Origin of the sequence: Streptomyces sp. NPDC006332, from assembly GCF_040612855.1 — a bacterium.
In the GTDB taxonomy this organism is placed as follows: domain Bacteria; phylum Actinomycetota; class Actinomycetes; order Streptomycetales; family Streptomycetaceae; genus Streptomyces.
In genome coordinates, this window is sequence record NZ_JBEXRA010000060.1 from 1 (window position 1) to 51,042 (window position 51,042).

Genomic DNA, 51,042 nt, shown 5'->3' on the forward strand with positions numbered 1-51,042 from the left:
GGACGTGTAGGACTCGCCGGTCTTGGCGGCGCGGGCACGCACCTGGCGCTTGAAGATCCGGCCGCGCTTGGAGGAACGCCGGGCCGGGTCGACGGACAGCCGCTTCAGCCGAAGGCCTTCACGGCCCACTCCCGGACGCACCCACCGATCGGACGTCGACAGCGGTGAGCGCCAATGCCAGCGGTCCCGGCGCGAGAAACGCGAGCGGGACCAGCATCCACGCGCACAGGGCGGCGGTCGCCACCGCGAGCAGCACCAGACCACAGCCGCCCGGATCCCGTACGACGTCCCTCGCCGCCCCGCGCACGGCGGCCGGCCAGTCGGTGAGCGACTCAGGGCGGGCGCAGGCCCTGAGGCCCACCACCAGGGCGCCGATGCCGATCGCGCCGGCCACCACCGCGAACAGCGCCGCCCCCGGCAGCCCGGCCCCGGCCAGCGCCAGGTCCGCGACACACAGCAGCGCACCCGCCAGGGCCACGGCGCCGGCCGCCAGATCGCCCACCCGCAGCCGACTCCGCAGGACCTCGACGTACCGCCCCGCGGTCGCGGGTCGCCCCTGCCGCACGCCCCGCAGCACCGCGCACGCGCTCGACAAGGCGGCCGGGGCGGTCAGCAGCGGCAGGCAGGCCACCGACGTGGCCAGGCCGACGCTCAGCACGTCGGCGAACAGGGTCATCCGGGGCCCGAACAGCTCACCCGGCTCACGTGTCCGCTCCGCGCTCATCCCTTGACTCCGGAGCTGGCCATGCCCTCCACCAGGAACCGCTGGAAGGCCAGGAAGAACAGCACGATCGGCAGCAGCGCGATCACCGACATCGCGAACATCGGGCCGAACGACGACTGGCTGGACGCGTCCACGAACGACCTCAGGGCGAGCGTGAGGGTGAACTTGTCCGGGTCGAAGAGATAGATCAGCTGGGTGAAGAAGTCGTTCCAGGTCCAGATGAAGGTGAAGATCGCCGTGGTGATCAACGCGGGCCGGGTGAGCGGCAGCACGACCTGGAAGAAGCTGCGGAACGGGCCGCACCCGTCGATACGGGCCGCCTCCTCCAGCTCACGCGGCAGACCACGCATGAACTGCACGATGAGGAAGACGAAGAACGCCTCGGTGGCGAGGAACTTCGGCAGGATCAGCGGCCAGTAGGTGTTCACCAGGCCGAGCTGGTTGAAGATGATGTACTGCGGGATCAGCACCACGTGATGCGGCAGCATGATCGTCGCGATCATGAAGGCGAACAGCGGGCCGCGGAAGCGGAAACGCAGCCGGGCGAAGGCGTAGGCGGCGAGCGAGCAGCTGAGCACGTTGCCGAGGACCGCGCCGCCCGCGATCAGCAGCGAGTTGGACAGCAGCCGCCAGATGGACACGTCGTTCACGCCGTCCATGGCCGTCTTGTAGTTCGACCACTCCAGGTGACTGGGCAGCAGGTCGAGACTGGCGATGACCTCGTCGGCCGGCTTGAGCGAGGTGGCGAGCAGCCAGGCCAGCGGGTAGAGCATGACCAGCAGCGCGGCCAGGCAGCCGAGGTGCAGGGCGACCCGTCCCCAGCGAACGGACTTGCGGGAGGCGGCAGTTGATACGGCGGTCATCGGTCCCCCTCGGACGCGTAGAAGACCCAGGAGCGCGAGGTGCGGAACAGGACCGCCGTGACGACACCGATGACGAGCAGCAGCACCCAGGCCATGGCGGAGGCGTAGCCCATGTGGGAGGCGACGAAGCCGCGGTCGTAGAGGTACATGGTGTAGACGAGGGTGGAGTCGGCGGGGCCGCCCTTGCCGGCGCTCACCGCGAACGCGGGCGTGAACACCTGGAAGGCCTGGATGGTCTGGAGCACCAGGTTGAAGAACAGCACCGGGGACAGCATCGGCACGGTCACGGACATGAACTGGCGCCATTTTCCGGCTCCGTCGACGGCTGCCGCCTCGTAGAGCTCGGCGGGTATCTGCTGCAGGCCCGCCAGGAAGATGACCATCGGGGCGCCGAACTGCCACACCGTCAGCAGCGCCACGGCCAGCAGCGCCCAGCCCGGCTTGTTCACCCAGCCGCCGGTGCCGAGCAGGTTGTCCACCGTGCCGCCGTCGTTGAAGACGGCCCGCCAGACCAGGGCGATGGACATGGAGGCGCCGAGCAGCGAGGGGGCGTAGAACGCGGACCGGTAGAAGCCCTTGCCGCGCTTCATCGACTTCAGGGCGAGGGCCACGACGAGGGCGAGCGCGAGTTGGAGGGGCACGGCGACGACGACGTATGTCAGGGTCGTCATGACCGACCGCCAGTAGCGCGGGTCCTCGGTGAACATCTGCGTGTAGTTGCGCAGGCCCACCCAGCGCGGAGGGTCGAACAGGTTGTAGTCGGTGAAGGACAGGTACAGCGACACGGCCATCGGCAGCAGGGTGAGGACGCTCGCGCCGAGGACCCATGGGGACAGGAACACCCAGGCGGCGCCCTCGCGTTCGCGTTTGGGGCGGCGCTTGGGGGCGGTGGCGGCCCGCTTCGATCGTGCGGGGGGCGCGGGTATGTCGGTGGTGGTCATGACCTCAGCTCCGCCTTCGCCTCGGTGACGTAGTTCTCCGCCGCCTCGCGGGGCGACATGCGCTCGTACGACACCTGGTCGTAGTCGCGCTGGAAGGTGGTCTGCAGGGCGTTGTCGCCGGAGGGCGGGGCCTGCGGCGGATCCTTGAGGGTGCCTTCGAGGGACGACTGGAAGTCGGCGACGGTCTTGTCGAAGTCCTTCAGCTGGGACGCGGTCTTGTCGCGGATGGTCTCGTTGACGGGGATGCCGCGGGTGGCGCCGAGGATCTTGGCGGCGTCCGGGTCGTTGAGGAGGAAGTCGACGAGCTGCGCCGACTCCTTCGGGTGGCCGGTGTCGGCGGAGACGCCGAGGAACATCGACGGCTTGAAGTACTGGCCGGGCGTGCCGTTCTCACCGGCCGGCATGGGCGCGAGGGCGATCCCGGTCGGGACGAGGGCGAGGTAACCGCTGGACGGGGCGTCCCAGTTGGTGTCCGCGATCGCCGTGCCCCGCCCGAGCGGGGTGTTCTCGACGGACCCGTCCAGCTGGGTGGTCTGCTCGGCGGGCGAGACGGCACCTTCGCGCCGGAGCCGGTCGGCGAAGGTCCACCACTTGGCCAGGTCGTCGGCGGTGAACCCGAGCCGGCCGTCCTTGGTGTAGAGGGCCTTGCCCCGGCCGCGCAGCCAGACCTCGAAGGCGTCCTCGCTCTGGCCCGGGTCGGTGGCTCCCGGCTTGCCCGTGCGCTTGGCCAGCGCGCGTACGGCCTGCGCCCAGTCGTCCCAGGTCCAGCCCTGGCGCGGGAGCGGAACGCCGGCCTTCTTCCACGCCCGCACGTCGTAGACGACGGTCTCGGTGCCGCGGCCCTGCGGGACGGCGTACTGGGTGCCGTCCACCCGGCCGGTGGCCAGCAGTCCCGGGTCGATCTCGGACGTGTGCAGAACGGACTTCTGTTTCGCCAGGTCGAGCAGCACGCCACCGGAGGCGTACTGGTCGATCTGGCGGTAGTCCAGCTGCATCACGTCGGGCGCGTCGCCCCCGGTGGCCTGCACCGCGAGCTTCTGCTTGTAGGCGTCGTAACCCGAGAACGACGTCTGCACCCGCACGTTCGGATGGCGCTTCTCGAACAGGGCGACGGCCTGCTGGGTGCGTTCCGCGCGGTCGGGGTTGCCCCACCACGTGTACCGCAGCGCGACCTTGCCGCCGCCGACCGACTCCCCGGATCCCCCGCATCCGGCCAGCACCGCACAGAGCGCGAGTGCGGCGGCCGATGCGCAGAACCCCTTTGTCCTGTGTCCGGGCATGCCGAGGTCACCTCATCTCTTCCTCGGACTTCTTCTGACGGCCCCCCACGCCCCCCTCAGCCCCCTCAGCCCCCGGGTTCTTGCTACTCGCCCTTCTTCATCCCTGTTCGCCCTGGTACGGCAGCGTGGTCCCCGGCAGCGCGTACTCGTCCCGTCGGCCGCACATCCCGAAGCCCCCCAGCCGGGTGGGCGCGGCCTCGTACGCGGTCGCCTCGCCGAGATAATCCGGCGCGTCGTCCGCCAGCGCGTCCAGCTGGGCGCCGGTGCGTTCGGCGGCGGCCAGCGCACCGGCCCGCCACAGTTCGCGCCAGGCCGGCACCTTGGCGCGCACCAACCGGGCGGCGGCGCGCTGGAAGTCGGCGTAGGGGCCGTTGTCGCCGGCGACGAGGGACTCCCGCAGGCCGAGGTAGCCCTCGACGGCGAGGTCCCGGCGGCGCCGGGCCGCCGCGGCGGTCTGAGGTCCGGTGCCGGGCGGGAGCGTGGCCGCCGCCGCGTACCTGTCCGGGTCCGCGAGCACCTCGGGCGGGAAGGTGAAGACGGCGTCGCCCGCCTCCGGCAGACCGCTGTTCTGCATCAGCACGGTGATCCGCAGGTCGCCGCCCTGCACCATGCGGTGCACGGTGCCCGGGGTGAACCAGGCGACCGATCCCGCCTCCAGGGGGATGTCCCGGTAGCCGTCGGGGCTCAGGGTCTGCACCGCGCCCCGGCCGCCGGTGACGACGTAGGCCTCCGTGCACACCAGGTGCAGGTGCGGGCTGCCGCCGCACACCCCGTCGGCCGCCTCCCAGTCGTAGGCGCTCAGGTGGGACAGGCCCACGGCGCCGGGCAGCGGGTGCGGGAGGGCCGGCTTCGCGGCCTCGGGCCCGCTCACCACGGCAGCCCCGCCAGGTACGTGCCGACGCGGTCGCCGTCCCAGGCGCCGTCCGCGACGATCACCCGGTAGCGGAAGGCGAAGGACTCGCCGGGCGGCAGCTCGAACTCCTCGAAGAACGCCCAGGAGAACGCCACCGTGGGGAAGGGCTCGGAGCGCACGAACCAGTGCGAGGCGTGGACGGCCGAGGTCTCGTCGAGGTTCTCGGGGGCGTGCGCGAAGACGAGGGTGGAGTGTCCGTCGGTCTCGTCGTGTTCGGTGGTGAAGGCGAGCCACGGGCCCTGGGAGCCCATCAGCTTGTCCGCGTCGGTGTCCGGGGCGAAGACCGTGCCGCCGGTGAAGTCGCGGGGTCCGCGCCACTGCAGGCCCGTGTAACCGGCCATCTCACGGCCGGCGGTGGTCGGGGAGCCGAAGACCAGCGGTTCGTCCCGCAGGTTCGTCAGCCGGATCGACCAGTCCAGCGCCCAGGCCCCGGCCTCCTCGTCCACCGAGTGGACGGCGAGCCCGCGCTCCTCGCGCGCCCACTGGGCGCCGCCGTTCTCCACCCAGGTGAGTTCCTCGGTGAAGGCCAGCCGGTCGTCGTCGACGGTGAACGCGGGGAAGCCGTCGTGACGCATCGAGCCGACGCGCTCCGGCAGGGGGAGATAACCCTCGCCGTGCACGTAGCAGTTGCCGCCCCAGAAGTTCTGCCCGGACAGATGGCTCGCGGTCATCTGCAGGCCCTTGTGCCAGCGGTGGTCGTTGGGGCGGTAGCCGGTCACCGTGCGCCCGGCGAGGGTGCGCACCGGGTGGGCGTAGGGCTTCTGGGACTCGAAGGCGTCGGGGTCGGGGCGGTAGACGTAGCGGAGGATCTCGGTGCCGTCCGCGGCCTCCACCGCGATGTGCTCGCCGTGGACATGGCTGACGCGGATGCTCATGCGCGCTCCTTGGGGGCCCAGTGGGGGTGGTCTCCGTGCATGGCGGGGTAGAACGGGTCGCCGGGGCCGATCTCACCCGCGTGCACCGGGTCGCCGGTGAAGGCCGCCTTGTAGAGGGCGGCGGCGAACTCGAGGGTGGCGCGGGCGTCGGCTCCGCTGGTCGGCGGCCTGACACCGTTGTCGTACGCGTCCAGGAGCGCACCGAGTTGTGCGGTGTGGGAGCTGGGCACGTCCTCGGCGGGGGCACTCCAGGCGGTGGCGCGCTCGGAGGGAACGTGCGGGGCCGGGGTGTAGACCCAGTCCTCGTTGCGGTGGCCGTAGAGGTGGGTGAGTTCGACGGTCGCGTCCGCGCAGTCGATGCGGATGCGGCTGACCTCGTCCGGGGAGAGCACGCTGTTGACGACGGTGGCGAGGGCGCCGTTCTCGAACCGGACCAGGGCGGTGGAGACGTCCTCGCTCTCGGTGTCGTGCACCAGGCGTGCCGCCATGGCCCGGATCTCCGTCCAGGGGCCGAGCAGGTGCAGCAGCAGGTCGTACTGGTGGATGCCGTGTCCCATCGTGGGGCCGCCGCCCTCGGTGGCCCACTTCCCGCGCCACGGCACCGCGTAGTAGGCGGCGTCCCGGTGCCAGGTGGTCTGGCAGTGCGCTACCCGGGGGGCGCCCAGCTCACCGCTCGTGATCAGTTCGCGGGCGTGCACGGCGCCCGAGCCGTAGCGGTGCTGGAAGACCACGGACGCGTACGCGCCCGACGCCTCCTCGGCCGCGGCGATCTCGTCGTACTCCGCGAGCGACAGGGTCAGCGGCTTCTCGCACAGCACCCAGGCGCCCGCCTTCAGCGCCGCCACCGTCTGCTCCCGGTGCAGGGACGGCGGCGTGCCGATGAGGACCAGGTCGGGGCGTACGGCCTCCAGCATCGCGTCCATGGAGGTGTGTCCGGCGACCTCGCCGCCCGCCAGTTCCCGGAACGCGTCGAGGCGGTCCTGGTCGACGTCGACGGCGGCGACCAGTTCCGTCCGGTCCGAGTGGGCTCTGAGCGCGGGCAGGTGGCTGCCGCTGACGATGGCACCAGTACCGACCACGGCAACGCGGCGACGGGCTGGGAGCGGGGGCATGCGGTACTCCTCGGGCAGCATCGAGGCAGACGCAGAAAGCGCTTGCTCCCAGGGAGCCTAGGGGTCGGGGAATGTCCGGACAACCCCCTGCGGTGATGTTGGAGCGGCTTTCACCACCACGACACTGCCCACCCACGGATCGCCGCCTTTCAGTGGGTGACCCGGATCTTGGACTGGCCGTGCGGGAGGTCCTCCCAGTCGTCCATGAAACGGGCCCGGAGGCCGTGCCGCTCGGCCAGGGCGAGGAGCGTCTCGGTGCGGTAGTAGAAGTCCTCACGCAGGACATGGTGTTCCTCGCCCTCCGTGCGGTCGAAGGTGAAGTCGAACCAGCCGCCCGGCGCGAGCACCCGGCCGACATGGGCCAGGCACTCCTCGATCACCGGGAGGGGCGAGTGCGAGAAGACGCTGTGTGCGTGCACGACGTCGAAGTGGGCGTCGGGCAGGAAGCCCAGGGTCAGGTCGCGTACCGGGGTCAGGGTGGGCAGTCGCTGTTGCAGACCCATCTCCACGATGGTGTCCTGCGCGGAGACCAGGATGTCGGGTGAGATGTCGATGCCGTGGTAGTGCCCGGCCTCCAGGTGCCGGATGAACCGCCAGCCTCCCCGCAGGTTGCCGCATCCGATCTCCAGCATGCGGTGCTCGGGGCGCAGACCGTGGCCGACCAGGTAGTCGAACTGCATCGCTCCCAGTGCCAGCCACCGCTCCCGGTTGCGGCTGCCGACCGCCGCGTCGGGGTCGGCCCGGGTGTCGGAGCGCATCACGGCCCGGTAGTAGGCGACGTGGTCGGTGTGACGCCGGCGCAGCCACATGTCCCGGGTGGCGCGGGCCAGATGGCGCGGGACGCGGTCGGGATGACGCAGGGCGTAGCCGATGCGGTGGCCGAGTGCGGCACGGTTGACGGTGAGGTTCTTGCCGGGCATGTGGGCTCTCCTGCTTCCGAGTTGCTGGGTGGTGCGGGCCGTGCCACCAGCCTCGGTGCGTGAGCGGGGTGTCCGGCTCGGTCGACAGGATCGGGTCCGGGCGCGGTTCGGAGGGTGCCCAGGTCAGCCGATCGGTTGATGCGGAGCCGCGCTCGGCGCGTTAGACACGGAGGGTGAACCACTCCGATCCCACCGCCCTGGATGATCTGACCGACCCGACCGATCCAGATGATCCGACCGATCCGGACGAGCGCTGGCTGGCCACGACCGTCGATGTCGCGTTCCTCCTGCTGCTCGGCTCCTCCGTCGTCCGTTTCCTTACCCGCGACCAGGGCGGGCCGGGCACCTGGTGGGTGGTGACGCTGTTCGCCGGCTTCGGTCTGCTGTACGTCCTCGGGCGCGTCCGGGCCCCGGCCCCCCGCCCCGGCCGCGCGCCCACTCCCCGCCATCTGGTCTGGCTGGGCTCGGTGGTCACGGTCTGGGTCGCCCTGCTGGTCCTCGCCCCGAGTGCCACCTGGTGTGCGATGCCGCTGCTGTTCGCAGGTCTGCACGCGCTGCCCCCACGGCTGGCCCTGCCGCTCGCAGGCCTGCTCACCGCACTGGTCGTCGTGTCCGAGGTGCGCGTGGCGGACGGCTCGCTGAATCCGAACATGGTCGTGGCGCCCCCGGCCGTCGCCGCGGTCGCCACCGCCGTACTGATCCATCTGCAACGCCAGGGAACCCGGCAGCGCGCCCTGATCGAGGACCTGGTCCGCACCCGCCACGACCTCGCGGCCACCGAGCGGCGAGCCGGTGTACTGGCGGAACGGCAGCGGCTGGCGACGGAGATCCACGACACGGTCGCGCAGGGTCTGTCCAGCCAGCGGATGCTGCTCCAAGCGGCCGAGCGGGTCTGGCTGACGGACCCGGACACGGCCCGCGCGCACCTTCGCGACGCCGCCGAGATCACCTCCCGCAGTCTCACGGAGGCCCGCCGGTTCGTGCACGACCTGGCGCCGGCCGACCTCGCCGAACACGCGCTCCCGGGCGCGCTCGCCCTGCTCGCGGAACGGGACCGCACCCCGGGCCTGGCCGTGGAGTTCCGACTCGACGGCGATCCGGGCCGACTGCCGGAGCGGGTCGAGGCGGCACTCCTGCGCATCGCCCAGGGAGCGCTCGCGAACGTACGCGAGCACGCGGCGGCGACCCGGGCCGCGGTGACCCTGACCTGCTTGGACGACCAGGTCTCCCTCGACATCGCGGACAACGGCCGCGGCTTCGACGTGGAGCGCCCGCGCACCGCGTCCTCCCCGCACGATCCCTCCGCCCCGGAGGCGGCCCGGGAACGGGGGCACGGGTTGCCGGCCATGCGTATCCGGGCCAGGCAGGCGGGCGGCACGCTCACCGTGGAGTCCCTCCCCGGCGAGGGCACGGTCGTGTCGGTGGCCGTCCCCCTGGCACCCTTGGCCTTGCCGCACCCCTCCGCCCCAGGCAAGGAGCCCGTTCTGTGAGTACGCCGGTGCCCGCACCGCCCGTCCGGTTGCTGCTGTGCGACGACCACGCCGTGGTACGGGCCGGACTGCGCGCCCTGCTCTCCAGCGCCGAGGGCATCGACGTGGTCGGTGAGGCGGCCACCGGTGAGGAGGCGCTCGCCATGGCCGCCCGGCTGCGCCCCGACGTCGTTCTGATGGACCTCCAGCTCGACGGCGGCATGGACGGCGTGACGGCCACCCGGCGTCTGACCGGTGACGGCACGACCGGCCCCCGGGTCCTCGTACTGACCATGTTCGACACCGACGCGGACGTCACCCGAGCCATCGAGGCCGGCGCCACCGGCTATCTGCTCAAGGCCGAACAACCCGAGGAACTGTTCACCGCGATCCGTGACGCCGCCTCCGGCCGCGCCGCCCTCTCCTCCCCCGTCGCCGACCGGCTGCTGACCCGCCTGCGCAGCCCGCGCCCCACCCTGTCCCCGCGCGAACGGGAGATCCTCGAACAGCTCGCCCGCGGACTGGGCAACCGGGAGATCGCCCGGGCCCTGTTCATCAGCGAGGCGACGGTGAAGACCCATCTCGGCCGCATCTACGACAAGTTGGGCGTGGAGACCCGGGCCGGCGCGGTGGCCGTCGCCAAGGAGAAGCGACTGCTGGCCTGACGACTCCCGCTGCGGCCGGAGCCGTCGGGACGACGTCGGTCATTCCCCGCGGTGCTGGAAGACACCGGTGATTCCCCGCGGTTACGAGGACCCTACCTGCGTCGATGTTCCACGGCCGGAGGGACGATGCCCGAACCGGTGTCCTGAAGGCTGGCATGCGACTCGCTCGTCGCCAGTCCCCGGATCCCCTTGCGGAAGTCGATCGGGGAACGACCCGTGCGGTGCACGAAGTACTTGCTGAACTGGGAGGCCGTGACGAAGCCCAGATGTTCGGAGATCTGCGCGGCACTCTCGTCGCCGTGCGCCAGCAGACGCTTCGCCTCCAGCACGACCCGGCGGTCGATGAACTCCTTCGCGCTGAGCCCGGCGTTGGCCAAAGTCGCCCGGGCGAGGGTACGGCCCGAGTAGCCGAGCATGCGGGCGTACTCCTCCACTCGTCGGGTGGCGGTGAAGTGCCGTTCGACCGCGTCACGGAACCGCAGGTAGGTCTCGTCCGGCTCCGGAGCGGGGCTGCCGACCGGGACGGTGAGGTGGGCCAGTCGCAGCAGAAGGACGGCGAGGAGGTGGCGCAGGGCCGCGATGTGCGCTTCGAGCGGTAGGTGACCGAGCGCCTGGAACTCGCGGCTCAGGTGTTCCGCGGCCATGGTCACCGCCTCGGCGTCCTCGGCGACGGGGGTGGTGACGACGGGTGCGTGCGGGTCGTCGACACGGGCGGCCGTCGCCGTGGCCGCGTCCAGCACGTCCTGCTGGAAGAGGATCAGAGTGCCGTCTGCCTTGGTCAGGTCTCCCCACTGATGTACCTGTCCCGGGCGCACCCACAGCCAGGAGCCCGGTCGCAGGGCGTAGCCGTCGAAGTCGACGATGTGCCAGAGGTCGCCCGCGGTGAGCGTGAGCAGGTGATGGAAGTCGGGGCGCTGGGGCCGGGCCAGGGCGCACCCGGAGACGCGCCGCCGTAGCTCCGCCAGCGACATGACCTCGACACCGGCGGGCGTGCCCGCGGGCGCGGAGAACGGGATCTCCGGGATCTCGCGCGGGGCATCATGTCGGTTTTTGGCCATCATCAGTCGGAAGTTTATCCGGCTTCCTCCCCGCGCTCTCCGTACGTTGGTCGTGCCGCCGCGGGAACGGAACGTCTCTCCGGCGGAAACCGGAAAGGACGGCGCGCTGCGACGACGGGAGAGGCGGACACCGCCACCGGCTGGGCGGACCGCTGACCCGTGTCGAGGAACTGACCACGGCCTTCGACGAGTACATCAAGCAGGTGTCCGTGGCACCGGAAGGGATCCGTGTGTCGTGAACACCGTGCACCATGCTTCCGCGCCGACGGCGAACAATGCGCCCGCCTCGACCGCGGCCGACGCTCCCGACCCGACCGCGACCGATGCTCCCGTCTCGACCGCACCGGCCCGCGAGACCGTCCGCGCCTGGCTGAAAGAGGCCGACCGGGTCCTGATCGCGGCCGGAGCGGGCCTGAGCGCGGCTGCCGGCTACGACTACGGCGACACCGAACGCTTCAGGGAACTGCTCCCGGCGCTGTACCGGCTCGGCCTGCGTTCGCGTTACCTGCTCGGTGTGCCGCTGCCGAAGGACATGATGTGGGGCTACTGGGCCGTCCACATCGACGACGTCCGCTACGGCACCGAGCCCAACCCCCTTTACCGCACGCTGAGGGAGCTGGTCGGCGAGCGCGATCACTGGGTGATGACGTCCAACGTCGACGCCCTCTTCGCCCGCAACGGCTTCGCGGCGGACCGGGTCTTCACTCCGCAGGGCGACTACGGCCGCCTCCAGTGCACGGTCCCGTGCTCCCGCGAGACGTGGTCCAGCAGGCCGTTCCTCGACACGATCCTCGCCGCGTACGACCGGGACACCGGCCGGGTGACCGACCCGCGGGCCCTGCCGCGCTGCCCCAACTGCGGTGCCGACGTCTTCCCCAACGTCCGTGTCGGCCCGGAGTTCGTCGACGACTCGTACATGCCCGCGGGGCGGCGGCTGGCCCGGTGGCTCGACGACGCGCCCACCGACAGCACCTTGCTCGTGGTGGAGATCGGCGCCGGTTTCAACACCCCCGGCGTGATCCGCCGGCCCATGGAGAACCTGGTGCGCCAGACCCCTCGGGCCCGCCTCGTCCGGATCAACCCCGACCATCCCGACGTCCCCGCGGACCTCGGCGATCGAGCACTGTCCGTCCCCCTCGGAGCGGACCGGCTGCTCGGCGGGCTCGATTCCTGACGTGTGGCGGCAGCGCTCCCTCGTCACCACAGAAAGAGAAGGCACGTCATGTCCGAGACATCCGCGGTGTCCCTCCCCACGATCGCTGTCACCGGCTCCACCGGCCGGCTCGGCGGGCGCGTCGCACGGCGACTGGCCGAGCGGGGCGTTCCGCAGAAACTGCTGGTCCGCGACCCTGAACGCGCCCCACGGCTCGCCGGGACACTGGCGGTGCGAGGTGACTACGCCGACCAGGACGCCGTGCGGGAGGCCCTCGCCGGCACCCGCACCGTCTTCATGGTCTCCGCGTCCGAGAGCGCCGACCGGCTCGCCCAGCACAAGACGTTCGTGGACGCCGTCGTCGCGGCGGGTGTCCGGCACCTGGTGTACGTCTCCTTCTACGGGGCCGCACCCGACGCGACCTTCACCCTGGCACGCGACCACTTCCACACCGAGCAGCACATCCGCGCGAGCGGCCTGGCGTACACGTTCCTCCGGGACAACTTCTACGCGGAGTTCGTTCCCGACCTCGTGGGTGAGGACGGCGTCATCCGCGGTCCGGCCGGGCAGGGACGCGCCGCGTTCGTCGGTCAGGACGACATCGCCGACGCGGCCGCCGCGGTGCTGTTCCGGCCGGACGATCACGCGGGCGTGGCCTACGACCTGACCGGGCCCGAGGCCCTCACGCTGGACGAAGCCGCAGCGATCCTGTCCGCGCGACTCGGCCGCACGATCACCTACCAGCAGGAGACGGTCGAGGCGGCCTACGCCTCCCGTTCCTCCTACGGGGCTCCGCGGTGGCAGTTGGATGCCTGGGTGTCCACCTACACGGCCATCGCGTCCGGCGAACTCGACGGTGTCAGCGACGCCGTGCCCCGCCTCACCGGCCACCCGGCCACACCCCTGGCCGACATCGTCCGCCCCAGGAAGGACTGACGAAGCATGCCGCATTTTGACCATCCTAAGTCGCCATCTGTGCCGGTTCATCCAGGACCGTCGGCATAGTTTGAACACATCATCACTCGACCGCCGGTCCACCCCGGGGCAGGTCCCGAGCAAGGAAAGACCCTCATGAGCAACGCGAAGAACACCGTCCTCCAGGCCGCCGCCGAACTGTTCGGTGACAAGGACACGGCCGCGGTGGACCGCTGGCTGGCCGCCGACTACAAGCAGCACAGCGCCCTCGTCGCCGACGGGCCGGAGGCCTTCCGCGGGCTCGTCGCCAGTCTGGGCGCGGACTTCCGCTACGACGGCGCCCGGGTCATCGCCGACGGCGACCTGGTCGCGCTGCACGGCACGTACCACGGCTTCGGTCCGGACCCGCTCGTCGGGTTCGACATCTTCCGGGTCGACGCCGACGGCAAGCTGGCCGAGCACTGGGACGCCCTGACCCCGCTGGTCAAGGACACCGTCTCCGGCCGCTCCCAGACGGACGGTCCCGCCGCGGTCACCGAGACCGACAAGACCGACGCCAACCGGGCCATGGTGGCCGAGTTCGCCGAGAAGGTCTTCGTCGGCGCCGACTACTCGGTGCTCACCGACTACATCTCCACCGAGACCTACCACCAGCACAACACCGATGCCGCCGACGGTCTCGACGGCTTCGGGGCGGCCGCCGCCAAGTGGGCCGAGCAGGGCAGGAACCTCGTCTACAAGAAGGTCCACAAGGTCATCGCCGAGGGCGAGTTCGTGCTGACGCAGTCCGAGGGCGAGTTCGGCGTGCCCGTCGCCTACTACGACCTCTTCCGCGTCGCAGACGGCAGGATCGTCGAGCACTGGGACGTCGTCGCGCCCGTCCCGGCCGAACTGCCGCACGGCAACGGCCTGTTCTGATCGGCCCGCCGCCAGGATCACACCCGATGTGAGCCACCCGTCGACGGCCCGGTTCCGCGCACCGCCGTGCGGATGCCGGGCCCTCGGCACACCTCGTCCACCCGCCTCACCCGGAGCCTTCGATGATTCCGAGCCGCGCCGAGCCCGATGCCTTCGCCGGGACTCGGACACAGCCCTCCGCCCTGCCTCTGTCCGCTTACCGGTCATCCGTCGTCCTCGACGAGCCCTTCCGCACGACGGCGGCCCCCGCCCCGACCGGGAGGCTGGACGCACATGTGCGCTCGGCACTGCGCCTACTCAGCGCCGATCCGGCCGTATCCCGGCTCGGACTGCGGTCCGACTCACTGAGGAGCCTCGCCGACGCCGATTCCCCTAGCGGCGCCACAACGGCTCGCAGCCTGCTGCGCGCCCTGTTGACCGTCCGTGACCCCGGTCCGCTGCCGCAAGGCGTGGACCAGGAGTTGGACGCGCTGCTCGGCGCCGAGCGGCAGCTGCGGCCCACCGTCTCGGCGCTTGAACTGCCCACGGTCGAAGAGGAGTTCCAGGGCACCACCTTCCGGGCCGCGTCCGAGGCCGTGCTGTGGCGGGGAGACATCACCACGCTGGCCGCGGACGCCGTGGTCAACGCCGCCAACAGTCAACTGCTCGGCTGCTTCCGCCCTCAGCACCCCTGTATCGACAACGCCCTCCACAACGCCGCCGGGCCGCGCATGCGCGACGACTGCCACACGATCATCACGGCGCAGCAAGCCCCCGAACCCACCGGTACGGCCAAGATCACCCGGGGTTACCACCTGCCGGCCCGGTACGTCCTGCACACCGTCGGCCCCGTCGTGCAGGGTCGCCCGCATGCACGTGACGCGCAGGAGCTCGCCTCGTCCTACCGGGCATGTCTGGACGTCGCCGCCGAGGTGGAGACCGTCCGCACCCTCGCCTTCTGCGCCGTGAGCACCGGCGTCTTCGGCTATCCCAAGGAGGAGGCCGCACCGGTCGCGCTGGACACCGTCGCGGACTGGATCACGGCGCATCCCGGCCGTTTCGACCGCGTGGTGTTCACCGTGTTCGAGGACGATGACGAACGGGCCTACCGGCACGCCCTCGGCATGGGCGCCCGCCCCTGAGACACAGCACGACAGCGGTCACCCCGGCCAGGGTCCACCGGCTGCGCTCACTCGGCAAGGAGCCGCCGCAGCCAGTTCAGGCGTGCGTCCAGAGCCGCGCGGGCGAGGGCCGCCTGCGGGGCGAAGCCCTCGAAACCGTGGAAGCCACCCGGCCACACATGCAGCTCCGCCACTCCCCCGGCCTGCCAGATACGGGAGGCGTACGCGACGACTTCGTCCCGGAAGGTCTCCGCCGAGCCGACGTCGAGATAGGCAGCAGGCAGCCCGGACAGATCCTCGGCGCGGGCGGGTGCCGCGTAGGGGGACACGTCCGGGCCACCTCGCCGGCTGCCCAACAGCGCGGTCCAGCCGGCCTCGTTGGCCGTACGGTCCCAGACGCCGAGATCCTGCATCTGGTGGGCGGACGGTGCGTCGTTGCGGTCGTCCAGCATCGGGCCCATGAGCAACTGTCCGACGGGCCGCGGCCCCTTGCGATCCCTGAGCAGCAGCGTGAGCGCGGCGGCGAGACCACCGCCCGCGCTGACTCCCGCGATGACGATCCGCTCGGAGTCACCGCCGATCTCCCGCGCGTGATCGGCCGTCCACGACAGGCCGGCGTACACGTCCTCGACCGGCGCGGGGTGCGGGTGTTCCGGCGCGAGCCGGTACTCGACGGACACCACCACCGCGTTCAGCTCCCGCGCCCAGTCCACGATCATGTCCACACCGGCCCGGTTGTTCCCCATCATCATGCCGCCGCCGTGGACGTGGTAGATCACGGGCCGCGGGCCGCTGGATGCCGAGGGGCGGCAGATCAGGAGCGCGACGCCGGGGCCGCCGTCAGGCCCTGGCACGACCCGGTCCTCGACCTCGAAAAACCCCTGGCGGCCCAGGTGTTCGTCGTCCAGGACCGCGGCGTCCAGCATCTGGCGCGCGGCCGCGATGCCCTCCGGAGTGAGGTCCGGCAGGGTGCTGCCCTCGGCTGCCATCACCTGCAGGACTGCGTCGAGTTCGGCGTCGAAGGGGGGCGGTTTCGGTTGCACGGTGTCCTCACATGGTTGCTTCATGGTGAGCGGCGGCAGGACGATGTCGTCGACGAGGTGGTGCCCGTACGTCCCGTCGGTGTGCGGCTGCCGGACGCCGGCTCAGCCGGCCGGTCCACCTGCCGTCGTCCCGCCCGCCGGACCGGGACGGAGCATGGCCTGGTAGAGGGCATCATGCTCGGGCGAGGCGGGCAGGGTGCCGCGGGCCGGGGCCGCGAGGGACTGGATCAGCAGGGCGACGACGCGTCGCCAGGCGTCGGGAGCCGCGTCGCCCGTGGCGTTGACGACGCCGGCGTTGGCCATGTGGATCAGCACCAGGTCCGAGGGGTCGAAGTCCTCACGCAGGCGGCCGGTGGCCTTGGCGCGTCCGATGAGTTCGAGCATGCCCGCATAGGCGTCGTTGCGGCGGCGTTCCAGGGCCTTGGCGGCGGGAAACGTCGTGGTCAGTACGTCGGCGAAGCCGTAGTCGGCGGCCTGCATCGCGCAGACGGTCTCGACGTAGCCGACGAAGCCCTGCCAGGGGTCGGGGTCGTCGAGGGCCGTGGTGACCGCGTCGGCGTAGGCGTCCATGCGGTCGATGAAGACGGCGTCGACCAGTTCCGCCTTGGTGGGGAAGCGCCGGAACATCGTCGCGATCCCCACCCCCGCCTCGCGGGCCACCGACGCCATGGAGGCATTCAGCCCGTCCCGCGCGAAGACCGTGCGCGCGGCGGCGATGATCCGCTCCCGGTTGCGCTCGGCGTCACTGCGCAGAGGCTGGGCGGCAGGGGCGTCGGGTTGCTGGTCACCAGGCGTCATACCGGGGAGTCTAGCAACCGGATTGCCCTATCCAGTTTTGCTGGTACGGTTGGCGAAGGAAACCGGAAAGACTTATCCGGATCTAGAAACGGATAGGCCTTTCCAGGTACTCCCCGCTTCCTTCGTCTGCCTTTCGGAAAGGACCCGTCGTGACCAGCATCGCCATCATCGGGGCCGGCCCTCAGCTCGGCCTGGCCATCGCCCGCACCTTCGGCTCTCAGGGCTTCGACGTCGCCCTGATCTCCCGCAACCGCGAGAAGCTCGACAGCCTCGTGGGCAAGCTCACCGCGGAGGACATCACCGCCGCCGCGTTCCCCGCGGACGTCATCGACCGTGAGGCGCTCGGCCAGGCACTCCAGGACGCCGCCGCGAGGTTCGGCGGCATCGACGTCCTGGAGTACTCCCCGGTGGGGACGCTCGGCTCCACCGTTCTGACCACCCCCGCCGAGACCGAACCGGCCCATCTCCAGCACGAGATCGACCAGCTCTACGGCGCCGTCACCGCCACCCGGGCAGTGCTGCCCGCGATGCGGGAGGCCGGCTCGGGCACGCTGCTCTACACCACCGGCGCGGGCTCCATCGACCCCGTGCCGCAGGTCGGCAACGTGAACGCCGCCGCGGCGGCGCTGCGCAACTGGGCGATCAACCTGCACAAGGAACTGGACGGCACCGGCGTCCAGGCCGCCCACGTCGGCATCGACGTCTCCATCGGCACCCCGGCCGTTCCCGGTTTCCCGACGGCCCAGCCCGAGGAGATCTCCCCCGTCTACTGGCAGCTGCACACCACCGAGCGGGACCGGGCCGAACTCGTCTTCAGCCTCTGAGAGCAGGCCCGGGCCCGCACTGCTTGGCGGCAGCCAAGGGCTTCCGCCTCCTCCAGGTCACTTTTGGCGTGGGGCACTCACCGGCAGGTCCTGCTTCAACTCGCCGAAGAGTTTCCGCGCGCGGACCGTGTCCCACTGCACGGCGGTGCCCTTGGAGGTGGTGACGTTCGGGTCGGCGACGGGGACGTTGAGCTGACGACCACCGCCGCCGGCGACGCCCCGCATGGCCTGGAACAGCGACATGAGCCGGGGCAGGTCGGTCGCCCTGTCGACGACGAGCGTGTCGAGGCCCGCGGTGACCGCCGGTACCGACTTGGCCGGGTCCAGGAGCGTGCCCGTGGTGGTCGCCTTGGCGGCGAGCGCGGTCAGGAACTTCTGCTGGTTCTGGGTACGGCCCAGGTCGCCCTGGGCCTCCTGCTTGCGCTGCCGGACGAACGCGAGCGCCTCGGAGCCGTCGAGGGTCTGGCAGCCCCGGGGCAGGTTCGCCCCCGAGGACTTGTCCTTGATGGGCCGGTCCAGACACATGTCCACGCCGCCGACCGCGTCCACCACCCCCACGAACCCGGCGAACCCGATCTCGGCGTAGTGGTCGACGTGCAGTCCGGTGTTGCGCTCCACGGTCCGTACGAGCAACTCGGGCCCGCCCAGCGAGAACGCCGCGTTCAGCTTGTTCGGCGCGGCGCGGTAGCTTCTGCCGGTGCCGGGATCGACGTACGGCGGGAGGGTCACCCACGAGTCGCGGGGGAGGCTCATCATCGTGGTGCCGCTCGCGCCGGTGTGCAGCAGGATCATGGAGTCGGTCCGACGGCCCTCCGCCGAGCCGGTGTTCAGGTCCTTGCGGTCCTGCTCGGACAGACCCTCACGGCTGTCGGAGCCGACGACGAGGTAATTGGTGCCCTTGCCGGGGGCCGCGCGGTCGGTGAGCGCGCCCAGGTCCACCTCCTGGTCGAGCCGGGTGTCGGCCCACATGTACGTTCCGGCGCAGGCGGCGAGCAGACCGCAGAGCAGGACGACCGTCGCCCGCACCGCCCGGCGGCGCCCGGAGCGGCGGGCTCTGGGCATTCTGCTTCCCCGCTCCGGTTGATCGCGGGTGCCCGCCCCGCCGGTACGGCCCGGCGGGGCGGGCGAGGGCATGCCGGGCAGCGGTGCGGTACGCGTCGAGGGCGGGGGCGCGTACGGCAGCACCCGGCCCGTGTTGACGCGTACCGGCCCGGTCAGGCCAGCGATCGCGCCGTCGAGCGGGTCGTCGTCACCCGCCCGGTGGTCGGTCCAGTCGTCCATCGGCGTGTCCAGTCGTTCGGAGCGTCGGGATCACCTCGTCTCCCTCGGAGCGTCGGGATCACCTCGTCGGCACGCTCTTGTACGGCGCGGGGCCTCCGATCTGTTCAGCCGCCGTGCCGGAACGCTTCATCCGCTGCCACTTCAGCCGGCTGCCGAGGAGCAGGGCGACCACGGACTGGAAGACCACCAGATACATCAGCTGCCGGTAGACGAAGATCTGCAGCGGCATCGACCACAGTGTCCGCCTGCGCTCGCCGTCCAGTCTCAACGCGTAAGCCGCGCAGACCAGTTGGACGCCGAGGAAGGCGAACCAGACGCCGGCCGACCGCAGCGGGTCGAGGAACAGCACGCCGTACAGGGCGTAGACGTCGATGACCGGTGCGAGCAGCGGCAGGACGACCTGGAAGAGCGCGAGGTAGGTCAGGCCGCGACGGCCGAAGCGTCCGGCCGTGCCCACACCCAGGACGGCGCCCCGGTGCTTGCCCATCGCCTGGATGGTCCCGTAGCACCAGCGGTAGCGCTGGCGCCACAACTGCCGCAGTGAGGTGGGCACTTCGGTCCAGGCGACGGCGGACTCCTCGTAGAGCACCCGCCAGCCCGCCCGCCACAGGGCCATCGTGAGGTCGGTGTCCTCGGCGAGGGTGTCCTCGCTGATCCCGCCGACACCCATCAGCGCGTCCCTGCGGAAGGCCCCGATGGCGCCGGGAACGGTCGTCATGCACTCCAGCACCTCGAACATCCGCCGGTCGAGGTTGAAGCCGAAGCAGTACTCCAGATGCTGCCACTTCGCGAGCAGCCCGCTCCGGTTGCCGACCTTGGTGTTGCCGCTGACCGCGCCGACGGCGGGATGGGCCAGCGGCTGCACCAGCCGGTGCACGGCGTCGGGCTCGAAGACGGTGTCGGCGTCGACCATGACCACGATGTCGTGCCGGGTGTGCGCCAGACCGGTGTTGAGCGCCGCGGCCTTGCCCCCATTGGGCGTCCGGATCACCTCCACCCGCGGGTCGCCGATCCCCGCGGCGATCTCGGCCGTACGGTCAGTCGAGCCGTCGTCGATCACGAGGATCTGCAGGTCACGGTGGGTGGATCCGAGGAGCGAGAGCACCGTCGAGGCGATGCCGGCCTCCTCGTTGTACGCGGGGACCAGCACCGTCACCGGTTCGATCACCTCCCACATCCACGGCGCGCCGGGTGTGAAGCGCTCCAGTCGGCGGACGTGGGCGCGGGCGAACAGCACCAGCAGGGCCAGGCGCAGGACGCCGAGCGCGCCCGCGATCCCGAGGACCCACGTCATGGCCTGCGAGAAGGCGCGCCCGAGGCCGGTGCCCCAGATCAGGGCGGTGCCCTGCCAGCGGGCGAGGGCCGACACCGGGGTGTACGGGGTGAGGTCGAGTCCGTCGGTCACGGTGGTGAAACGGTCGACGCTGCGGTCGGCGAGGAGTTTTCGGGTCTCCCGGTAGGCGGTCTGGGTCTGGCTGAACTGCCGGACCAGTCCCTGCGCCGGCTTGCGGGCGGCCTTGTCGGCGGTGACCAGGACATAGCCGCGGGCGGTGGCCTGTCGGGCCGCCTGCCACTCCCGGCCGCACAGGGTGTCCGGGGAGGTGGTGCGCGGCATCCGCAGCAGCGTGGTGTGCAGGTTCGCGGTGCCCGCCAACGCGGCCTGGGTCAGGTCGAGTTCGGTGGCGAAGCGGGCGGGTGAGGCCTCGCCGAGGACGGCGCCGGTGTAGGTGTTCGAGCCGATCTCGTGGCCCTCGGCGCGGATGCGCCGGACCAGATCCGGATGGCGGGCCGCCTGGGCACCGTAGAGGAAGAAGGTGGCGTGCGCGCGATGGCGGCGCAGCAGGTCGAGCAGGCGCGGGGTCCACACCGGGTCGGGGCCGCCGTCGAAGGTGAGGGCGACGGTGCGGGCGGGCATGGACGCGGTCTGTATCCCGTCACGGTTGATCCCGATCACCGGGCCGTTTCCGGCGGTGACCGCGTCCGGCGCGGGTGAGGTGCAGGGGGAACGCGTCTTCGCGGCGTCGACCTCGTGGTCGGTCCAGCCCTCGAAGAGCAGGGCCGCGAACATCGCGGGGAGGACGAGGATCAGTAACAGCCAGTGGGCGCGCGGGTCGCGGGACTGCTTGTGCCGGGCCCTCACGGAATATCGGCCCCCTTCCCGGGAGACGCCCCGTGCAGGGCCCGGGTGCCGTGCAGCAGCAGGGCGTTTCTCCTTCCTCCTGGAGCGCCCGAACACGGGAGGAGGGGGGAGGTGGTCTTCCACTTGCACTGCCTGAGCGGGCTGTTGTTGCGCATGGGGCGCGAGTGTAGCCACGGCACTGTCCGCGTGTGGCGTGATCGGCGAGGCTCACAGCAGACCCGGATCACCCGTTGCGGCAGACACCTTGACAGCGTGCGTACTGTTTCGCGACGTTTGATCTCGCCGAACAGTTCGGCCTTTCCGGGGGGAGCGGTCGCGCATGCGGACCATGAGCAGACTGGACATCACCGTCCACAGAACCGGTGAACTCGACGCCTCGCTGCGCGGGGCCTGGCACCGGGCCATGGACGAGTCTCCGGAGTACGCGAACCCGTTCCTCGCGCCGGAGTTCGCGATCGGGGTCGGCAGACATCGGGGCGGGGCCCGGGTGGCGGTCCTGCGTGAGGGCGGCGAGGCGGTGGGCTTCCTGCCGTTCGAGCGGGGTGCCCTGGGGGTGGGCCGGGCCATCGCACTGGGGCTCTCCGACTGCCAGGCCCTGGTGCACCGTCCAGGGGTCACCTGGGACTCCGACGACCTGCTGCGCGCCTGCGGGCTGTCCATCTTCGAGTTCGACCATCTCGTCGAGGAGCAGAAACCGTTCGGCCGACATGTCACGGGGACGTTCGCGTCGCCGGTGATCGACCTGAAGCCGGGTGACGGCGACTACCCGGCGTGGCTGCGGGGCACCTACCCCGGACTGGCCAAGACCACGTTGAAGAAGGAGCGCCGACTGGGCCGTGACGTGGGCGAGGTGCGGTTCGTCTACGACGAACGCGACCCGGCGGCACTGCGGACGCTGATGCGATGGAAGTCCGCCCAGTACCGCAGGACGGGACGGATGGACCGCTTCGCCCGGCCGTGGATCGTCGATCTGACGAACCATCTGTTCCATGTCCGCGAGGAGCACTTCACCGGTGTGCTGTCCGTGCTGTACGCCGGTGACCGGCCGGTGGCCGCCCACTTCGGCCCGACGTCGAGCACGGTGTTCGCGGCCTGGTTCACCGCGTACGACCCCGAACTGCGGTACTACTCACCCGGATTGATCATGCACCTGCGGCTGGCCGAGGCGGCGGCCCGGCACGGTGTGCGGCTGATGGACATGGGGCGCGGCGAGAAGGAGTACAAGGAGTGGCTCAAGACCCGCGACCTGCGGGTGGGTGAGGGGTTCGCGAGCCGCCGCCATCCGGTGGCGGCGGCGCACCGGCTGTGGCGCAGGCCGGTGCGGGGCCTGCGGAACACGGTGCTGGCCCATCCCGCGCTGCGCGACCCGGCCGACCGGCTGCTGCGGACGGTCGGCACCTTGCGTTCGTCGAGCGGGCCCGGCTCCGCGCGGACCCAATCCCCGACCGGTGAGCGTTGACGCCGACCGACTGTGACATGTGCCATGCCTTCATCCGGAGAGGTTTGAGACATCCCGAGTCGGTCAAGCGCTCGGGATGTCTCACCGTGACACCACGACCGTCACTCCGGTCGGCACCGGCACCGCACCTTCGCAGAGCCCGCCGCCGCAGCCCGGAGCGACGGCTTCGGCCCCGGCCGCGCCTGAGAAGGCCAAGCAGCGCGACGCGTTCTTCGACAACGCCAAGTACCTGACCATCGTGCTGGTCGCGGCCGGGCACGCGTGGGAGCCACTGCGAGACGGCAGCAGAGCCGCGTCCGCGCTCTACATGCTGGTGTACACCTTCCACATGCCGGCGTTCATCGTCATCTCCGGCTACTTCTCCCGGAGTTTCGACGCCACTCCGGAACGGATCAAGCGGCTGGTGACACAACTGGTCGTGCCCTACGTCGTCTTCGAGACGGCCTACACCCTGTACACCCGGTGGACCGACCAGTCGCCCGACCGGGCGATCAGCCTGCTCGATCCGCTGTATCTGACCTGGTTCCTGGCCGCGCTGTTCATCTGGCGTCTGACCACTCCCCTGTGGCGGACGGTGCGGTGGCCGCTCCCCCTCGCGCTCGCCGTGGCCGCGCTGGCCACCCTGTCGCCCATCGGCGACGACCTCGCCCTTCAGCGCATCCTGCAGTTCCTGCCGTACTTCGTGCTGGGCCTGTGCCTGAAGCCGGAGCACTTCCGGATGGTGCGCCGTCGAGGAGTGCGTCTGCTGGCGGTTGCGGTGTTCGCGGGCGGGCTCGCCATGGCCTACTGGGCGGCGCCGCGGATGACCGCCGGCTGGTTCTTCCACGACGACAGCGCCGTCGAACTGGGCGCGCCCGCCTGGTACGGGCCGGTGATGACCCTGGCGCTCTTCGGATGCTCCCTGCTCCTGGTCGGGTGTTTCCTCTCCTTGGTACCGGGTCGGCGCACCTGGTTCACCGCCTTGGGCGCGGGCACCCTCTACGGCTATCTGCTGCACGGCTTCGTCGCCCAGGGCGCGAAGTTCTGGGGCTGGTACGAGCCCGCCTGGGTCCACCGGCCGCTCGGCGAGATCCTGGTCACCGCGGTGGCCGCCACCGTGGTGACCGTGCTGTGCACTCCGCCCGTCCGGTGGGTCTTCCGGTTCGTGGTGGAGCCGGGGACCGAGTGGGCGTTCCGGCGGACCGCGGGTACGGGGTCGGGGCGGTGACGTTGCCGGCACCCGCGCCGACTGACGTCGTCGGGAGCTGGACGCCCAGGGGACTGAAAGGGCGCTTTCGTGGTACAGACAGTCCAGTGGAGGCGATCTACGGGCGGGGGCGGTGGGGTGCTCGGCAGGGGCGTGCGCAGGGGTGGCGGCAGCGGATCTGGTCGCGGTAGAGGCATGAGGACGACCGGTGAGGCGGCGGCCGTGATGTTCGCGGTGTGTCTGCTGGGGCTGGTCGGCTGCTCCTCAGGAGGCGACGGGCGTGCGGCGGGGCCGACGGGCACGGCGGACGGCAGGTCGACGGCTTCCGCCTCGCCGTCGGCCGACTCGCCCTCGGCCTCCGAGCCGGCGTCACCCTCAGCCGCGGCCTCGGCTTCCGCTTCCACCTCGGGGAGCCGCCCGTCGCCCGTCACCGGGCCGGAGCAGAAGCTGGTGACGCTGACGGTCAGCGGCGGCTTCGCCGGTGTCCGTCAGGAAGTGATCCTCCGCGGCGACGGCACCGTCACCGCCGACGACAAGGGTAAGCCGGCGGTGCACCGCACCAGCGCAGCCCAGTTCGCGAAGCTCCGCACGCTGCTCGGCGATCCGGCGCTCGCCGAGATCCCCGCGTTCACGATCGACAGGGGGGCCGCCGACAAGTTCCAGTACGCCCTGCAGTTCAACGGCCGCACGGTCATCACCGACCGGTCCACCTCCCAGCCCGCCCTCGATCGCCTCATCGACGCCCTCAGCGCCTGGCTGCCGAATCACTGACGTCGTCCCCCGCCGACGCGGGTTCGCGTGAACCGGCGCAGACCACCCTCCCATGGAGTGTGACCAGGCCTTTCGGGGTACTCGGCACCGCGTCTCGGGTACTCGGCGGCCCGCGGGGCGTCACCGCCGCGCCGCCGATCGCGAAGGGAGAGGCACGATGGACGACAGCGACATCACGAACCAGACCGACACCGATCTGCTCGGTGTCTACCTCAATGATCACCTCGCCGGAGCCGTGCTCGGCGTGGACCGGGCACGGATGCTGACCAAGGCCGAGTCCGAACGGGACCCGGAGCTCGCGGACGCCCTGCGACCGATCGTCGACGAGATCGCCGAGGACCGGGCCGGCCTGTTGGAGATCATGCGCGGACTCGACGTCCCCGTACGCCGCCACAAGATCGCCGCCGGTCATCTGGCCGAGCGGGCGGGCCGGCTCAAGGCCAACGGCCGGATCGTCCGCCGCTCGCCGCTCGCCCCCATGGTGGAGCTGGAGCTGCTCCGTCTGGGCGTGGAAGGGAAGGCCGCCGGCTGGCGCACCCTGCGCCGCCTGGCCGACACCGACCACCGGCTCGACCGCGGTCGGCTCGACAACCTGCTCGAACGGGCCCAACGCCAGCGGGACACCCTGGAGCGGCTGCGTCTGCGGCAGATCACGCAGACCTTCCAGCACCCCGAAACCGGGGACACCGACACCGGGGACACGGCCGACGATGGCGGTGCCCCGACGTCCACCTGACCCACCAGCGATCCGCTGGACCACCGCGTACCGGAACCGGCGCTCGCGCACGGTCCCGGTCCGTGTGTCACCGGACGCCTCACCGTCGCTCTCAGGGGCCCGGCTCGTGGTGCAGCAGGAGGAGCGCGATGTCGTCCCTGCGCTGTCCGGTCGCACGGGCCTCTTCCAGTAGCCCGTCCACGAGCAGGTCCAGGTCCCGGTCGTCGGCGCGGGCGAGCCGGTGTGCGAGGTCGGCGATGGCGTCGTCGAGGTCGACGTCCGGTGTCTCGACGAGTCCGTCGGTGTAGAGGGCGAGCATCAGCCCCGGGGTGAGGGGGATCTCGGTCAGGGGGAAAACAGCGTCGGGGTCGATTCCCAGGAGCGGGCCGGGCGGGACGTCGACCGGCCGGGTGTCGCCGTCGGGCAGGCGCAGGAGCGGCGGCGGATGGCCGGCGCTGGCCAGGGTCACGCGCCCGCGGGTGAAGTCGAGGTGGGCGTAGAGGCAGCTGGTGAACAGGTCGTGGCCGAGATCGGTCAGGAGCCGGTTGGTTCCGCAGAGGACCTGGTCGGGAGCCGTGCCGAGGGTCGCGTGGGCGTGGACACCGGTGCGGACCTGGCCCATCAGCGCGGCGGCGGCCGCGTTGTGGCCCTGCACGTCGCCGATGACGGCCGCCGCCGCGGTGTCGCCGAGCCCGATCAGGTCGTAGAAGTCCCCGCCGATGTCCATGCCGCGGGTGGCGGGCAGGTAGCGGGCGGCGACTCGCCAGCCGGTGACCTGGGGAAGGTTCCGCGGAAGCAGTGCCTGCTGGAGGCCGTGCGCGAGCTCGTGTTTGGTGTCGTACAGGCGGGCGCGGTCGAGGGCCTGCGCGATGAGCCCGGCGAGCGATGTCAGGACGGCGCGTTCCTCGGCCGGGAACGGGTGGGGGGCGTCGTAGGACAGGACGCAGCAGCCCACCGGCCGGCCGGAGATGATCAGCGGCAGGAAGGCCCAGGCCTGCTTGCCGCTGGTCTGTGCCGCCTCGGGATAGACGCGGCGCATCTCCTCCGGGTCGGGGAAGAACGCGGGCGCGCCGGTGTCCAGGGCGCGACCGGCGGGTGTGAAGTCGGTGTCGAGGGAGAGGTTGTCGAGACGCTCGATGGTGTCCGGGGTGTAGCCGCGGTAGCCGGTGATCCGCAGCCGGCCGGCGTCCGCGGTGGACATCACCAGGCCCTGGGCGCCGAAGGCGGGCATGATCTGCTCGGCGACCAAAGCGATGACGTCCTGGACGCCGACGACCTCGGTCAGCGCGGCGGCCAGGTGGGTGAGCTGGTAGAGCTGTCCCGCGCGGGCCGGGGCCGCGGTGCGGGCGGAGAGGCGGGCCGCCGGCACGGGCGGGGTCTGCGCACCGCTGGGCACGATACGGACGCTGATGCCGCTGGCGTCCGGGTAGAGGTGGAACTCCAGCCAGCGGTCCGGCGGCCGGCACGCCGTGAACGAAACGGGCTCACGGGTGATCACCGCGGCACGGTAGCGGTCCTCGTAGGTGGGTTCGTCGAGCCAGCGCAGCGACTGCCACGGCAGGGTCCCCAGCAGCCGGTCGGGTTCGCTGCCCAGGAGGTCACAGGCACCGGAGCTGAGGTAGGTGAAGCGCCCCTCCAGGTCCACGGCGCAGCTTCCGCCGGGCAGGCGCTCCACGAAGTCGACGACGGCCGTGGTGGGATTCGCGGAGCGGCGGCCTGCTCCGGTGACCACGCGGGGCCCGTCGTCGCCGACCGGTGGCCTGCCGTGCTCGACGGCTTCCTCCAGCAGCCGGGCCAGGCGCCGGCAGCTGGACGCGATGTGTCCCCGCTCCCGTCCGGTCATGTACGGCGGTCTGGCGGCCGGCCACATCAGCAGCAGCGCACCCCATCGCCGGGCGCCGGTGACCGGCGCGGCGACCAACGCCAACGGGTAGGGCAGCACCATGGCGGTGCGCGGGTAGGAGCGGCTCATCTCCTCCTGACTGCCCACCCACACCAGGCGGTCCTCCCGGGCCGCGACCGCCACCGGGGCCGGAGCGGCGATCGGTACGGTCGTCCACGGTGTCGCGAACTCGGCGGGCGCCCCGTACAGCAGGTCCAAGGACAACGACTGCTGGTCCGGGGCGAGCAGGTAGAGCGCGCCGACGGACGCACCGGTCCGTCGCACGGTCTCCGCGAACTCGGCATCCAGCTCACCGCTGCCGGTGGCCGGACCATCCTCGCTCGTCACGAGGCACCTCCAGCGTCACCGGGACGATTCGCCCCTACGAGGACGCTACGCCCCCGGGGTGCGGTCGGCACACCCTCCCGTGCCGCCAGGGCGCGTCCGAAGAGTCGCGGCGTCCGGTGCGTGCTCTCGGCGTGCCGGGCGTCGCGGGGCGGGCGGGACCGCGCGGACACCCCCTGGTGATCAGCGGACCCCGGCGGCCGCAGGTCACGGCTGGGCCGGGCGCAGACGCGTCGGCTGTCCGCGGAACCGGTAGCGGCGTTCCGGTCGCCCGGTGACCCCGTAGCGCAGGGACACCTCGGCGCTGCCGATGGTGTGGAAGTACTCCAGGTAGCGGCGGGCACTGACCCGGGAGACACCGACCGAGGTCGCGCACTCGGCGGCGGACAGGGTGCCCTCGGTGCCGCGCAGCGCGCGTTCGACCAGCTCGGCGGTCTCCACGCTCATGCCCTTGGGCAGCGTGCCGGCCGTGGACGCCGGCCCGCTCGCGCCGGCCAGCACCCGGTCCACGTCGGCCTGGCCGCGCACGACGGCGGCGAGCAGACGGCCGCGCTGGTGGGCGTAGCGCTCCAGCCGGGCACGCAGTTCCTCGAACTCGAACGGCTTGAGGAGGTAGTCGACGACGCCGTTGCGAACGGCACCGCGGACCGAGTCGGCTTCCCTTGCGGCGCTGATGACCATGACGTCGCAGTCGTGCCCGGCGGCGCGCAGCCGGGGAATGAGGTCCAGGCCGGAGATGTCCGGCAGGTACAGGTCGAGCAGGACGAGGTCGGGGCGCAGTTCGTCGACGGCCCGGGCGGCCTGTTCCCCGGTGTGGGCGACACCCACGACGCGGAACGGTGCGACGCGTTCCACGAAGGTGCGGTGGACCCTGGCCACCATGAAGTCGTCGTCGACCACGAGCACGTCGATCGTGTCGGACGTGGCTGACGGGTCGGACCTGGTCACCGCGTCGGAGGTGGCAGTCGTGGCCGTCGTGTCGGGCCCGCCGGGCGCCCCGTTCATCCCCTCGCTCCTTCCGTCACCGCGTCGGTGAGGTGGTCGACGGTCATGCGTGCGGTGAACATGGCCCCGTCCGGGGTGTTGGTCACCGAGATCTCACCCCCGTGACGCTCGCAGACCAGACGGGTGAGCGCCAGACCGATGCCACGCTCGCCCTCCTGGGCGGCCTTGGTGGTGAAGCCGTGCGAGAACACCTCCCGGGCGAGTTGCGGTGCGACGCCCGGCCCGGAGTCACGGACCACGATCTCCACACTGGAGGCGTCCTGCCGCAGTTCCACCTCGACCCAGGCCTCGCGGTCGTCGGGTTCACGCACGGCGGCGGCGGACGCGGCGTCCACCGCGTTGTCGACGAGGTTTCCCACCACGGTCGCCACGTCGGCGGCGTCCTTCGGGGCAAGCCGGTCGAGGGCGGTGCTGTCCGAGATCCGCAGGCTGACCTTCCGTTCGGCGGCCAGCGACGACTTCGCCATGAGGAGGGCGGCGACCGCGGTGTCCCGGACCCGGCGGCTGAGGGTGACGTCCAGGGACTGCCGTCGCTGGTTCAACGCGCGGATGTAGCGCACGACTTCGTCCTGTTCGCCGATCTGGATCAGCCCCGAGATGGTGTGCAGCTGGTTGGCGAACTCGTGGGCCTGGGCGCGCAGCAGTTCGGAGGAGCTGCGGAAGGAACCGATCTCCCGCTCCAGCCGGGCGAGTTCGGTACGGTCCCGCAGCGTGGTGACCGAGCCGAGCGGGCGGCCGTCCTTGGTGACCGTCATCCGGTTCATCACCAGCACCCTGCCGTGACGGACCACGACCTCGTCACGGCGGCCACCCGCGCCCTCCCGGTCACCCACCAGGACGTCCCGCAGCCTTCCCTCGACGCCGAGTTCGGCCAGGCTGTGGCCCTCGCAGTCGTCGGGCAGGTCGAGCAGCCGCCGGCCCATGTCGTTGACGAGGGTGAGCCGGTGCTGCGGGTCCAGGGCGATCACTCCCTCGGCGAGCCCGTACAGCATCGCCTCACGGTGCTCGGCGAGGCCGGCGATCTCGCGCGGCTCCAGGCCGAGGGTCTGCCGTTTGACGCGCCGGGCCAGCAGCCATGAGCCGGCCAGGCCGAGGCCGCTGGCGATGCCGAGATAGGCGAGCAGGTACGAGGACGCTCCGCTGAGTCGCTGCCACACCGTCGGGTCGGCTTCGCCGATCATCACGGTGCCCAGGTGCCGCCCGAGGTTCTCCCTGGTCGCGCCGAGCACCGGCACCTGCGCGACGAGTTCACGGCTGTCATCCAGGGTCAGCGGGCCGGACCAGCCCCGGCCCTCGGCGGCGCCCTCGCCCAGCGGCAGCCGGTCGCCGATCGCCGTGGGGTTCGTGGAGCTGACGATCCGGCCGTCCGCGTCCGCCACCGTCACCGAGGTGACCTGGGACTGTGTCTGCGTGGAGTTCACCAGCGGAGCCAGGGCCTCCTGCGGGGCGGGCCCCACCAGCTGGCTGCGGACGAGAGGCGTGGCGGCGAGTTGCTCGGCCAGCGCGCCCACCCGGCGGCCCTCGACACGGTTGAACGTCGCCTCCGACTGGGCCAGCGAGACGGCGGCGACCGCCAGCAGCACCACCACGACGATGGCGAGCTGGAGGACCAGCATCTCCCCCGCGAGGGTCTGGCGACGGAAGGAGGCGACCACGACGGACTCAATCTCTCGTGCCGGTACGACGGTCGGCCGCTCTTGGGCCGGGGCGCGAGGGTGACCGGCCACCCATCATGGCGCTCACCTGCGGCCAGCGAAAGAGACCGGCGAAGGATCAAGGGAACAGAGCGGTACCCACCGATCCGACGTCGTGACCGAAAAGACCACAAGCTCCGTTGGTTCCGGAACGCAGACAGGCCCCTCGACGTACGGGCACCATGTGGCCCACGTCACCCTCCCCACAGGGCTCCCCCGTTCCTCACCGACGTACCGACAGGTGGTGGCACTCGTGCGCTCGCGCACCCCCCTCGCACTGCTCGGAGCCGCCGTGCTCGTGCTCGTCGGGCCTCCGCTGCTCACCAGCGGCAGCGACTCCACGACGGGCACCCAGATCCCGGGCCTGCGCCTCATGGTCCCCAACACGCCCGGCGGCGGCTACGACATCACGGCCCGCACGGCCGCGAAGAACGCCGAGGACGCCGGGCTCACGCACAACATCGAGGTGTTCAACCTGCCCGGCGCCGGCGGCACCGTGGGGCTCAGCCGCCTGGTGAGCGAGCACGGCAACGGCAAGCTCGCCATGTCGATGGGTCTCGGCGTGGTGGGCGCGGCCCGCTCCAACCACGCCCCCAGGACGCTCGACGACACCACCCCGATCGCCCGGCTCACCGAGGAGCAGGACGTCGTCGTGGTCGCGAAGGACTCCCCGTACCGGACCATCGACGAGCTGATCGACGGGTGGCGGGCGAAACCCGGCAAACTCCCGGTGGGCGGCGGTTCCTCGCCCGGCGGGCCGGACCATCTCGCGCCGATGCTGATGGCGAAGGCCGCCGACATCGCGCCGAAGGACGTCAACTACATCCCCTTCGACGGCGGTGGTGAGCTGCTCGCCTCGATCCTCGGCGACAAGGTCGCCTTCGGGGTGTCCGGCGTCGGCGAGTACCTCGACCAGATCAAGGCGGGCGAGCTGCGGGTGCTCGCGGTCACCGGCCCCGAAAGGGTCGACGAGCTCGACACGGCGCCCACCCTCAAGGAGTCCGGCTACGACGTCGACTTCACCAACTGGCGCGGCATCGTGGCTCCGCCCGGCCTGTCCGGCGCCGAGCGCGACAAACTCGTACGCCTGGTGGAGAAGTTGCACGACTCCCCCGAGTGGCGGAAGTCCCTTCAGCAGAACGGCTGGGACGACGCCTTCCTGACCGGCGAGAAGTTCGGCGACTTCCTGGACGCCCAGGACAAGCGCGTGGTTTCGGTGCTGAAGGAGCTGGGCCTGTGACGACGCGGACCGACATCCCCGAGGCCGAGTCGGCGCAACGCCGGTCCTGGCTGGGTGAGCACTCCGAACTCGGTGTCTGTGTACTGCTGTTGGCGCTCGGCGTCCTGGTCCTGACCGACGCGCTCACCATGGACGTCGACATCACCCAGCGCGGGCCCGTCGGGCCGAAGACGGTACCGGTCGTCGTCGGCGGCGGGCTGCTCGTCATCGCCGCCCTGCTCGCCGTCGACGTGCTGCGCGGGGGCCGCGGCCAGGCCGAGACCGGCGAGGACATCGACCTGTCCGAACCCGCCGACTGGCGCACGGTGCTGCTGCTCACCGGGGTGTTCCTCGGCGCGGCCGTCCTCATCGAACCCGTCGGCTTTCCCATCGCGGGCGCGCTGCTCTTCTGGGGAGCGGCCTTCGCGCTCGGCAGCCGCCGCCTCGACCGGGACCCGCTCATCGCGGCCGTCCTCTCCCTCGTCACCTACGCCGTCTTCAACAACCTGCTGGGAGTGCCGCTGCCCGGCGGCCCGCTGATGGGAGTGCTGTGAGATGAACACCCTCAACTCCCTGATGGACGGCTTCGGTACGGCCCTGACCCCGATCAACCTGCTGTGGGCCGCCGTCGGTGTGCTGCTGGGCACCGCCATCGGCGTGCTGCCGGGCATCGGGCCCGCGATGGCGGTCGCGCTCCTGCTGCCGGTGACCTACGGACTCGACCCGACCGGTGCGTTCATCATGTTCGCGGGCATCTACTACGGGGCGATGTTCGGTGGCTCGACCACCTCGATCCTGCTCAACACCCCCGGTGAGAGCGCCGCCGTGGTCGCGGCCATGGAGGGCAACCCGATGGCCAAGTCGGGGCGTGGCGCGCAGGCGCTCGCGGCGGCCGCCGTCGGCCACTTCGCGGGCGGTCTGATCGGCACCCTCCTGCTGGTCGCGCTCGCCCCGACGGTCGCCGACCTGGCGGTGGACATCGGCGCGCCGGACTACTTCGCCATCATGGTGCTGGCGTTCATCGCGGTGACGTCCGTGCTGGGTTCGTCCCGCATCCGCGGTCTCGCGTCCCTGCTCATCGGTCTCACGCTGGGTCTGGTGGGTTTGGACCAGATGACCGGCCAGCAGCGTCTGACCTTCGGTTCCCTGCAACTCGCCGACGGCATCGACGTGGTGATCGTCGCGGTCGGCCTCTTCGCGATCGGTGAGGCCCTGTGGGTCGCCGCCCATCTGCGGCGTCTGCCCGCCGAGCCGATCCCGGTGGGCCGCCCGTGGCTCGGCCGGGACGATGTGCGGCGGACCTGGAAGTCGTGGCTGCGGGGCCCGTTCATCGGTTTCCCGTTCGGCGCGATCCCGGCGGGCGGCGCCGAGATCCCCACCTTCCTGTCGTACGTCACGGAGAAACGTCTGTCGAAGCACCCGGACGACTGGGGCCGCAAGGGCGCGATCGAGGGCGTGGCCGGGCCGGAGTCGGCCGCGTCGGCCTCGGCCGCGGGCACGCTGGTGTCGATGCTGACTCTCGGGCTGCCCACCACGGCGGTCGCGGCGGTCATGCTGGCAGCCTTCCAGCAGTACGGCATCCAGCCGGGCCCGCTCCTGTTCGAACGCGAACCGGACCTGGTGTGGGGTCTGATCGCGTCGCTCTTCGTCGGCATGGTGCTGCTGCTCGCGCTCAACCTGCCGCTGGCTCCGGTGTGGGCCAAGCTGCTGCGGATCCCGCGACCGTACCTCTACGCCGGGATCATGTTCTTCGCGGCGGTCGGCGCGTACGCGGTCGGTGGTGAGGTCGTCGACCTGGTGATCCTTCTGGTCATCGGCCTGATCGGCTTCGGGATGCGGCGCTACGGCCTGCCGATCCTGCCCGCCGTCATCGGCGTCATCCTCGGCCCGAACGCCGAACAACAGCTGCGGCGGGCCCTGCAGATCAGCGACGGCAGCGTGTCGGGGCTGGTGGACACGCCCTTCGCGGTGACCGTGTACGCGGTGATCGTGTTGCTGCTGGTCTGGCCTCTCCTCAAGCGGCTCATGCCAGGGGGCCGAGCGAAGGCGTGATCCCTTCACCCCGCGGCGACCACCACCTCCCGAAAAACGATTTACTGATGGTCGGGGTAGACTGACGGCGCCCATTGAGGACCGCGTCGTGCCTGGTCGCACGGCTGCCGCAGCAAGGGGGGTGGACGCCGTTCCGCTTCGCCCCGCCCGTATCCAGGACGTCGCCGCCGCCGCGGGGGTCTCGGTGTCCACGGTGTCGAACGTCCTCAACCGGCCCGAGCGTGTCAACGCCCGCACCGCCGAACGGGTCCGGGACGTGGTCGCCGCGCTCGACTACGTCCCCCACCCGGGAGCCGCCGGACTGCGGACCGGGCACTCCTCCTCGATCGGGCTGGTGCTGCCCGACGTGGCCAACTCGTTCTACTCCCGCATCGCACGCGGTGCCGCGGACGCGGCGTACGAGCACGGCTACAGCCTCGTGCTCTGCGACAGCGGGGACGCGCCCGAGCGGGAGCAGGGCTACTTCACCATGCTGATCGAGCAGCGGGCCGTCGGGGCCGTGGTGGTTCCGCTCAGCGCCGATCCCACCCGGCTGACGCGGCTGCGCGAGCGCGGGATCCCGCTGGTGCTGGCGGACCGTGCGCTGCCGGCCCAGGACGGCTGCTCCGTCTGCGTCGACGACATCGCCGGAGGCCGTATCGCCGTGGCGCATCTCCTTCAGCGCGGTGCGCGCGACATCCTCGTGGTGAACGGGGAGCGCGGGATCCGGCAGTGCGCCGACCGCTACCAGGGTGCCCGGCAGGCCGTACGCAGCCGGCGTACGGCGAGGCTGGGCCAGGTCGTCGCCGAGGAGATGACGGTGGCGTACGGCAGGGAGATCGCGCACCGCCTCGACGAGCTGCCCGACGGGGTCTTCTGCACCAACGACTTCCTCGCCGCGGGGCTGTGCCGCGGCCTGGGCGAGCGGGGCGTTCGGATTCCGGAAGAGGTGCAGGTGGTCGGCTACGGCGACCTGGACATCGCGAGCTTCGTGGGGACGACCCTGACGACGGTGCGGCAGCCGGTGGAGGAACTCGGCAGGGCGGCCGTCGAGATGCTGCTCGACGAGGTCGAGGCGCGCGCGGAACACGCCCACGGGACACGGGTGTTCGCGCCCGACCTGGTCGTCCGGGACTCGACCCGGCCGCCTTCCGGCACCTGATCCCGCCTCGCCGTCAGGCGGGACCGGGGATCCGCAGCGTCACGGGCCCCAGCAGTCCCGAGCCGAGCTGGGACGGGAAGGCCCAGGCGGTCGGCGTGGCCTCGGCGAAGTACGGGGCCAGGGTGTTGTGGACGGTCACCTCGACGCGGACGGTACGCCCGGCGGCGCCGCGGAGTTCGAAGCGGTACGGCGCGCAGAACGCCTCCCCCACTGGTTCGCCGTCGACCAGGACCGAGACGCTGCCACGCACCCGTCCGAGGTCCAGCACCGGGTCCGGCCCGGCCGGTACCCCCAGGGTCCGCGAGTAGGTCACGCCGCCACTCCAGCCGCCCAGCCCCAGCGTGCGCCAGTCCCCCAGCGGCAGCGGCGCCGGCACGGTACGCACCCGCACCGGCCCGCGCCAGGCGGAGCCACCCCGCAACACCGCCGTGGGGACGGTGAGCACCTCGACCTCCGTGGGCTCGGACAGCGGCTCCTGAAGTGTCAGCGTCTGCCCGTCGGGCGTCTGCTCCGCGCCGCTTCCCACCCGTACCCGGGCGGGAAGCTCCAGCGGCAGGTCCATCGACACGGTGCCCGCGGGCACGGTGAAACGGAAGCGCTGCGCGCGTTCGCGGACGTCGTCGGTGGACCGAACCAGCAGGACGGCGCTGCCGAGCTCCGGCGCGCCGGTGAGCCACTCGGTGTCCGGCAGCGGGTGCGGCCGAACCGCGGCGTGGCAGTGCTGCAACTCCCCCCACCGGCCGTCGTGTTCCACCGTGGCTCCGCGCCACCCGCCGGTCCGGGCCTCCCACCCGGCGCCGCTGACCAGAGCGGTCGCGGAGGACTCGGCGCCCACCACACAGTCGACGAAGACCGCTTCTCGCGCGTGGACGGAGTCGGCCACCACGTCGAGGACGTGCTCGCCCGCGCCGAGGGTGAGCGAGTGGCGGAAGAACATCGGCACCGCGCCCCAGTCGGACTCGTAGTACTCCACCTTCTCCTGCCGGGCCACGACCGAGCCGTCGAGCAGGACCGTGACGCCCACCGTGGCACCCACGACCAGCACCGCCGCGCCACCGGCGGCGACGCGCAGCCGGCCGCGGTAGGTCACGCCGCCGTCCGGTCGTACGTCGTCGGGCAGACACATGAACCGCGGGCGCGGCGTGAACTGGTCCGGGCGGCAGAGGCAGAAGTAGCTGCCGAGGGGGGTGCCGGCGGCACCCGAGATGAGCCGCGGCCGGTCCTCGGCGTCCCCCAGTTCGTACTCGAGCACATTGTGGGACCGAGTGACCCGCACCGGGGCGGAGGCGAGGAAACCCGAGCCGGTGTCCAGTCGCTCGCCGTTCCACCAGACCCGTTTGACCGCGGCCGCGCCGATGTGCAGATCGGCGGGGCCCCGGTGGTCCGTCACCACGATCGACCGGATCCGTGCGACCGTCCCGCTCCCGGGCACGGGGACGCGCACGAACTCCTCGGCCACCATCCCCTTGTTGCCGAGCAGACCGTCCTGATCCGGCATCCCCCGGCTCGACGAGTACAGCGAGACACGCCAGCCGCCGTCCGGGGGCGCCAGGGGCGCCGCCCCGGCCAGGACCCGCTCGACCTGGGTGGCGTCCAACGGGCCGGGGGCCTGGGCCGACGGCACCGGAGGCAGCACACACACTCGGTTGCCGTAGGTCGCCCGCGCCTGCTCCCCGGGTGCGTCGGGCCCGTGGTTCTCGGTCCACCGCATGGTCCAGATCTGCGGCTCGTCGACGGACGCGCCCGCGGGCAACGCCAGATCGCCCCAGGTGTTGTCCATGGTGGGGACCAGGCGGCCCTCCCAGCCGGTCGAGACGTCGATCGTCGCCGCGGGCTCGGGGGGCGGCGTGGTCGTCGCGGCCGTGGGGGTGCCTTCGCGCCATACGACGAGAGCGGCGGGGGCGCCTTCCAGCGGCACCTCGATGGTCGACAGGCCGTCGGAGAGGGTGACGCGCGCCGGGCTTCGGGCGCCGCTCGCCGGATTCCAGATCTCGGCCTCCGCCACCGCGGCACGTACGGTGACGGACGAACCGCGGGCGTAGCGCGCGGGGTCGACCTCGTGGTGGCCGTTGGCCGGATCGGTGCGCGCGTCCGGGAAGGCCCCCGTGACCAGGGCGACGGCCGTGTCTCCCTGCCGCCGCACGAGCAGCGGTACGTCGCCCACCGCGTACCCGGCGGGGGCGGCCACCGCCGCCGCGCCCGCCGCCGCGTCCCCGGCGCGCTCCAGCCGCGGATGGTCAAGCAGCGCCACCACGACGGCGTCGTCACCGCCCGCCCCGGCGGCCGTCTCGGGCGGCCGGCCCACGACCACCACCCGGCCACCCACGTCGAGCAGCTCCGTCAACCGGCGCGCCGTCTCCTCCTCCAGGACGCTCGCCGAGGGCAGCAGGACCGTGGTGTACGCCTGGTCCCTCACGCGCAGGGCGCCGTCGGCGGACTTGGCGCACCGCACCGAGGCGTCGTCGATGACGTCGAAGCAGACGCCCCGCCGGTCCAGTTCGCCGATCCGGGGCCGCAGCCAGTTGTTCGTGCCGCACAGATCCAGGTAGTGCCGCTGGGTCTCGTCGACGTCGGCGTGAGCGTCGCCGAGACGGCCGTCGCCGAAGTGCTGGACGGGCACGTCCAGCGGGATGAGGGACTGCATGGTGGCGGTGGGGTGCAGGACCGCCACGTCGGCGCTGTAGGTGCCCCAGGACATGATCGAGCAGATCCGGGCCACGGCCCGGGAGAACGCCGGGTACTGCCGCCAGTAGGGCTGCCGCCAGTCGGTGGACGGCGGCGCCCACTCGAACCAGCCGCCCGCGGTGCCGAAGTAACTGGCGTGCGGGTTGTACAGGTTGGCGCCACTGCGCAGGAACGGCAGCACCCAGTCGTAGGTGTCCTCCAGGGTGCCGCCCCAGCCCGAGGAGTGGAACGCCTCGATCCAGACCCGCTCGTGACCGTGCAGGTGGGCCATGGAGGAATGGACCTTGGCGTCTCCGTGGTGGTCGCTGCCCGCGGCGCCGTACCAGCGATGGGTGCGGAAGTAGTCCGTGTAGATCTGGGTGGCCTGGGCCGGGAAACCCGCTCGCGCCGGGTTGCTCTGGTCGGCTCCGATCAGCATGCCGCGTTCTTCGTGCCAGGCGGCGAGCGGCCTGAACAGGGCCTCTTCGGTGAGTTCGGCGCGGACCGCGTAGTAGTCGGCGCGCACTCCGCGGGGGTCGGCGCCCGTCGCGCCGGGGACCTTCGCCGCCTGGGTGGTCGCCGGGGTGAACAGGGCCGGCAGATGGTCGAGCAGGTCGTAGCCGCGTCGGGCGCGGAACTCCTCGGGGAATCGGCGGCTCCAGGAGTTGGTGCCGGGCAGCTCGTCCTGGAAGCTGCCCGCGACGACATTGCCCAGGTACTCCGGGACGCGCCGGTCGAACTCGTGGTGGACGGCGTCCAGCAGCAGGCCGACGGCGTGCGGGTCCAGATAGTCGAACGCGGTGGGGACGGCGACGACCAACCGCACCCGCGTCCCGTCCCCGGCCTCGACCCGGACGGTGCCGGGATCGGCGTCCACGGACATGGGCAGGCGACGCCCCGTCAGGTCGTACGCCGCGACGGGGCTTTCGGAACCGCGCAGCCCGACCGTGCCCCCGCGGACGGACGTCGTGCGGGAGCGCAGTGCCTGGCCGGCGGCCCGCGGGTGCCGGCGGGTGACGGCGCCCTGGAGGTTCGCGCCGGAGAACCCGATCTGGTCGTAGAACCACAGGCGGGTGCCGAGTTCCTGGGCGATCCGGCAGGCGTCGGTGAAGCGGGCCCACCACTCCTCGCCGAACCACACCGGGTCGTCCGTGCGGGCGCCGAAGGTCGGCCCTGCGGGCGCCAGGTTGATGACCACGAGGTTGTGGACGCCACCGTCCGCGAACCTGCGCAGCTGCCAGGCGAGACGTTCCCTGGTGACCTTCGCGCCCGACCACCACCACAGCGGGGTGGGGCCGAAGCCCCGGGGCGGGTCGTCGAAGAGCTGTCGCAGTTCCAGAGAGATCACGAATGCGGTCCTTCCGAGTGCGCGCCCGGGCAACCTCAGGGATCTGAAAACGTTTTACATCGCTTCTACCGTAGGCGACCTGCGGCGTTCTCACCAGACACGGGACTCCGACAAGGATCCGTGCCGTGTCTTGGCGGATGTGGGCGCGGGGGCTTGTTGTAACGTTTTTTGAACCCTATAGTCGCTGCGACCTGCCCGGCCCAGAGCCGCGACGTCCCCCTCCGCCGCTCTTCCGCGTGTTCTTCCGCCGGGTCTAGTGCCGCGACAGGCGCTGGTCGATCGAAGATCACCAAGGCCGATCCCCGGACGACGACGGAGTCGCATCATGGCCAGAACTTCGACTGTCCCCCATCACCCGGAACAGCCCATCCCCCGACGCCTGTGGAAGGTCGCGGCCCTCTCCGGCATGGCCTCGTACCTCGACGCCGCTCTCATCGTCAGCATTTCCGTCAACCTGGCCATCTACCGGGACCATTACGACATGGGCGTGTGGATGGCCGGCGCGATCAGTGCGATCGTCACCGGGTGCATCGCCGTCGGCTCCCTCGTCGGCGGACGGCTGGCCGACATGTTCGGGCGCCGCCGTGTCTACAACCTGGACATCCTCTGCTTCGCGCTGGGCGCGGCCGTCATCACGCTGGCGCCGAACGACATCGTGCTCCTGGTCGGCGTGCTGGTGGCGGGGCTGGCGGCGGGGGCCGACCTGCCGACGTCCCTGGCCGTGGTCTCGGACGCCGCTCCCGCCGAGGGCCGGGCCCGGCTGGTCTCCTTCACCCAGGTCCTGTGGATGCTGGGCATCATCGTCGTGATCTTCCTCGGCTACGTCCTGTCCGACACCGGCATGACCGGGGCACGGATCATCACCGGCCACCTGGCCGTCGCCGCCCTGCTCACCTGGCAGCTCCGCGCCCGTCTGGAGCTGGCCGACGAGCCGTCGACGGATGCGACGAAGACGACGGAGGCCGAGGACGCCGATCCGGATGTCCCCCGCGGAACCGCGCTCAAGAACGTGTGGAACCGCGCCGCGTTGCTGCCGATGGCCGCGACCTTCCTCTACTACGTCACCTGGGGCATCGGCGCCAACACCTTCGGCCAGTTCGGCACCTATCTGCTGGTCACCGTCAGCGGCGCCTCGCAGAGCCTGGCCACCGGGATCAACCTGGCCTTCCTCCCGATCGCGCTGGTGCTGACCTTCGTCTTCGTACGGCTCGCCGACACTCCCTGGCGCGACCGGCTGTTCTACGTGTTCACGATCGTGCAGGTCGTCGCCTTCTGCATCGCCTCCCTCACGGCGGGCGCCCTCGTCGGCATGCTCGTGTTCTTCGTGCTCTACCAGATCTCCAACCCCTTCGCGGGGGAAGCCAGTTACAAGGTGTGGTCGCAACTCACCCTGCCCCCGGACACCCGCGGCACCACCCAGGGCCTGACCTACGCCCTGTCGCGAGGGGTCTTCGCGGGCGTCGCGTTCGTCACGCCCGCCCTCATGGAGTACAGCGCGTCCCTGCTGCTCTGGTCGATCACCCTGTGCATGGCGGCGTCGGGGTTCGCCGGGGTCTACATCGTCCGTGTCCTCATCCGGCGTTCCCCTGACGCCGCCGACGCCCCGGCGGGCCTGGGAGCCACCCGGGCCTGAGGGGTCCTTTCACAAGGACCCCTGAATGCGAACCGGACCTGCGAAGGAGCACCGACCATGGCAACGACCGAACCCACCACCGTGGCCGCGGACCGCGCCGCCGCCCTGAGCGAGTTGCTCCCCCCGGTCCCCCGCCGCCGTACCCGGATCGGACTGGTCGCCGGCGGGCTCGGCACCTACTGGCCACAGTTCCCGGAGCTGCTGCCGCAGTTGAGGGAGTCGGCCCGGTACGTCACCGAGCGGTTGCGGCGACTGGACGCGGAGGTGACCGACGTCGGCTTCATCTCCGACGCCGAGGAAGGGGCCCTCGCCGCCGAGGAGCTCCGCCGGGCGGACTGCGACCTGATCGTGCTGTTTCTGACGACCTATCTGACCTCGTCGATGGTGCTGCCGATCGCCCGGCGCTCGCACACTCCCGTCCTGGTCATCGACCTCCAGCCGTCCGAACGGATGGACCACGCCACCTTCGACACGGGTGCCTGGCTGGCGTACTGCGGTCAGTGCCCCGTGCCGGAGGTCGGCAACGTCTTCCGCCGAGCCGGCATCCCCTTCCGGTCGGTCTCGGGCTGGCTGCGCCAGGAGTCGGCCTGGCGGCGCATCGAGCAGTGGGTCCGGGCCGCGCACGTCCGGGCGGCACTGCGGCACGGACGCCACGGTCTGATGGGGCATCTGTATCCCGGCATGCTCGACGTGTCGACCGATCTGACGTTGCTTCCGGCGACGTTCGGCTCTCATGTCGAGGTGCTGGAGTTCGACGACCTGCGGCACCGGGTGGAGAAGGTGACCGAGGAGGAGACCCGGGACCGCATGGCTCTGGCACGCCGGATCTTCGCCGTCGACGACAGTGTGGCGGACGAGGACTTCGCGTGGGGGGCGACCGTTTCGGTGGCCCTGGACCGGCTCGTCGAGGACTTCGGCCTCGACACGCTGGCATACTACCACCGCGGCCTCGACGGCGAACTGCACGAACGGCTCGGCGCCGGCATGATCCTGGGCGCCTCGCTGCTCACCGCCCGGGGTGTGCCCGCGGCCGGCGAGTACGAACTGCGCGCCAGTGTCGCCCAGTTGGCCACCCAGAGCATCGGCGCCGGGGGCTCCTTCACCGAGATCCAGGCCCTGGACTTCGAGGACGGCGTGGTGGAGATGGGCCATGACGGGCCCGCCCACCTCGCCGTCAGCGCCCGTGACCCGCTGCTGCGGGGGCTGGGTGTCTACCACGGCAAGCGCGGCTGGGGCGTCAGCGTGGAGTTCGACGTCCAGCACGGGCCGGTCACCCTTGTCGGGCTCGGCCAGGACGCCGACGGCAGCCTCTCCTTCATCACGTCCGAGGGCACCGTCGTACCGGGCCCCCTGCTGGAGATCGGCAACACCACCAGCCGCGTCGACTTCGGCCGTGATCCGGGCGAGTGGGTCGACGCGTGGAGCGCCACGGGCGTCGGCCACCACTGGGCCCTGACCGTCGGCCACCACACCGCCGACTTCCGCGCCGCCGCGAGCCTGCTCGGCATCGACCACCGGGAGGTGTGACGGCGACCGGCCCGGCCATCGTCGCGGGACTTGACTCCCCCGCGGTCAGCCGGAGGGGTCGGTGAGCATGCGCCAGCCGGGTGTGTAGTTGCCGTGCAGCACGAGGGACGCGGCACCGACCGCGCCCACGGTGTCACCCATCACGCTCTGCTCCACAGCTATGGGGCGGATGGCGCGGGCGACGGAGGTGCTGTTGACGGCCGCGTCCACCTCCTCCCGCACGATGTGTTCGATGCCGCGCAGCCCCTCGCCCCCGAGGACGACGCGACTGACGTCGAGCAGGCTGACGGCACCCCGGGCGGCCTGTCCGATGCGGCGGGCGGCGTGGCGTACGACATCGCAGGCGGCCGGGTCGCCGGTGCGGCCGGCCCGGCGCAGCAGCTTCCAGTCGCCGTGCAGGGACCGGGGGTCGAGGGCCAGGCCGATGCGGTCGGCGGCGGCCCGCCCGTGGCGCCGCACCAGGTCGTCGATGATCGCGGTGGGGCTGCAGTAGGGGCCGAGGCAGCTGATGCCGCCGCAGTGGCAGACGCGGTCCCCCGGTTCGACGGCCATGTGTCCGAACTCGGCGGCGTTGCCCGAATCGCCGTGCAGGACGGTGTTGTTGAGGACGATGCCGGCGCCGATGCCGGTGCCCAGGTAGAGGAACAGGAAGCTGCCCGCCCTGGCCTCGCCGCCGATCCAGCGTTCGCCTATGGCGGCGGCGGTCGCGTCGTTGTCCAGGGCCACGGGCATGCCGGTGGCCTCGGCGAACATCTCCAGCAGCGGGACCCGGTCCCAACCGGGCAGGTTCGGCGGGGAGATCACCGTACCGGTGGAGCCGTCGATCGGTCCGGGAGCGGCGATGCCCAGGCCGAGCAGCCGGGCGGGGTCCACGGCTGACCGCTCGACGAGCCGGAGGGCGGCGCGGGCCACCCGTCGCACGACGTCGGTCGGCTCGCTCGGGACGGTGAGCCTGAGCCGGCGGCTGGTGATCGCCTCGCCCGCCAGGTCGACCAGGACGATGACGGCCGCGTCGGGGTCGAGATGGACACCGAGCGCGTAGGCCCCCTCGGGGCGGGCGGCCAGCAGGGTGCGGCGTTTGCCGCCGCTGGAGGGCGCGTAGCCGGTCTCCGTGACCAGGCCGGCGTCGAGCAGTTTGCGGACGACGTTCGAGACGGTCTGATTGGTCAGGCCGGTCAGCGCCGCCAGTTCGACACGGCTCACCGGCCCTCTGGTCCGGATGGCGTCCAGGACGACGGCCTGGTTGTACCCCCCGACCCGGGGCAGATTCGTGCCGCCGAGCATCGTCACCTGTCGGTCACCTACCGCTCCTCATGCTGTGCGTTCCCCCGCGATGGGCACCGAACCACTCCGAAGTGCGCATTTTGTACTGGCTCATGGCCTATGCCCGGTATGCGAAGAACGGCGATTCATGGCGAAAGTCTACACGCCGGATGCGTTGACTTCATCAATCAATTGGATTTAGCTGACGCCATCAAACCGGGTGCACCGGGCCAGGTCGCGCGGGGTGGATCCGCGTGGGCCGCCTCCCGCGAACTGCCCGCGGCCCGCGCCTCAGTCGCGGCTTTCCCAAGGTCTTCCCCTCAGGTTTCGCGTTCCGGAGGAACCACCGTGCGTTCCAGACTCATCGCTGCCGCAGTCCTCACCACCGCCACTGTCCTGACCGCCTCGGGCTGCGGCTCCGGCTCGTCCGAGAGCACCGCAAAGTCGATCAAGGTCGTCTACTGGCAGAACCTGGACAGCAAGAACAAGCTCCAGGCCAACCATCTCGCCTCGATGGTGAAGCAGTTCACCAAGGCCAACCCGGGCACCAAGGTGACCCTCGTTCCGGTCACCGCCTCCGAGAACGACTACTACACCAAGGTCCAGCTCATGATGCGGTCCCCCGCGACCGCCCCCGACCTCGTCTACGAGGACACCGCGCTGATCAACTCCGACATCGCGAGCGGCTATCTCAAGCCCATCGACTCCTTCCTGGCCGGCTGGAGCGACTGGTCGCAGTTCGCCGCCGCCGCCAAGGTCGCGGTGCGCGGCGCCTCGGACGGCAAGACGTACGGCGTCCCGGACGGCACCGACACCCGCGGGATCTGGTACAACAAGCAGCTGTTCACCAAGGCCGGGATCTCCGTGCCCTGGCAGCCGAAGACCTGGGACGACGTTCTCAGCACCGCCAGGAAGCTCAAGGCCAAGCTGCCCGACGTCATTCCGATGAACCTCTACACCGGCACGGCGGGCGGCGAGGCGTCCTCGATGCAGGGCTTCGAGATGCTGCTGTACGGCACCCCGGCGGGCGACAAGTCGCTGTACGACGCGAGCCAGAAGAAGTGGGTGGTGGGTAGCAAGGCGTTCAAGGACTCGCTGGCGTTCGTGCACACCGTCTACAGCGAGAAGCTCGGCCCTCCGGTGGACCAGGCGCTCGGCGCCAACTTCGGCACCACCGTCGGCACCGAGCTGATCCCCGAGGGCAAGCTCGCGATCGACATCGACGGCTCCTGGATGCCCAACAACTGGGGTCCCAGCAGCGCCAAGCCGTGGAGCCAGTGGCAGTCGGTGATCGGCACCGCCGCGATGCCCACCCAGAACGGCCAGGCCCCCGGAAAGACCAGCATGTCCGGTGGCTGGGCCTGGTCGATACCGGCGAAGGCCAAGAACGCGGACCTGGCGTTCAAGTTCCTCACCACTTGTGAGACGAAGGCCAACCACGCGCAGTGGAACGCCCAGAACGCCAGCATCGCGGTCCGCACGGACGCGGCCAGCGATCCGACGTACGTCAACTCCGTGCCGACCAACAAGTTCTTCACGGACCTGGTGCGCTACACCCACTTCCGGCCCGGCCTGCCGGCCTACAACCAGGTCTCGACCGCGATCCAGAAGGCCATGGAGTCGGTGACCACCGGTCAGGCGTCGGTGGACAAGGCCGCGGCCGGCTTCGACAGCGATGTGAAGGCCGCCGTCGGCGACGACAAGACGGTCCAGGGCGCCTCGTGACCGCACTGACGTCCGCGCCCCGCAAGGCCGGTGACCACCACCGGCCGGGCGGGGCGCCCGCGGCCGCTCGCTCCCTGCTGCGCGGCCTGCCGATGCTCCCGTCGGTGGTCCTGCTGGCGGTCTTCCTGGCGGGGCCGATCGCGTACTGCGTGTACTACGCGTTCACCGACATGCAGCTCACCGGCGCCACCGGCACCCACCTGGTGGGCCTGGACAACTTCACCCGGGCCTTCGGGGACGCCGACTTCCTCAACGCGGTCTGGCTGACCCTGGTGTTCGTGGTGGGCTCCGCCGTCATCGGCCAGAACACCCTGGGCCTCGCGCTGGCCGTCCTGATGGAACGGGCCGAGAAGCGGGTGCGGGCACTCACCAACGGTGTCGTCATCGCCGCCTGGGTGCTGCCCGAGGTGGTGGCCGGCTACCTGATGTACGCGTTCTTCTACAACCAGGGCTCACTCAACTCGATTCTCTCCGCCCTGCACCTGCCGCAGCAGAACTGGCTCTACACGATGCCGATCCTGGCCGTCTGCCTGGCCAACGTCTGGCGGGGCACGGCCTTTTCGATGATGGTCTTCTCCGCCGCCCTCAACGACGTCCCCCAAGAGCTCGTGGAGGCGGCCGAGATGGACGGCGCGGGCCCCTGGCAGCGGCTGTGGCGGGTGGTCCTGCCGGTCATCCGGCCGTCCATCCTGACCAACCTGATGCTGATCACGCTGCAGACGCTCTCCGTCTTCGGCCTCATCTACACCATGACCCGCGGCGGGCCCGGCAACAAGAGCGAGACCCTGCCCATCTTCATGTACCAACAGGCCTTCCAGAACAGCCTCATCGGCTACGGCACCGCCATCGCCCTGGTGCTGCTGGTGGTCGGTGCCCTGTTCTCCCTCGTCTACATCCGGCTGCTCAAACTGGAGGGCGACTGATGGCCGTTCTCACCTCCTCACGCGCCCCGTCCGGTCGGCGGACCGCCACCACGGCCCCACAGGCCTCACACCGGCGCCGCTCACTTCCCGCCCGCATCGCGGTCAACGCCGTCCTGCTGGCGGTGTCGGTGACCTACGTCCTGCCGCTGCTGTGGATGCTCCTCGCCTCGGTCTCGAACACCAACAACTTCCGGCTGCACTGGCCGTCGTCGCTCACCCTCGACAACTTCGACGCGGTCCTCAACGCCGACACCACCTACCGGCCCCTGCTCAACAGCCTGCTGCTGTGCGGATTCGCGACCCTGACGACGGTGACGGCGTCCTTCCTGGCCGCCTATCCGTTGTCGCGCTACCGCTCCCGCCTGCGCCGGCCGTTCCTGTACACGATCCTGTTCTCCACCGGTCTGCCCATCACCGCCGTGATGATCCCGGTCTACAGCATGTTCGTGCAGGTGAACCTCATCGACTCGGTACCCGGCACCACGCTGTTCCTGGCCGCCTCCGCGCTGCCGTTCGGGATCTGGCTGATGAAGAACTTCATGGACGGCGTGCCCCTGGTGCTGGAGGAGGCCGCGCGGATCGACGGCGCCAACACCCCGCAGGTGCTGTGGCGGGTCGTCCTGCCGCTGATGCGGCCCGGCGTCGTCGTGGTCACCATCTTCACCTTCATCGGCATGTGGGGGAACTTCTTCGTCCCCTTCATCCTGCTGCTGTCCCCGGAGAAGCTTCCCGCCTCCGTCAGCGTGTTCACCTTCCTCAGTGCCCACGACCAGACGCAGTACGGGCAACTGTCCGCCTTCTCCATCCTGTACTCCCTGCCCGTCGTCATGCTCTACCTGCTGCTGGCCCGCAGGCTGGGCGGCGGCTTCGCCCTCGGCGGTGCGCTCAAGGGCTGATCGCCCGCGGCCCCTCGGCCATCCCCCCACCCCCTAGGCCCCGCTGGAGAAGACAGTCCATGCACAACGACCGTGAAGTCACCGAGCAGCGGCTCGCCAGGGTGCTGAACGAACGCATACGGCCCGCCGTCCACGCCCGGTCGGTCCCTCTGCGGGTCGAGGTCTGGGACGTCGCCGGTGAGCCCGTGCCGGTCCGTGACGGCCTGACGGCTCCCTACCGTCCGGCGCGGGTCGGCGACCGGTGGGGCCCGGCCTGGTCCACGAGCTGGTTCCGGGTCGGTGGCGTGATCCCGCAGGAGTGGGCGGGGCTGCCCGTCGAGGCCGTGCTCGACCTGGGTTTCGCGACCCACTCCGCCGGCTTCTCCGCCGAGGGCCTGGTCTACCGGGCCGACGGCACCGCGGTGAAGGCGCTCAACCCGCGCAACACCTGGCTGCCGGTCACCGAATCGGCCGTCGGCGGGGAGGAGTTCGTGCGGTACGTCGAGGCCGCCGCCAATCCGGTCGTCATGCACACCGCCGCCGACCACCTCACCTTCGGTCCCACCGCGGTCGGTGGGCGGGCGCCCTGGCTGCGGGACGCGGACGCCGATCCGGGCGAACCCCTCTACCGGCTGCGGCGGTTGGACCTCGCGGTGGTCGACCGGACGGTGCACGAACTCGTCCAGGACCTCGACGTCCTGGGGCAGCTGATGCTCGAACTGCCCCTGGACTCCACCCGCCGTTGGCAGATCCTGCGGGCGGTCGATCGCGCCCTGGACGCGGTCGACCTGCAGGACGTCGGCGGCACCGCGGCGGCGGCGCGCGAGGTGCTGGCCCCGGCGCTGGCGGCACCGGCGAGTGCCGGCGCGCACCGGATCTCCGCGGTCGGCCACGCCCACATCGACACGGCCTGGCTGTGGCCGCTGCGCGAGACGGTCCGCAAGGTGGCCCGTACCGTCTCCAACGTCACCCAACTCATGGACGACCACCCCGAGTTCCGGTTCGTGATGTCCCAGGCCCAGCAGCTCGCCTGGCTCAAGGAGCACCGCCCCGAGGTGTACGCCCGCGCCCAGGAGAAGGCGCGGACCGGCCAGTTCCTGCCCTCGGGCAGTCTGTGGGTGGAGCCCGACACCAACCTCACCGGCGGCGAGTCGCTGGTCCGCCAGTTCGTCCACGGCAAGCGGTTCTACCTGGAGGAGTTCGGCGTCGAGACCGAGGAGATGTGGCTCCCGGACACCTTCGGCTACAACGCGGCCCTGCCGCAGCTGATGAAGCTGGCCGGGGTGCGCTGGTTCCTCACCCAGAAGATCTCCTGGAACACCACCAACAAGTTCCCGCACCACACCTTCTGGTGGGAGGGCATCGACGGCACCCGCGTCTTCAGCCACTTCCCGCCCGTCGACAGCTACAACGGCGACCTGTCCGGCGCCGAGATCGCCCACAGCGAGCGCAACTTCCAGGACAAGGGCGGCGCCGACCACTCGCTGATCCCCTTCGGCTACGGCGACGGCGGCGGCGGCCCCACCCGCGAGATGCTGGCGCGCGCCGCCCGGCTGACCGACCTGGAGGGCTCGCCCCGGGTCGTCATGGAGGGACCCGCCGCCTTCTTCGAGCGTGCGCACGCCGAGTACGAGGCGAACGGCGGCGCGCCGGTGTGGTCCGGCGAGCTGTACCTGGAGTTCCACCGCGGCACCCTGACCAGTCAGCTCGCCACCAAGCAGGGCAACCGGCGCAGCGAACACCTGCTGCGCGAGGCCGAGTTGTGGGCGGCGACCGCCGCTGTGCGGCACGGGCACCCCTATCCGTACGAGGCCCTGGACCGGCTGTGGAAGACGGTACTGCTGCACCAGTTCCACGACATCCTGCCGGGCACCTCGATCGCCTGGGTGCACCGGGAGGCCGAGGAGGCGTACGCCGCCGTCGCCGGGGAGCTGGAGCGGATCGTCGCGGACGCGCAACGGGCCCTCGCCGGGCCCGCCCGCGGCACGGTCGTCTTCAACGCCGCCCCGCACGCCCGCGGAGGTGTCCCGGCGCTCGGCGCCACGCTGCGCGCCGAGGCACCCGACCCGCCCGTACCGCCCGTCGCGGACGGTGAGGGTTTCGTCCTGGACAACGGCCTGCTGCGGGTGCGGGTCGACCGTCGAGGCCTGGTCACCTCCGCCTACGACCTGGCCGCCGACCGCGAGGCGCTGGCGCCGGGCGCCGCCGCCAACCTGCTCCAGGTGCACCAGGACTTCCCCAACCAGTGGGACGCCTGGGACATCGACGTCTTCTACCGCAACACGGTGCGCGACCTCACCGACGCCGAGTCGGTCACCGCGGCCGGCGGCGGTGTCCGCGTCGTCCGTGCCTTCGGTGCCTCCCGCGTCGAGCAGACCCTGACCCTGGCGGCCGGCTCGCGGCGGCTGGTGATCGACACCGTGGTCGACTGGCACGAGCGGGAGAAGCTGCTCAAGGCCGCCTTCCCGCTCGACGTACGCGCCGCGCACTCCACCGCCGAGATCCCCTTCGGACACGTCGAGCGCCCCACCCACACCAACACCAGCTGGGACGCCGCCAAGTTCGAGATCTGCGCCCACCGCTTCCTGCACGTCGGGGAGCGCGACTGGGGTGCCGCGCTGGTCAACGACTCGACGTACGGCCATGAGGTCACCCGGGACGTACGGCCCGACGGCGGGACGACGACCACGGTCCGGCTCTCCCTGCTGCGTGCTTCCCGCTTCCCCGACCCGGACGCCGACCAGGGCACCCACCGGTTCAGCTACGCCCTGGTGGTGGGCGCCGACGTCGCCGACGCCGTCCGTGAGGGCTACCACCTGAACCTGCCCGAGCGCGCGCGGCCGGGCAGCACGCCCGTCGTTCCCCTGGTGTCGGTCGACCAGGAGGGGGTGGTCGTCGAGGCCGTGAAGCTCGCCGACGACCGGTCGGGCGACATCGTCGTCCGCCTCTACGAGGCCCTCGGCGTCCGTGCCCGCGCCACCCTGACCCCCGGCTTCCCCCTCGCCGCCGCCACGGCCACCGACCTGCTGGAACGACCGCTCGACGACACCACGAGCCATCAGGTCACGGACGGCACCGTCCGGCTTCGGCTGCGGCCCTTCCAGATCCTCACCCTGCGCCTGAGCCCGCGGGCCCCCGGCGACGGTTCCGCCGACTGACCCAGGTCAGTCGGACGTGCCGGGCCCTACCCGCAGGAACTCCGACAGGCCCGCCAGGAGCCGGTCGACGTCGTCGGTGTCGTTGTAGGGCGCGAGGCCGACGCGGAGGCCGCCGGTGTCCCCGAGGCCCAGGCGGCGGGAGGCTTCGAGGGCGTAGAAGGTCCCGGCGGGCGCCTGGACACCGCGGTCCGCGAGGAAGCGGTACGCGTCCGTGGTGCCGTGCCCCTCGAAGGTCAGCAGCACGGTGGGGGTACGGTCGGCCGCCCGGGAGTGGACCGTGACCTGGTCCAGGGCGGCCAGGCCCGCGTCGATCCGCCCCCGCAGAACTCGCTCGTGCTCTTCCAGCGCCGCGTACGCGACGACCAGCCGCTGACGGCGGGTACCCGTCGCGCTCGGGTCGAGGCCGGCCAGGAAGTCGACCGCGGCGCGGGTGCCCGCGAGGAACTCGTAGGGCAGCGTGCCGAGTTCGAAGCGTTCCGGGACCGCGTCGGTGGAGGGCAGCAGCTTGTCCGGGTGCAGGCTCTCCAGCAGTCCCGGCCGGGCGGCGAGGACGCCGTGGTGCGGGCCGAGGAACTTGTACGGGGAGCAGACGAAGAAGTCCGCGCCGAGCTGCTCGACGTCGACCAGGGAGTGCGCGGTGTGGTGCACGCCGTCGACGTGCAGCAGCGCCCCCACCTCGTGCGCCGCACGGGAGATCGCGGCGGTCGCGGGCCGCGTGCCGATCAGGTTGGAGGCGGCGGTGACGGCGACCAGCCGGGTCCGTTCCGAGAGCACGGCGCGGATGTCCTCGACGGTCAGCTCGCCGGTCGCGGGGTCGAAGTCGGCCCACCGCACGACGGCACCGGCCTGCTCGGCGGCTTGGATCCAGGGGCGGATGTTGGAGTCGTGGTCGAGTCGGGTGACGACCACCTCGTCACCGGGCGACCAGGTCCTGGCGAGGGTGCGGGAGAAGTCGTAGGTGAGCTGGGTGGCGCTGCGGCCGAAGACGATCCCGGACGGATCAGCGCCCAGCAGATCCGCCATGGCCCGGCGGCTCTCGGTGACCACGGTCTCGGCGTTGCGCTCGCCGGGCGTGATCCGGCCCCGGTTCGACAGCGGCGCGGCCAGCACGTCGGCGATGGCCTGGATGACGGGCCTGGGGGTCTGGGTGCCGCCGGGCCCGTCGAAGTGGGCGATCCCGGCGCTCAGTGCGGGGAACTGCGCGCGGAGGGCGGCTACGTCGTAGGTCACGGGACGCTCCTGTCGGTACTCGGGCACGGCCGGGGCGGCGGCCGACCGGGGCCTCGTCGAGGCGATCACGACGGTAGTCGACGACGGGGCCGGGCCACGTGGGTGACAGGAGGTGGGGGCGGTGGGGGTTGGGAGAGCGGGGCGGCGCTGTGTCACGTCGCCCTCGGCCGTCGACGTTCGCGGCCGGCCCGCGGGGGGGGCCCCCACGCCCCCCGGCCCACCGGGTCTCCGCGGG

Annotated in this window: 40 protein-coding genes; 21 read left to right on the forward strand and 19 right to left on the reverse strand. The window is 71.4% G+C overall.

The window, feature by feature from the left end; all coding sequences use genetic code 11:
* Positions 1-118: 118 nt before the first annotated feature.
* The 8 genes from ABZ027_RS36180 to ABZ027_RS36215 all read right to left on the reverse strand — a co-directional run bounded on the left by ABZ027_RS36180 (position 119) and on the right by ABZ027_RS36215 (position 7,628).
* Complete coding sequence (locus ABZ027_RS36180) at positions 119-724, reverse strand: hypothetical protein (RefSeq protein WP_356775981.1); 606 nt, start codon at positions 722-724, stop codon at positions 119-121.
* Complete coding sequence (locus ABZ027_RS36185; RefSeq protein WP_356775983.1) at positions 721-1,587, reverse strand: carbohydrate ABC transporter permease; 867 nt, start codon at positions 1,585-1,587, stop codon at positions 721-723. Before ABZ027_RS36185 ends, ABZ027_RS36180 begins: the two co-directional genes overlap by 4 nt.
* Positions 1,584-2,528, reverse strand: coding sequence for a sugar ABC transporter permease (locus tag ABZ027_RS36190; RefSeq protein WP_356775986.1), 945 nt, complete (start codon positions 2,526-2,528; stop codon positions 1,584-1,586). Before ABZ027_RS36190 ends, ABZ027_RS36185 begins: the two co-directional genes overlap by 4 nt.
* Complete coding sequence (locus ABZ027_RS36195; RefSeq protein WP_356775988.1) at positions 2,525-3,808, reverse strand: ABC transporter substrate-binding protein; 1,284 nt, start codon at positions 3,806-3,808, stop codon at positions 2,525-2,527. The genes ABZ027_RS36190 and ABZ027_RS36195 overlap by 4 nt, the downstream gene beginning before the upstream one ends.
* Positions 3,809-3,905: 97 nt before the next feature.
* Positions 3,906-4,679, reverse strand: coding sequence for a cupin (locus tag ABZ027_RS36200; RefSeq protein WP_356775990.1), 774 nt, complete (start codon positions 4,677-4,679; stop codon positions 3,906-3,908).
* On the reverse strand, positions 4,676-5,596 hold the full coding sequence (locus ABZ027_RS36205; RefSeq protein WP_356775992.1) for a PmoA family protein: 921 nt from the start codon (positions 5,594-5,596) through the stop codon (positions 4,676-4,678). Before ABZ027_RS36205 ends, ABZ027_RS36200 begins: the two co-directional genes overlap by 4 nt.
* Positions 5,593-6,708: a Gfo/Idh/MocA family oxidoreductase gene (locus ABZ027_RS36210; protein ID WP_356775994.1), complete on the reverse strand. Its 1,116-nt coding sequence runs from the start codon at positions 6,706-6,708 to the stop codon at positions 5,593-5,595. Before ABZ027_RS36210 ends, ABZ027_RS36205 begins: the two co-directional genes overlap by 4 nt.
* 149 nt (positions 6,709-6,857) lie before the next feature.
* Positions 6,858-7,628, reverse strand: coding sequence for a class I SAM-dependent methyltransferase (locus ABZ027_RS36215; protein WP_356775996.1), 771 nt, complete (start codon positions 7,626-7,628; stop codon positions 6,858-6,860).
* Between the two features lie 257 nt (positions 7,629-7,885).
* Between ABZ027_RS36215 and ABZ027_RS36220 the strand changes: the two genes are divergently transcribed.
* Both ABZ027_RS36220 and ABZ027_RS36225 read left to right on the forward strand, forming a co-directional pair.
* Entirely contained in the window at positions 7,886-9,118 is a 1,233-nt protein-coding gene (locus ABZ027_RS36220) for a sensor histidine kinase (RefSeq protein ID WP_356776050.1), read from the forward strand.
* Entirely contained in the window at positions 9,115-9,762 is a 648-nt protein-coding gene (locus tag ABZ027_RS36225) for a response regulator transcription factor (RefSeq protein ID WP_356775998.1), read from the forward strand. Before ABZ027_RS36220 ends, ABZ027_RS36225 begins: the two co-directional genes overlap by 4 nt.
* A 92-nt stretch (positions 9,763-9,854) precedes the next feature.
* On the opposite strand, the gene ABZ027_RS36230 is transcribed toward ABZ027_RS36225, so the two are convergent.
* Positions 9,855-10,823 (reverse strand): AraC family transcriptional regulator, encoded by a 969-nt coding sequence (locus tag ABZ027_RS36230; protein WP_356776000.1) that lies wholly within the window; start codon positions 10,821-10,823, stop codon positions 9,855-9,857.
* A gap of 232 nt (positions 10,824-11,055) precedes the next feature.
* Here ABZ027_RS36230 and ABZ027_RS36235 point away from each other — a divergent pair, with 232 nt between their 5' ends.
* From ABZ027_RS36235 to ABZ027_RS36250, 4 genes are all read left to right on the forward strand, one after another.
* Positions 11,056-11,994 (forward strand): NAD-dependent protein deacetylase of SIR2 family, encoded by a 939-nt coding sequence (locus ABZ027_RS36235; RefSeq protein WP_356776002.1) that lies wholly within the window; start codon positions 11,056-11,058, stop codon positions 11,992-11,994.
* A gap of 48 nt (positions 11,995-12,042) precedes the next feature.
* On the forward strand, positions 12,043-12,909 hold the full coding sequence (locus tag ABZ027_RS36240) for an SDR family oxidoreductase (protein WP_356776004.1): 867 nt from the start codon (positions 12,043-12,045) through the stop codon (positions 12,907-12,909).
* A 135-nt stretch (positions 12,910-13,044) separates the two neighbouring features.
* Positions 13,045-13,806 (forward strand): nuclear transport factor 2 family protein, encoded by a 762-nt coding sequence (locus ABZ027_RS36245; RefSeq protein WP_356776006.1) that lies wholly within the window; start codon positions 13,045-13,047, stop codon positions 13,804-13,806.
* Between the two features lie 122 nt (positions 13,807-13,928).
* Positions 13,929-14,927 (forward strand): protein-ADP-ribose hydrolase, encoded by a 999-nt coding sequence (locus ABZ027_RS36250; protein WP_356776008.1) that lies wholly within the window; start codon positions 13,929-13,931, stop codon positions 14,925-14,927.
* Positions 14,928-14,974: 47 nt separating this feature from the next.
* Here ABZ027_RS36250 and ABZ027_RS36255 read toward each other — a convergent pair whose 3' ends face one another.
* The gene (locus ABZ027_RS36255) at positions 14,975-15,949 is read right to left on the reverse strand and encodes an alpha/beta hydrolase (RefSeq protein WP_356776010.1); all 975 of its coding nucleotides are present in this window, start codon (positions 15,947-15,949) and stop codon (positions 14,975-14,977) included.
* 102 nt (positions 15,950-16,051) lie between these two features.
* A complete protein-coding gene (locus tag ABZ027_RS36260) occupies positions 16,052-16,747 on the reverse strand; it encodes a helix-turn-helix domain-containing protein (RefSeq protein WP_356776012.1) in 696 nt (231 codons plus the stop codon).
* Between the two features lie 149 nt (positions 16,748-16,896).
* Between ABZ027_RS36260 and ABZ027_RS36265 the strand changes: the two genes are divergently transcribed.
* On the forward strand, positions 16,897-17,571 hold the full coding sequence (locus tag ABZ027_RS36265; protein ID WP_356776014.1) for an SDR family NAD(P)-dependent oxidoreductase: 675 nt from the start codon (positions 16,897-16,899) through the stop codon (positions 17,569-17,571).
* A 57-nt stretch (positions 17,572-17,628) separates the two neighbouring features.
* Here ABZ027_RS36265 and ABZ027_RS36270 read toward each other — a convergent pair whose 3' ends face one another.
* Positions 17,629-18,852 carry an LCP family protein gene (locus ABZ027_RS36270; protein WP_356776016.1) on the reverse strand — a complete coding sequence of 408 codons (1,224 nt, stop codon included), beginning with the start codon at positions 18,850-18,852 and terminating at the stop codon, positions 17,629-17,631.
* 58 nt (positions 18,853-18,910) lie between these two features.
* Positions 18,911-20,920 (reverse strand): bifunctional polysaccharide deacetylase/glycosyltransferase family 2 protein, encoded by a 2,010-nt coding sequence (locus ABZ027_RS36275; RefSeq protein WP_356776052.1) that lies wholly within the window; start codon positions 20,918-20,920, stop codon positions 18,911-18,913.
* 391 nt (positions 20,921-21,311) lie between these two features.
* On the opposite strand from ABZ027_RS36275, the gene ABZ027_RS36280 reads away from it, so the two are divergent.
* The 4 genes from ABZ027_RS36280 to ABZ027_RS36295 all read left to right on the forward strand — a co-directional run bounded on the left by ABZ027_RS36280 (position 21,312) and on the right by ABZ027_RS36295 (position 25,144).
* Positions 21,312-22,451, forward strand: a complete 1,140-nt coding sequence (locus ABZ027_RS36280; protein WP_356776018.1) for a GNAT family N-acetyltransferase — start codon at positions 21,312-21,314, stop codon at positions 22,449-22,451.
* Between the two features lie 76 nt (positions 22,452-22,527).
* Positions 22,528-23,658: an acyltransferase family protein gene (locus tag ABZ027_RS36285; RefSeq protein ID WP_356776020.1), complete on the forward strand. Its 1,131-nt coding sequence runs from the start codon at positions 22,528-22,530 to the stop codon at positions 23,656-23,658.
* 174 nt (positions 23,659-23,832) lie between these two features.
* Positions 23,833-24,408: a hypothetical protein gene (locus ABZ027_RS36290; RefSeq protein WP_356776022.1), complete on the forward strand. Its 576-nt coding sequence runs from the start codon at positions 23,833-23,835 to the stop codon at positions 24,406-24,408.
* Between the two features lie 157 nt (positions 24,409-24,565).
* Positions 24,566-25,144 carry a hypothetical protein gene (locus ABZ027_RS36295; RefSeq protein WP_356776024.1) on the forward strand — a complete coding sequence of 193 codons (579 nt, stop codon included), beginning with the start codon at positions 24,566-24,568 and terminating at the stop codon, positions 25,142-25,144.
* A 91-nt stretch (positions 25,145-25,235) separates the two neighbouring features.
* Here the strand turns inward: ABZ027_RS36295 and ABZ027_RS36300 are convergent, their stop codons facing one another.
* The 3 genes from ABZ027_RS36300 to ABZ027_RS36310 form a co-directional block, all read right to left on the reverse strand.
* Entirely contained in the window at positions 25,236-27,353 is a 2,118-nt protein-coding gene (locus tag ABZ027_RS36300) for a SpoIIE family protein phosphatase (protein ID WP_356776026.1), read from the reverse strand.
* Between the two features lie 204 nt (positions 27,354-27,557).
* On the reverse strand, positions 27,558-28,355 hold the full coding sequence (locus ABZ027_RS36305; RefSeq protein ID WP_356776028.1) for a response regulator: 798 nt from the start codon (positions 28,353-28,355) through the stop codon (positions 27,558-27,560).
* Positions 28,352-30,010: an ATP-binding protein gene (locus ABZ027_RS36310; RefSeq protein ID WP_356776030.1), complete on the reverse strand. Its 1,659-nt coding sequence runs from the start codon at positions 30,008-30,010 to the stop codon at positions 28,352-28,354. The genes ABZ027_RS36305 and ABZ027_RS36310 overlap by 4 nt, the downstream gene beginning before the upstream one ends.
* 292 nt (positions 30,011-30,302) lie before the next feature.
* Here ABZ027_RS36310 and ABZ027_RS36315 point away from each other — a divergent pair, with 292 nt between their 5' ends.
* The 4 genes from ABZ027_RS36315 to ABZ027_RS36330 all read left to right on the forward strand — a co-directional run bounded on the left by ABZ027_RS36315 (position 30,303) and on the right by ABZ027_RS36330 (position 34,461).
* Positions 30,303-31,289, forward strand: a complete 987-nt coding sequence (locus ABZ027_RS36315) for a tripartite tricarboxylate transporter substrate binding protein (protein WP_356776054.1) — start codon at positions 30,303-30,305, stop codon at positions 31,287-31,289.
* The gene (locus tag ABZ027_RS36320) at positions 31,286-31,822 is read left to right on the forward strand and encodes a tripartite tricarboxylate transporter TctB family protein (protein ID WP_356776032.1); all 537 of its coding nucleotides are present in this window, start codon (positions 31,286-31,288) and stop codon (positions 31,820-31,822) included. Before ABZ027_RS36315 ends, ABZ027_RS36320 begins: the two co-directional genes overlap by 4 nt.
* Position 31,823: 1 nt before the next feature.
* Positions 31,824-33,320: a tripartite tricarboxylate transporter permease gene (locus ABZ027_RS36325; RefSeq protein WP_356776034.1), complete on the forward strand. Its 1,497-nt coding sequence runs from the start codon at positions 31,824-31,826 to the stop codon at positions 33,318-33,320.
* A 121-nt stretch (positions 33,321-33,441) separates the two neighbouring features.
* The gene (locus ABZ027_RS36330; protein WP_356776056.1) at positions 33,442-34,461 is read left to right on the forward strand and encodes a LacI family DNA-binding transcriptional regulator; all 1,020 of its coding nucleotides are present in this window, start codon (positions 33,442-33,444) and stop codon (positions 34,459-34,461) included.
* 13 nt (positions 34,462-34,474) lie between these two features.
* On the opposite strand, the gene ABZ027_RS36335 is transcribed toward ABZ027_RS36330, so the two are convergent.
* Complete coding sequence (locus tag ABZ027_RS36335) at positions 34,475-38,473, reverse strand: glycosyl hydrolase (RefSeq protein ID WP_356776036.1); 3,999 nt, start codon at positions 38,471-38,473, stop codon at positions 34,475-34,477.
* Between the two features lie 325 nt (positions 38,474-38,798).
* Between ABZ027_RS36335 and ABZ027_RS36340 the strand changes: the two genes are divergently transcribed.
* Both ABZ027_RS36340 and ABZ027_RS36345 read left to right on the forward strand, forming a co-directional pair.
* Positions 38,799-40,106 (forward strand): MFS transporter, encoded by a 1,308-nt coding sequence (locus ABZ027_RS36340; protein ID WP_356776038.1) that lies wholly within the window; start codon positions 38,799-38,801, stop codon positions 40,104-40,106.
* Between the two features lie 57 nt (positions 40,107-40,163).
* A complete protein-coding gene (locus ABZ027_RS36345) occupies positions 40,164-41,633 on the forward strand; it encodes an L-fucose/L-arabinose isomerase family protein (RefSeq protein ID WP_356776040.1) in 1,470 nt (489 codons plus the stop codon).
* 45 nt (positions 41,634-41,678) lie between these two features.
* On the opposite strand, the gene ABZ027_RS36350 is transcribed toward ABZ027_RS36345, so the two are convergent.
* Positions 41,679-42,917 carry an ROK family transcriptional regulator gene (locus ABZ027_RS36350; RefSeq protein ID WP_356776058.1) on the reverse strand — a complete coding sequence of 413 codons (1,239 nt, stop codon included), beginning with the start codon at positions 42,915-42,917 and terminating at the stop codon, positions 41,679-41,681.
* A 327-nt stretch (positions 42,918-43,244) separates the two neighbouring features.
* On the opposite strand from ABZ027_RS36350, the gene ABZ027_RS36355 reads away from it, so the two are divergent.
* The 4 genes from ABZ027_RS36355 to ABZ027_RS36370 all read left to right on the forward strand — a co-directional run bounded on the left by ABZ027_RS36355 (position 43,245) and on the right by ABZ027_RS36370 (position 49,577).
* Positions 43,245-44,621 carry an extracellular solute-binding protein gene (locus ABZ027_RS36355; RefSeq protein WP_356776042.1) on the forward strand — a complete coding sequence of 459 codons (1,377 nt, stop codon included), beginning with the start codon at positions 43,245-43,247 and terminating at the stop codon, positions 44,619-44,621.
* Between the two features lie 92 nt (positions 44,622-44,713).
* Complete coding sequence (locus ABZ027_RS36360) at positions 44,714-45,544, forward strand: sugar ABC transporter permease (RefSeq protein WP_356776060.1); 831 nt, start codon at positions 44,714-44,716, stop codon at positions 45,542-45,544.
* The gene (locus tag ABZ027_RS36365) at positions 45,544-46,440 is read left to right on the forward strand and encodes a carbohydrate ABC transporter permease (protein ID WP_356776044.1); all 897 of its coding nucleotides are present in this window, start codon (positions 45,544-45,546) and stop codon (positions 46,438-46,440) included. The genes ABZ027_RS36360 and ABZ027_RS36365 overlap by 1 nt, the downstream gene beginning before the upstream one ends.
* A gap of 59 nt (positions 46,441-46,499) precedes the next feature.
* A complete protein-coding gene (locus tag ABZ027_RS36370; protein ID WP_356776046.1) occupies positions 46,500-49,577 on the forward strand; it encodes a glycoside hydrolase family 38 C-terminal domain-containing protein in 3,078 nt (1,025 codons plus the stop codon).
* A gap of 6 nt (positions 49,578-49,583) precedes the next feature.
* Here ABZ027_RS36370 and ABZ027_RS36375 read toward each other — a convergent pair whose 3' ends face one another.
* Positions 49,584-50,807: a cysteine desulfurase-like protein gene (locus ABZ027_RS36375; RefSeq protein WP_356776048.1), complete on the reverse strand. Its 1,224-nt coding sequence runs from the start codon at positions 50,805-50,807 to the stop codon at positions 49,584-49,586.
* Between the last annotated feature and the right edge of the window lie 235 nt (positions 50,808-51,042).

Excerpts from the sequence above, each read along its gene's own strand:
- ABZ027_RS36280 (WP_356776018.1), top strand. The coding sequence starts at position 21,312 with ATGCGGACCATGAGCAGACTGGACATCACCGTCCACAGAACCGGTGAA.
- ABZ027_RS36275 (WP_356776052.1), bottom strand. The coding sequence starts at position 20,920 with ATGTTCGCGGCCCTGCTCTTCGAGGGCTGGACCGACCACGAGGTCGAC.
- ABZ027_RS36345 (WP_356776040.1), top strand. The coding sequence starts at position 40,164 with ATGGCAACGACCGAACCCACCACCGTGGCCGCGGACCGCGCCGCCGCC.
- ABZ027_RS36285 (WP_356776020.1), top strand. The coding sequence starts at position 22,528 with ATGTCTCACCGTGACACCACGACCGTCACTCCGGTCGGCACCGGCACC.
- ABZ027_RS36195 (WP_356775988.1), bottom strand. The coding sequence starts at position 3,808 with ATGCCCGGACACAGGACAAAGGGGTTCTGCGCATCGGCCGCCGCACTC.
- ABZ027_RS36360 (WP_356776060.1), top strand. The coding sequence starts at position 44,714 with ATGCTCCCGTCGGTGGTCCTGCTGGCGGTCTTCCTGGCGGGGCCGATC.
- ABZ027_RS36245 (WP_356776006.1), top strand. The coding sequence starts at position 13,045 with ATGAGCAACGCGAAGAACACCGTCCTCCAGGCCGCCGCCGAACTGTTC.
- ABZ027_RS36370 (WP_356776046.1), top strand. The coding sequence starts at position 46,500 with ATGCACAACGACCGTGAAGTCACCGAGCAGCGGCTCGCCAGGGTGCTG.
- ABZ027_RS36290 (WP_356776022.1), top strand. The coding sequence starts at position 23,833 with ATGAGGACGACCGGTGAGGCGGCGGCCGTGATGTTCGCGGTGTGTCTG.
- ABZ027_RS36365 (WP_356776044.1), top strand. The coding sequence starts at position 45,544 with ATGGCCGTTCTCACCTCCTCACGCGCCCCGTCCGGTCGGCGGACCGCC.
- ABZ027_RS36180 (WP_356775981.1), bottom strand. The coding sequence starts at position 724 with ATGAGCGCGGAGCGGACACGTGAGCCGGGTGAGCTGTTCGGGCCCCGG.
- ABZ027_RS36340 (WP_356776038.1), top strand. The coding sequence starts at position 38,799 with ATGGCCAGAACTTCGACTGTCCCCCATCACCCGGAACAGCCCATCCCC.
- ABZ027_RS36260 (WP_356776012.1), bottom strand. The coding sequence starts at position 16,747 with ATGACGCCTGGTGACCAGCAACCCGACGCCCCTGCCGCCCAGCCTCTG.
- ABZ027_RS36305 (WP_356776028.1), bottom strand. The coding sequence starts at position 28,355 with ATGAACGGGGCGCCCGGCGGGCCCGACACGACGGCCACGACTGCCACC.
- ABZ027_RS36190 (WP_356775986.1), bottom strand. The coding sequence starts at position 2,528 with ATGACCACCACCGACATACCCGCGCCCCCCGCACGATCGAAGCGGGCC.
- ABZ027_RS36250 (WP_356776008.1), top strand. The coding sequence starts at position 13,929 with ATGATTCCGAGCCGCGCCGAGCCCGATGCCTTCGCCGGGACTCGGACA.
- ABZ027_RS36240 (WP_356776004.1), top strand. The coding sequence starts at position 12,043 with ATGTCCGAGACATCCGCGGTGTCCCTCCCCACGATCGCTGTCACCGGC.
- ABZ027_RS36325 (WP_356776034.1), top strand. The coding sequence starts at position 31,824 with ATGAACACCCTCAACTCCCTGATGGACGGCTTCGGTACGGCCCTGACC.
- ABZ027_RS36185 (WP_356775983.1), bottom strand. The coding sequence starts at position 1,587 with ATGACCGCCGTATCAACTGCCGCCTCCCGCAAGTCCGTTCGCTGGGGA.
- ABZ027_RS36215 (WP_356775996.1), bottom strand. The coding sequence starts at position 7,628 with ATGCCCGGCAAGAACCTCACCGTCAACCGTGCCGCACTCGGCCACCGC.
- ABZ027_RS36230 (WP_356776000.1), bottom strand. The coding sequence starts at position 10,823 with ATGATGGCCAAAAACCGACATGATGCCCCGCGCGAGATCCCGGAGATC.
- ABZ027_RS36350 (WP_356776058.1), bottom strand. The coding sequence starts at position 42,917 with ATGCTCGGCGGCACGAATCTGCCCCGGGTCGGGGGGTACAACCAGGCC.
- ABZ027_RS36210 (WP_356775994.1), bottom strand. The coding sequence starts at position 6,708 with ATGCCCCCGCTCCCAGCCCGTCGCCGCGTTGCCGTGGTCGGTACTGGT.
- ABZ027_RS36270 (WP_356776016.1), bottom strand. The coding sequence starts at position 18,852 with ATGGACGACTGGACCGACCACCGGGCGGGTGACGACGACCCGCTCGAC.
- ABZ027_RS36295 (WP_356776024.1), top strand. The coding sequence starts at position 24,566 with ATGGACGACAGCGACATCACGAACCAGACCGACACCGATCTGCTCGGT.
- ABZ027_RS36205 (WP_356775992.1), bottom strand. The coding sequence starts at position 5,596 with ATGAGCATCCGCGTCAGCCATGTCCACGGCGAGCACATCGCGGTGGAG.